Source organism: Proteiniclasticum ruminis DSM 24773 (assembly GCF_000701905.1).
GTDB classification, from domain to species: domain Bacteria; phylum Bacillota; class Clostridia; order Clostridiales; family Clostridiaceae; genus Proteiniclasticum; species Proteiniclasticum ruminis.
The window spans coordinates 1-57671 of the sequence record NZ_JNKC01000001.1 but is presented as its reverse complement, the minus strand read 5'-3'; the positions used below and the strand labels follow the sequence as shown (position 1 = coordinate 57671).

Below are 57671 nucleotides of genomic sequence, written 5' to 3'. Positions count from 1 at the left end.
CGATGAGAGAACAAAAACAAATTATGATCATCCTCACGCTTTTGATACGCCGCTTCTGATTGAGCATTTAGAAACCCTCCTGAGAGGGGAAGCCATTGAAATGCCAATCTATGACTTTACTGTGCATAACAGAAAAAAAGAGACAATCAAGGAAGAGCCCAAGGATATTATCATCGTGGAAGGAATTCTTATTCTGGAAGATGAAAAATTACGGGATTTGTTTGATATTAAGATCTACGTGGATACAGATGCGGATATCCGAATCTTAAGAAGACTTACAAGAGACATCAGGGATAGAGGTAGAACACTGGAATCTGTCATTGAGCAGTATCTCAGCGTTGTACGTCCGATGCACCTGCAGTTCATCGAACCAACCAAAAGATACGCAGATCTCATTGTGCCGGAAGGTGGTAAGAACAGAGTAGCTATTGATATTCTGGTGTCGACCATAAAGCAGCACCTGACCGAACTGCCTCAAGATGAATCCTCATTCAGCAATGTTCAGGAAATACTAAAATCTGATTCATAGAAAATTAACAAGGGAGCGCTGCTCCCTTTGTTTATTTTCAGCTATAGCCAATATAATAGAGTTAAGAACAAAAGAAAGGAGCATTTATTTGAGAAAAACAGGCTTACTTGGAAGAAGAATATCCTATTCGAAATCTCCTGAGATCCATACGAGGTTATTTGAAAAAAAGCGCCTGATGATTTCCTATGAACTTTTTGATCTTCCACGGGAAAACATTCAGAAGTTCATCGATAATCTGACCCAAAATGAGATCATCGGATTTAATGTAACAATCCCATACAAAGAGGAAATCATCGGGTATCTGCATGAGTTGGACAGCACAGCTCTAGAATGTGGGGCTGTGAATACTGTAGTCATTAAGAACGGTTGGAGAATTGGGTATAATACAGATGTGTTTGGATTCATGCAGTCACTTGAGGACAATAGAATCAGTGTAGAAGGCAAAGACGTGCTGATCCTCGGAAGTGGTGGAGCGGCGAAGGCTGTATATACGGCGTTGGTTAAAATGGATGCAAGGATCCATATGGCTTTCAGATCAGAGACCAGACGAAAGGAATTTCCCAAAGCATTGTCTATCAGGCCGCTGGATACCGTGACTGACATCAGACCATTCGCATTGGTCATCAATGCAACAAAGCTGGGGAACATCCAGCAGGATGAAATGCCCATAGAAATCAAGGAGTACAGTAAAGATAATATCCTGTACGATCTGAACTATGAGCCTTTACATTCCTCCTTTCTACGTTTTGGCAGCAGTGTTGGACTTCAGGTGGTGAATGGCGAGAGTATGCTATACAATCAGGCCAGAAAGAGTCAGGAATTATGGATCGATGCATTCAATATATTTTAAATGAGGCCAGAGGTCTTGGTGCTTCGGATATCGTTCTAAAAGAAGAACAGAGAGCGGTCTACCGTATCAAAGGAAAGCTTATGGAATCAGAAGTGAGTGTTACAAAAGCACAAATGTCAAAATTCTTCACACTGATGCAGCCAGCGGGGTATGTGCAGGAGTATATCGGTGGAGGAACTTCTGGCATGGATGTTGGCTTTGAAGAAAATGGAAGATATCGAGCGAATTTCTTCTCTTCCATGGGGAAAAAATGTGCTGTAATCAGAGTCATAAAAAATGAGATTCCTTCCCTCAAAGAACTTGGATTACCCGAGAAGCTCTCGGAAAGAGTGTTGAATAGAAAAGGGCTCTCATTAATTGTTGGAAAAACTGGATCTGGAAAATCTACTTCTCTAGCATCCATTGCGAAAGATATTCTCATGAAAGAAAAAGTTCATTTGATTACACTGGAAGATCCAGTGGAGTTTTCATATTATGGACTTAAAGGAGAATTGACTCAGCGGGAATTGGGTACAGATTTTGCTGGTTTCGAAAGAGGAATACATGATGCGCTAAGGCAAAGCCCGGACTTTCTTATGATTGGAGAGATTAGAACGCTGGGGGCATTGAAAGCGGCGATTTCAGCAGCGGAAGCTGGGCATGGCATCATAGGCAGTATCCATTCCATGGGGGCTGCAAGAACTTTAACAAGGATGCTGTCAATGTTTCAGGAACAGGAAAAAGAGTTTGTCCGATTTCAGTTATCTCAGAATTTGAACTTTATCTTGTCCCAGAAACTCATTTATTCAGATAGTCAGACCGAACTTGACTACGAGCTTTTCATCAACAGCACGTCTATGGAGAACACCATTCGTGAAGGACGGTTCCATCAGATTGATAATTTGCTTCTGCTTGGTGAGAAGCAGGGAATGAAACGATTTAAACATAAAAACAAGGATGAATCATAGCATTCATCCTTGTTTTTTAGCTTTATTTATTTAGAACGGAACTTGCAATTGCATCTGCAAGTACATCCAACTTCTGTTCTTCGCCATCCTTCAGTCTGGATTTGATATCCAGAGAATCTCCGATGATTTCCATGTTTTTCATGGAAGCGAAACGTTCGGTCATGATTTTCAGTGCGGCACTAGCCCAGCTGTGGTTTCCGATGAGAGCCACTTTTCTGTTTTTAACACCCAGTGCGGCCATTTCATGCAGAAGGTTATCCATGGGGTAATAAAGTCCCATATTATAGGTGGGCGCTGCAGCCACTAAATGACTGTATTTGAAAATATCACTGATGATATAGGATGGATGCGTTTTTGAAACATCATAAACACGAATATCGGTGACACCTCTTTGAGCCAGTTTATTCGCAAGTGCATCTGCGGTGTTTGCTGTATTTCCGTACATGGAACCGTAGAAAATGACAACACCATCTTTTTCGGCTTCATACTTCGACCACTTATCATAAAGGTCAAGAATCAGGCTGATATCCGTTCTGAAGATGGGACCATGGAGAGAACAGATCATATTGATCTCCTGTCCTGCGATCTTCTTGAATACAGACTGAACTTGTGCGCCAAACTTTCCTACAATATTAGCGTAGTATCTTCTGGCTTCATCAATGTAGAGATTCGCATAGTCGATCTCATCGTCGAAGAGATTACCGGCCAATGCACCAAAAGTACCGAATGCGTCAGCAGCAAACAAGATGCCTTTTGTGGTTTCCAAGTTCATCATGACCTCTGGCCAATGGACCATTGGTGCAAAAACAAATTTCAGGTTATGTGAGCCTAGGCTCAGTTCATCACCTTCTTTTACAATCATCTGATTAGCGGTGATATCCATATTGTAGAATTGATGGAATAGAGTAAAAGACTTAGTATTTCCAACAACTTTCACATTTGGGTACATTTTTACAATATTCTCGATATTACCACAGTGATCTGGTTCCATATGGTTGATGATCAGGTAATCCAGTTCGCGTCCATTCATTAAATGAGTGATGTTCTCCAAATACTGATCAGTTATTGCATCATCTACAGTGTCGATGAGTGCTGTCTTTTCATCCAGGATGAGATAAGAGTTATAAGATACACCGTTGGTTAAGGGAAATAGGTTTTCAAACTGCTCCAGTCTTCTGTCATTTCCACCAACCCAATAGATATTTGGGGAAATTTCTCTTACATTATACAAAATTCGTTCCTCCTATGGCCTTTTTCGTTTATCCTTGAATTACATGAAATAATCACAAAAATCTTCTTCCATAGAATATGATAACGCATTGTGAGAGATATCTCAATAGGTCTAAGAAAATAAATTGCATGCAATCGATGAAATGGTTTTACTAAATCATATCTCTAGGGGTATAGCTGGTGTGGAGAAGCTCATGTGCTTTTACACCATAGGGCTCACCGATGTATTCCCGGTACAGCTTCATGACCATCTCATTTTCATGGGACTTTCTTTTAGGTTTTCCAGCATCTTCTCTATAAATTGCCTGTTGTCTTTTTTCTATGACGTGAATATCTCCATGATGATAAGGCTGTCCGCCGCCACCAATGCAGCCCCCTGGGCATGCCATAATTTCTATGGCGTCGAAGTGAAGATCTCCTCTAGATATACCTTCCAGCATTTTTCTTGCATTTCCAAGTCCGTGAGCAATACCGATATGAAGTTCCTTATCCTTGATCATCACTGTTGCCTGGCGTATGCCATCCAGTCCTCTCAGCTGCTGAAAGTCAACATCTAAAAGTTCTTCGCCGGTGATCCATTCATAAGCAGTTCGAAGGGCGGCTTCGATTACCCCGCCAGTGGCGCCAAAAATAACAGAAGCTCCAGTGCTCTCTCCAAGAATCTGATCAAACTCCCCTTCAGGAAGAGTGGAAAAATCAATACCCGCTTCTTTCAGCATATATCCAAGCTCTCTGGTTGTGATGACCCAGTCAACATCCTTAAGCTCTCCAAGTCTCAGCTCCTCACGTTGAACCTCTGCTTTCTTTGCAATACAGGGCATAACACTGACCACGATAATATCATTTGGTGAAATACCCATTTTTTCTGCATAGTATGTTTTAATCATGGTGCCCATCATAATTTGAGGAGATTTGCAGGTGGAAGGAATATCAAGGAGCTCTGGGAACTGGTATTCAAAAAAGCGGACCCATGCAGGGCAGCAGCTGGTCAGTATGGGGAGCTTTCCGTCATGTTCCAGTCGGTGGAGAAGTTCTGAAGCTTCTTCTATGATAGTCAGATCTGCTGCCCAGTCTGTGTCAAAAACACCGTTAAAACCCATCCTGCGAAAAGCGGTTGCAAGCTGACCTGTGGTGATCACTCCTGGTTCCATTCCGAACATTTCACCTATGGCTACACGTACAGCGGGAGCTACCTGAACGACAACATGCTTATCTTTTTTAAGTAGAGCTGCCCAGACCTTGTGCATATTGTTTACCTCCGACAGGGCCCCTGTAGGGCACACGGCCACACACTGACCACAGAAGGTGCAGGAGGTGTCAATCATATCAAGATTGAATGCAGGGCCTACAAATGCGTCAAATCCACGCTTGTTCGCAGATAAGATTCCGCAGGTCTGCACTTCGTTGCACATGGTTTCACAGCGTCTGCACATGATGCATTTATCTGGATTCTTGACAAGGGCATAAGAGCTTTTGTCAATCGGGCGGTTCATTTTCTCACCAGTAAAAGGAATATCATAAATACCAAGTTTTTTTGCAAGTGCCTGGAGATCACATTGAAGGTTTTTTCTGCAGGTAAGACATTCCATGGGGTGATTGGACAGCAGAAGCTCCAGATTGATTCTTCGTGCTGATACCGCCTTCAAGGAATCGGTAATGACCTCCATTCCTTCAGTGACGGTTTCAGAACAGGAGGGTGCAAGAGCCTGGCGCCCCAGCACCTCTACCATACATACTCTACAGGAGGCTGTTTTATTGATCATGCCAAACCCTTCCAGATTCAGATGACAAAGGGTTGGAATATCTGCATTCACAAGTTTCGCAGCCTCATGAATCGTGGTTCCTTTGTCGACAACAACTTCAGTGCCATTAATTTTCAAATGGATTTTTTCAGTACTGTTGTTCATTGATATCATCACCTAAGTCCTTTTTATCGCATGGAATTTACAGGTGTCATAACAGGCTCCACAGGAGATACACAGATTCAAATCAATAAAATGCACTTTTTTAGGATGGCCAGTAATGCAGCCCACAGGACATACTCTTCGGCAGGCGGTACATCCAACACAAAGATCTGCAATAACACTGTATTTAAACAGCTCTTTACATACACCAGTGGGACACTTTTTGTCCTCTACATGGATTCGATATTCCTCTTCAAAATACCTCATGGTACTTAATACAGGGTTTGGTGCGCTCTGACCCAGTCCGCACAGCGCTGAATTTTTGATGTTTTGTCCTAGGAGCAGCAGCTGATCGAGTGTATGGGTGCTTCCTTTTCCCTTTGTGATGCTGTCGAGCATTTCGAAGAGACGCTTTGTGCCAATCCTGCAAGGTGTGCATTTACCACAGGATTCTTCCATGGTGAACTGAAGATAAAATTTTGCAATATCCACCATACAGTTGTCCTCGTCCATTACAATCATACCCCCGGATCCCATCATGGTTCCAAAAGAGCGCAGGCTTTCGTAGTCGATGGGCGTATCCAGATGTTCAACGGATAGAACTCCGCCAGAAGGGCCGCCGGTCTGGACGGCTTTAAATGTCTTTCCATCAGGGATCCCTCCACCGATGTCGTAGATAATCTCCCGAAGGGTTGTGCCCATGGGCACTTCTACTAAACCTACATGGCGAACTTTTCCTACTAAAGCAAAAACCTTGGTTCCTTTGCTCTGGCCAATACCAATTCTTGAAAACCAGGAGGATCCTTTTAGTATGATCTCAGGAACGTTGGCGAGAGTTTCAACATTATTTACTGTGGTAGGTTTTTTCAGATATCCTTCTTCTGAGGGGTAGGGTGGTTTTTTTGTGGGTTCTCCGCGTTTTCCTTCTACAGAATGAATGAGCGCGGTTTCTTCACCACAGACAAAAGCGCCTGCACCCAATCTGATTTCGATATCAAAATCAAAGCTGCTTCCAATAATGTGATGACCTAAAATTCCCCAGCTTCGTGCCTGGTTTATAGCGGTAGTAAGGCGCTCGATGGCCAGAGGATACTCCGCTCGAATATAGATGATGCCATGATTTGCACCTGTGGCATATCCTCCGATGATCAGGCCTTCCAGAACACTGTGGGGATCTCCTTCCAAAAGAGAGCGGTCCATGTAAGCACCTGGATCTCCTTCATCTGCGTTGCAGATCATATACTTCTCCGTGCTTTCAGCCAGAGCGGTAGCCTGCCACTTGAGGCCTGTAGGAAATCCGCCGCCGCCTCTGCCTCTTAAGCCGCTTTCTTTGAGGATGGTGATTACCTCCATGGGGCTGTATTCCTTCAATACTTTGGATAGAGCTTCATAACCGTCAAAAGCAATGTATTCTTCAATCTTCTCAGGATCCACAATTCCACAGTTTCTGAGGGCGATTCTCAGCTGTCTTCTTTTTGCGCCAAGGGGATCCGTTCGATTGAAGGTCATCGGGATGATGTGAGACTCTAGAGGTTTGCCATCTAGAAGATGTTCTTTTACAATCCTTGCGGCAACATCGGGATCCACATAACCATAATAGACGGGAGGGTGTCCAGGAATGTTTACCTGAACTGTAGGCTCACAGTAACAAGAACCGATACAGCCTACTTTTACCAGGTGAATATCTGTTAAAGATTGTTCTGAGATCTCTTTCTCCAGGGCTTTATATACTTCCAGACCGCCTGCTGCAATACCACAGGTAGCAAGACCTACGAGAAGCTCAACTCGTTCACCCCGGTGGCTGCCTGTTTCACGCAGCGACCTGATGGATGCGTAGGAGTCGCGGATTTTCTTGAGTTCATCTCGTGTATCAGTCATGTGAATCCTCCTTATAGAGCTGCAGGATGGTCTGAATATTGTCATGATTGATATGTCCATAGACCTTCTGATCCACCATCAGCGCTGGAGCGAGACCACAAGCACCTATACATCGGATTTCCTTTAAGGTGAATTGTCCATCTTTGGTAGTGCCATGTGCATCTGTTTGGAGCATGCTGCTCAATTCATCTCTCATCTGAGCGGATCCTTTCACAAAACAGGCAGTTCCCAGACAGACACTGATGGTGTGCTTGCCGCGTTTTTCTTGAGTGAAGTAGGAGTAGAAACTGACAACACCAAATACCTTTGAAGCGGGAATATTCAGAGTACGGGCGATGTACAGCTGCAGTTCAGGGGGAAGGTATCCAAAAATTTCCTGAGCTTTATGCAGAATATGAATGAGCAAATGTTCTCGGTCATCAATGCTGTCGATATACTCATGAAGCTGTCGTATTTTGTCCTCAGGAAAGTCGGGAGTATCTGTCAGGATCTGATGAGTATTCATATTTACACCTCCAAAAACAAGAGATACACTGTTAAGTTAGTTGTAGCAATTAACATAAAGATTGTCAATTAATTAACAGATAATTTACAGAATTTTATGTAATTTCATGAGGTATATTGCGCAATTCATACTGTCTCTACAGAAGCATTTCCTCTGAGAATCAATAATATTTTTATGATGTACCTGTCTTCTAAAGGGGATTCATGATATAATAATTATTTGTGTGAGTAATAATGACAATGGAGTGAGTAAAATTAATGTTGAATGTAAATAATGTAAGTCTACGTTTTGGTGGCAGAAAACTATTTGATGATGTGAATATAAAGTTCACATCTGGCAACTGTTATGGTGTAATTGGAGCGAATGGAGCAGGCAAGTCCACATTCTTGAGAATTCTTTCAGGAGACCTGGAACCTAACACAGGAGAAGTCTTTTTAGGTAAGGATATGAGAATGTCTGTCCTCAATCAGGATCATTTCAAGTTTGATGCAGAGAGAGTCATTGACACTGTCATCCGAGGAAATGAGCGCCTATATACCATCATGAAGGAAAAAGATGCGATATATATGAAAGAGGACTTCACAGATGAAGACGGCATGAGAGCGTCTATTCTGGAAGGAGAATTTGCAGAACTGAATGGATGGGAGGCGGAAGCAGAAGCCGCATCGTTGCTGCTGGGTCTTGGCATAGGAACAGAGAAGCACGAAAGCCTATTGAGTGAACTGGAATCTAAAGATAAGGTGAAAGTTCTTCTTGCGCAGGCACTGTTTGGAAAACCAGACGTACTGATTCTAGATGAGCCTACCAATGATCTGGATCTTCATTCCATCAACTGGCTGGAGAACTATCTGGCGGATTTTGAAGGAACAGTAATTGTTGTTTCCCATGACAGACATTTTCTTAATATGATATGTACGCATATCTGTGATGTGGATTATGGCAAGATCAGAATTTATATGGGGAATTACGATTTCTGGTATGAGTCCAGTCAGCTGATGTCACAGCTTATTAAAGATCAGAATAAAAAGAAGGAAGAGAAAATCAGAGATCTCCAGAACTTTATAAGCAGGTTCTCTGCCAATGCTTCTAAATCCAGACAGGCTACCTCCAGAAAAAAGCTTCTTGATAAGATTACGCTGGATGATATCGCTATTTCAAATAGAAGATATCCTTTTGTTGGATTTAAGCCAGAGCGCGAAGTTGGCAATGATATTCTAATCGTTGAGAATCTCAGTAAATCCATCGATGGTGTGAAAGTACTGGATAACGTGTCTTTTGTAGTAGGAAGAGAAGACAAAATCGCATTTACTGGGAATGATATTTCCGTAAGTACTCTATTCAAGATTCTTGCTGGTGAGCTTGAGCCTGATGAAGGCAGCTTCAAATACGGAGTAACCATCACAAAGGGATATTTCCCCCGTGACAATGGTCAGTACTTCAATGATGTTGAACTGAATCTTGTGGATTGGATGAGACAGTATTCCGAAGAGAAAAGTGAAAGCTATCTGAGAGGATTCTTAGGCCGTATGCTCTTCTCAGGAGAAGAAGCGCTAAAGGAAGCCAAAGTGCTTTCCGGTGGAGAAAGAGTAAGATGTATGCTTTCAAAGCTGATGCTTTCCACTGCCAATCTTCTGATTATTGACCAGCCGACAAACCATCTTGATCTGGAATCCATCACAGCAGTGAACAACGGTCTGATCGACTTCAAGGGCGTACTGCTTTTCTCAAGCCATGACCATCAGTTTAATCAAACTGTGGCTAACCGTGTCATTGAGGTAACTCCAGATAATTTCCTGGATAAAATGTGCACATTTGATGAGTATTTGGAAATGCGTGAAAACAGCACCCTGTAATCTTTAATAGTTCTAATTGAAAGGTATGAACCTCAAACTTGTTTTGAGTGTTCATGCCTTTTGTTTTGGTTTTTGCTGTTTGTTGTGAAAATAGGAAGAATCATGGAAATGTTTACAAAAAAGCGTTATATTAATAGAAGATGAACAAAATAGAATGATAGAGGTGTACCTTGAAAAATAAAAATATGAGCAGTATAAACAAACAACTGGTAAAGGATTATCTATTGATTTTTATTGGAATTATTTTAACAGCAGCATCCATGGTCTATATTTTCACACCGAACAGACTTGCGGCTGGGGGAGCCCAGGGAATTGCACTGGTTATCAATCATTTGACTGGTGTCAATACAGGACTGCTGATGCTTCTGATCAATGGGTCTTTGTTTGTTGCAGCATTTCTATTGTTAGGGACAAGTTTTGGGGCAAAAACACTGGTGTCCTCCTTTGGCCTTTCTTTTGTAGTGTATATTATGGAATTGTATTTTCCTTTTGGTCCACTCACAGAAGATTTAATGCTGGCTACAATATTTGGCAGTGCACTCATGGGCGTAGGTGTTGGATTTATCCTCAACAGAAATGCTTCCATCGGTGGAACAAGTCTCATTGGACGCATTGTATCCAAGTATACATTTTTGGATCAGGTGAACTGTATTGTGGGCACAGACATTCTTGTCACCATATTTTCCATGATCGTTTTTGGCGTTGAAATTGGTCTCTTTCAACTTCTCTCTGTCTATTTGACCGGTGAAATCATCAATAAAGTCATTGATGGAATTACCTATAGGAGAGAAGTGATGATCATTACTGAAAACAGGAACGCAGTGATGCATTATATCATCAATGATATGAAAAAAGGTGCAACTCTCCTCATGGGGAAGGGAGGTTTCACTGGAAAAGATACCGAAATTATACTTACCGTGCTAACCAGGAGAGACTTTATCAAACTAAAAATATTTATTCGAAAAGTAGATCCTAAAGCATTTATTTCAGTGAATATGGTGACTGAGGTATCCAGCTCCACATCGGACAGCAGTTTTGGCTAATAATTTCTTAAATTCTGTGAATTTGCATATAAATTTCAGATTTCGTTTCATTTCTGTCAAAATAGAATGTATAATAAAATCATATATTATTCGGGAGGTATGCATGCGTGCAAATGGATCATTTTGTTATAGGACTTGATATCGGATCTCATTATATTAAAGCATCGGCACTTTCCACAACGGATGAGGCATTTATGGTCAGTGCGCTGGTGGAATCCCAAGGAATGGATAAAAATGAAATAGTAGATGTAAAAGCATTGGGAAGTGCTGTTAAAAAAGTAATTCAGAAACTTGAAGTTAAAATCTCCAGAAATATTACTTCGGTATTTTTATGCATTCAGCCGGAACATCTCAGATTCTATGAGACATCAGGACATGCGGAGTTATTTGGAGATGCAGTGACCCAGAGGGAACTGGATATTGCCATGGATTCTGCACAGAAGGTTTCCGTTGAGGATGAAGATGAGATTGTCGATATGCTGATCTCAAAGTACTACGTGGATGAAACAATCTATGGAAATCCTATAGGTGTTCGAGGCAGTAATTTCGATTTTACCGGGCAGCTTGCCACTGCACCAAAATCATATGTTGAGAAGTTATATGATGCACTAGCTCTGGCAAAGGTAAAGGTTGCAGGCACTGGAGTGTCAACGGTGGGAGCAGGAAGCATTCTGCTGTCCAGAGGCGACTGGCAGAAGGGTGCAGTTATTGTGGATACGGGTGCTCATACAACTAGAGCTGTCTATGTCAGAAATCATCAAGTTGTTGATGTATCTTCAGTTCAATTAGGCGGAAAGAATATCACAAGAGATTTGGCCATTGTACTTAAAATATCTTTACTGGAAGCAGAAGAACTGAAGAAGTCTTATGCACGAGGAACTCTCACCAGAGAGGACAATGATTACCAGATGATTGAAGATATTATAAAAGCAAGAATTGAAGAAATCACAAGTTTTGCTGAAAAGTTTGTGATGAAACACCAAGAAGCTGGAGAAGTAAGAAAACTGGTCGTGTATGGAGGAGGATTGTGCGGTTTCAATGCAATCAATAAAATGTATAAATCTGCACTCAATCTGTCCACAAACTTCATTACTTCTGATATAATAAGGGATGACAGTGTTCTCACAATCCAATCAAGCGGTCTGGCTTATCATCTCCTTAGTGCAATTCATTGCAAAGGAGCCATCGATGAAATGATCCGTCAGGAAGAGCATCAGCTTGAGGAGGTGTCCACCTCTGCTTCAGATGAGGATTTTTTCAAGAAATACCAGATGAAGTTTGGTGAAGAGAATGTTGAAGTGAAAAGTATGAACTCAGACGATGAAGATGAGTATTTAGATGATTATGAGGACAGCAGTATTTTTCAACGGATACGGGACTGGTTCGTTAGCCTTAAAAATAAGATTATAAAGTAATGAGGGGGAAAAATCGTGTTAGATTTTGATTTTCAAATTCAAGGCCCAGCAGAGATTAAAGTAGTAGGATGTGGCGGCGGTGGCAACAACGCTGTAAATAGAATGATCAATGAAGGTTTGGGAGATGTGGATTTTATATCCATCAATACAGACAAGCAAGCTTTGATGCAATCCAATGCAACTCATAAAATCCAGATTGGTGAGAAGTTGACCAAGGGATTGGGTGCTGGAGCAAATCCGGAGATTGGTGAAAAAGCAGCAGAAGAGTCTAAAGAAGAGATCATGGCAGCACTGAAAGGTGCTGATATGGTATTTATAACTGCTGGTATGGGTGGTGGAACAGGTACGGGTGCAACACCTGTAGTTGCTGATATCGCTCGTTCCATGGGTATCCTCACCGTAGGTGTTGTAACAAAGCCTTTTAATTTTGAAGGCAAAACCCGAATGAAGAATGCTGAAATAGGTATTGAAAAGTTGAGAGAAAAGGTAGATTCATTGGTGACAATACCAAATGAAAGACTGCTGATGATTGTTGATAAAAGAACTACATTCAAGGAAGCTTTCAACAAAGCGGATGATGTTTTGAGACAAGGTGTTCAAGGTATCACAGATCTTATCACTGAAAATGGTCTGGTAAATCTTGATTTCAATGATGTGAGAACTATTATGCTGAATAAGGGTCTTGCTCATATGGGCGTTGGTTATGGCAAGGGTGAGAACAAAGCTGTTGAAGCAGTAAAACAGGCAATTTCATCACCACTGCTGGAAACAAAAATTGATGGTGCTACAGGTATTCTTCTTAATGTAACCGGAGGAGAGGATCTGTCTCTTGCTGAAATCAATGAAGCAGCTGAAATCGTCACAGAGGCTGCAGATCAGGAAGCGAATATCATCTTTGGTGCAGTTATCGATACAAAATTGAAAGATGAGATTAAGATTACAGTGATTGCAACAGGATTTGATGAAGTCAAAGTATACAATAAATCCGAGGAAAAAAGAACAGAACCAAAGGATGCGCCTAGAAAAGAGAAGGCTGAAGAGCCAAAACCGGTGGACGAGAATCAGGATGATCAACTGGAAATTCCTGCGTTCCTACGCAACAGATATAATAAGTAATGAGGTGTAGCTCATGAAATGTCCCTTTTGTGCTTTTTCAGAAAGTAAGGTAATTGATTCCCGTTCCATTGAGGATAACTCTGCGATTCGTAGAAGGCGGGAGTGTCTTTCTTGCGGAAAAAGATATACCACTTATGAAAAAGTGGAGGATATTCCAATACTGGTTGTGAAGCGGGACAACAGCAGGGAGAATTTTGATAAGAATAAAATTATTGTTGGGCTCATTCGAGCTTGTCAGAAACGTCCTGTATCCCGATTCCAGATTGAAGAGATTGCTGCAGATATTGAGAGAAACATCTCAAATAGTATGATTTCAGAAATTTCTTCCACGGAAATTGGAGAGATGGTTATGGACCGTCTTAAAGAAGTGGATGAAGTGGCATATGTCAGATTTGCCTCAGTATATCGGCAGTTTAAGGATATTAGTACCTTTCTTACTGAGATTAATAATCTTATGGGAAAAGATCAGAAGAGATGAAAATAAGTTCGTTAATGCTGTATGGAGAGTGATCCATACAGCATTTTTTCAATGGAATCTGGCGCAGGACCTGTCTAATCCTTCATAGGGATAAAAACGGATCGAGATTCATATTATGAATGGAAATAGATTCATTAGGATTTCACTTCAGAATGGTTAATTTCAGGTTAATTGATTGCGTTTCAATTGTTCTAAATGTTTCTTTATGGTTAAATAAGAGTAGATTAGTAGATTGTGAACAAACGAGAGGTGTAGGTAAAGTTATGATGAAAGAGAAGATTCTCATCATTGATGATGAAGAGCATATTGTGGAACTGATTCGGTATAATTTGGAGAATGCTGGTTATGAAACGGCAGAAGCATATAATGGTGTGGATGGATTATCGTTGGCAAAAACAGAAAAGCCAACACTCATCTTACTGGATGTCATGCTTCCTGTCATGGATGGACTTGAAGTATGTAAAAATTTAAGAAGTTCTGATCAGACCAAAGGCATTCCGATTATAATGCTTACCGCAAAATCTGAAGAGATTGATAAGATCTTAGGTTTAGAATTGGGGGCTGATGATTATATTACAAAACCTTTTTCGGTCAGGGAACTTATGGCAAGAATAAAAGCTGTTCTGAGAAGAAGCGCTTCAGAAGCAGAGGAATCTACGGTGTATTCTTTTTCAGATGTTGTGATTGATTATGATAAACATCAGGTGAAAAAGAATAATCAAAAAGTAGAGCTTACTTTGAAAGAGTATGAACTCCTGGATATCCTTGTGAAAAATCGCGGAAAAGTAATGAAACGTGATGTGTTGCTGGATAAAATATGGGGTTATGAGTATGTGGGAGAAACACGGACCGTCGATGTACATATCAGACATTTAAGACAGAAACTTGAAGATGACGATAAAAATCCTATTTATATTGAGACGGTGCGAGGCATCGGATATCGTTTCAATGATCTTGAGTCATGAGCAGAAGAATCATCGTTTCCTTCCTTGCGGGTATCATTGTCGCGATGTTTTTCTTGACGTCTTCCTTTCTGCTGATATCCAGTCTTGAGAAGATAAACCTAGTGAAAGAGAAGCTCAGAACCAATAATGAACTCCTAATCAATTACATGGAAGTGGATCGAATCAACAACACCTCACTACTTGTGAGTGTCATGGATTCCATCAGAGTAACCCTCATTGACAAGAATGGTGATGTTTTATTTGACTCTACCGGGAAAAGAGGGTTAGAGAACCATCTGGACAGATTGGAAGTAAAGGAAGCTATTGAGGTTGGAGAGGGGTCTGACATCAGAATTTCAGAGACCTTGAACACGCAGATGGTTTACTATGCAACGAGGCTTTCCGATGGGAAAATTCTACGAAGTTCTACACAAGCGGGTTCGTTGAATCTGGGCGGTGGATTTGTAAAATACATGCTAGGTACGTTCGCTTTTGTGATTCTGGTGGCGTATCTGATTTCGAGAAAAATTGCAGATTATTTGCTCGAGCCGATACAAGAGATGACCTTTGCTACGGATAGAATCGCCAATGGCGAGTATACAAGGAGAGTGCGGGTGAGAAGTGATGCTGAGCTAGGGAAGCTTGGTATGAATTTCAATAATATGGCGGAGCGGCTTGAAATAACATTTATCGAAAGTGAAGAGAAACAGAACCGGCTGGAAGCGATATTGAAAAGTATGAACTCGGGTGTGTTCGCCTATGACAATTCGGATAAAATTATCATGATCAATCCATTCTGCAAGCAACTTTTTGGCATATCCGACAATGTTATCGGGAAAAGTGTATATGAGATCAAAGAACTTCGAGAGCTGATTTTCATGCTGAATGATGAAGAGGACATTCTTGAAGTGCAGATTGAAGAGCCAATTAGAAAAGATATAAGAATTAAGTCGGCTGAGATTCTCGGGGAAAGAGGATCGCTGGTCGGCACAGTAGTTGTTCTTGAGGATATCACAGACTTGAAGAAACTGGAGAAAATGAGAAGTCAATTTGTAGCCAATGTGTCACATGAACTTAAAACGCCGCTAACGTCTATAAAGGGTTTTTCGGAGACATTGAAATTTGTCAAAGACGAGAACACGCGCAACAAGTTCTTAGATATCATAAATGATGAAAGTGAACGCCTGACGAGACTGATCAACGATATTCTGACGCTCTCAAGTATCGAACAAGTAAAGTCTGTGAAGAATGAAGAGATTGATATTTCTTATGAAAGTGAAAAGGTTTATCATCTTTTGAGTCCAAAAGCAGAGGTGAAGAATATAACGCTGTCACTGTATCAGAAAGAGCCTCTTTTTATGTTCGGTGATGTAGATCTATACAATCAGCTTCTCCTTAATTTGGTTGATAACGCGATTAAGTATACCAAAGAGCAGGGTGAGGTTCGAATCACCATAGAGAAAGAAGACACATTGATTAAAGTTACGGTATCTGATTCTGGTATCGGGATCCCTGAGAAGCACCTAAATCGAATATTTGAGCGGTTTTATAGAGTAGACAAAGCAAGAGACAGAGCTATGGGGGGAACTGGTTTAGGGCTTGCCATAGTCAAACACATTGTGCTCTCTATGGGAGGGACAATAGAAGTTTCTTCAGAGGTTGGAAAGGGAACTCAATTTGTAGTCTATCTTCCTATGGATAGAGAGAGCTATGATGAAGAATAATATTACGGAATGAGTCTATCATGAAGTATATGCAAAATATTAAAGACCAGATTCTGATTTTTAAATCAAAGAATCTGGTCTTTATAATCATATAATTATGACACCATTTGAAGTTCTAAATAGAACGAGCATTGAAGTTTCAAGAGGCTTGATGTACTTATCTGTTGAAGGGATTCGGACAATGAGATAATATTCAAAAAAACAGCGTATGTTGCCATACACTGTTTTTTTCTGAATTATATTGTGAAACTGAGTTTTACTCGTTATTATTCAGCGTCTTCTGCTTTGAATTCAATGAAATAGATGTCTTTTCTAGCAGTAAGCTTATCGGTGAGTACTTCGGCTTCGAATATTGCGCCACCGTTTGCTTCGATTTCGATGTCTGCTGGAACTGGAATTTCGATGACTTCATCTTCCTGTGTTGTAATTACAATCACAGTATCCTTTTCAACAACAGTTTTCTCTTTGAAATTGTTCTTCAGAACAAATTCAATGTTGAATCCACCATCTATCTCTGTCATGTTGAACACAGATACTTGAACAGTATCTTCAACAGTTCTCATCAGAGATACCACTTTTTCCAGAGAAGTCATTTCCTCAGCTGTAAGCTCTCTCTTTTCCAACATAGAGTTGATTGAGACCTTTTCTTCTGGGGTTTCAGCTGGAGTTTCAACAGGGGTTTCAGCTGGAGTTTCAGGAGTTTCTTTCTCAGCGGCACAACCAACTACGAATAGAACAGAAAGTGCTGCAGCGATTACGAGTGTTAGTGTTTTTTTCATAATGTAACTCTCCTTTGAGCTATAGAATTTCAGTGGTCCGAAAGGACACGACTGATAAATTGAGATAATTGGAAAACAACTTATGGAATCATTAAAAGATGCCACTAATCAGTTGGTTTTGGTTAATGGTATATTACTTATCCAATAAAATTATTATCGATATCTCAATACACATCATAGCACTTAGGTTGAATAAATCAAGTTCATTCTGGTGAAAACAGAACAGTTCTTCTATGTCTGTTACAGATACGAATATTTGTGCATCATAGAACTTACATCAGTTTTTCTTGTGAGCACAATGTTGCTTTTCGAATACCCAGGATCATCAGGAGTGTACCTATGATTGATACGATAAACCCTACTGCAAGCATAGTTCTGATGGTGGTGAAAGATAGGAGGTACCCACCGATGAGGCTGCCTAAGACCGCTCCGACAGTTGTGGCGGATGTTGTATATGCTTGTCCCTTCAACATATGGCTTTTATGAAGCGATGTAGTAACGTAGTAAATTGATCCTGGGATAAATAGCGCGTAAGAAAACATCTGAAATCCTTGTGCAATATAAATGACGAGCAATGATTCCGCGAAGAAAGTGAGCAGCACTTTAGCGGTGAAAGCCCAAGCGGATACGATGAGTAATGTCTCAATTTTGAATTTTCGCAGTAAACTGGAGAATGTAAGCATAAAGGGGAGTTCAACAATGGCAGCAATGGCGAAGGCAGTGCCCATGTTTTTCTCACTGCCTCCTACGGATTCAATGATACGGATCATGTAAATGTTGATGATATTAAAGCAGATGAAGATAAATATGACACCAACAAGATATAATGTGAAACCAGAGTACATTTTTGTAAACTCCAGGAGGGACAAGGACTGTTTCACACGCTGGTTTTTTGGCTCTTCAGCGGTTTCATCATTTGGATATGGAAAGCTGCGAAGAAATAGAACAGTTGCAGCGGTTGTTATGAAAAATAGAACAAAATAGTATAGAGGGAGCAGCTCGGGTCCGTTCTTGTCAACAAGGTTGCCGAGGACAACAGACATCACAGCGTAGGTAAGAGAACCCATGCTTCTTGAAAAACCGAAGTTTATGCCATATCCCTTTTCAATGTATTTCATTCCCAGACCGTTGAGAAGGGGATGGACTGTGAGCATAGAAAGAAGCAATAAAAAATATACAAATGCGTTGATGGAATTTGACGCCTTAGTAAAGTACAACAATATAGAAAATGAGGTCGATAAAGAGAGGAAAATCATCATGAGAGATTTCAAGGTGTATTTTTTTTCCTGATCTGCATAGGAGGCAACAACGGGCTGCAGTATTGCGGACAGAATATTTGTGATCGCCATAATGATTCCAATGGCAGAACTTGAGTAATTCTTTGCAAGAAGATAAACTGTCACAAAATTGTAGGTCGCCCCAAATGCCATCCAATAGCTTCCATGAATGAATGAGTACTTTGCAGTTATTCTAGAAGAGGGGTTTACTTTGCTGATATATTTCATATTCTAACTACCGCCTGTTGATTAATTTTTATGCTATAAAAGCGTTTGAACAGTACATCTATCTTACCAAATATCTCTACAAATAGGTAGACATAAGAGAATGCAGTAGTAGATCAATTCACTATAAATAAAAAACCGCTCCTGTAAAGAGCGGTTTAATTAGGGTTATCAATTTCAATTGCATGAACAAACAATCTTCCATCTTTTATTGCGTAGTTGCATGTGGAGAGGGTAAGAAGCTGTTTGGTAACATCGGGTTTTTCTAGTCCTTCAATAAGTGAAATGTCGCTTAAAGTACTCACAAAATCACTAAATGAAATTTTTTCGAAAGTTGTATCCAAATAGGAGTTTATTTTTGTAGAAATATGAATGGAAAATATTTTAAAGAACTTCACACCTTGTGGTGTTGAGAACTCAATAATCTGATTCTCAAGAAGATATTCTTTATCCAAATATTTATCCAAATCACCGAACATATAGCCTCGCTCTGTGTAATGTCCATAAATGATCGTGTGTTTATCAAGATGCATTCCAATGTTCCGATAATCCATGAAAATACTGCCAAGAGCATCTTTCTCCCGGAAAAAATTATGATCAAGGTAATACTCGTTGTCCTGTGCTCTCACCATGGGATAGTTGATTTTTGTTCCTGGTATGTATAGATGTCCTACATAATCAGAATTCTTTTGAAGAAACTCTGATGCGGGATTTGGGTTATAGGAAAATACATATTCAGGAGCAGAGGCATCTGGAGAAGAAGGAGAGGGAACTGGAAGTGCACTCATCGGGGGTGTGTCTTCCAATTGATGGAAATCTTGAGGATTTGTTTCCAGATCGCTATAGACTGCGTGTGCTTCATCCAGCTGTTGTGCCGTCTTCCACTGCTTAAATCCCAGGTATCCTTGCGTTAAAGCAAGTAAAATCAGTACTTGTGCAATATGTTTTCGTTTCGTGATAATCACCTCCAATTAAATAAATAAACACACATTGTGATTTCCCGAGGAAATCCCATTGGTTTTATGGACCGTGAATATTTGTAGTGTTATTATAACGGTACAAACAAATTAAATCAAATTAAATCAAACAAAATTAATCAGGAGGTCAAAAAAATGAAAAAAATGTTGAAAAAAGTCTCAATGCTTGTTGCAGTTATGATGATGGTATTTAGTATTCCTGTATTTGCTACAGCACCTACAGATGATATTGTAGACATTGCCGTTGGAAATCCTGACTTCAGTATACTGGTCGCTGCACTTCAGAAAGCTGAACTTGTTGAAACACTTCAAGGAGATGGACCTTTTACTGTATTTGCGCCGACCAACGCAGCCTTTGAAAAGCTTCTAGCAGCACTTAATATATCCGCAGAGGAACTGCTTGCTCAGCCAGACCTTGCAAAAGTGCTTACCTACCACGTTGTTTCTGGAAAAGTAATGTCTACTGATTTAACAGATGGCATGAAGGCAGCAACTGTGAACGGAGAGGAAATCACCGTTGACTTGAGTTCTGGAGTGAAAATCAATGAATCGGCAGTTACATCAGCTGATATTGAAGCTTCAAACGGAGTAATCCATGTCATTGACACAGTCCTTGTTCCTTCTAACTTTACTCTCCAGGAAGTAGATCTGGAAGAAAGTGAAGCACCACAAACAGGTCTTCCAGTTGCGATTCCATTCTTCTTCACAGCAGCGTTGACAGCTGGAGGAGCACTGGTGTTATTTAAGAAGAAAGAAGCATAATTTAAAGCAGCTCATTTGAAAAGAAGAGTCCTGATGAATATCAGGGCTCTTTTTGCTGTGCAGAAGTATTATCTTTACTGGGAGCACTGAGAATAGACGCCCGAATCACTACTTTCTCTCCGAACTTAGCACGGATGAGGTCTAGTGCATTTTGCAGGTTTTCATCACGCTGGATTTCTATTAGTCTAGTATTGTTTTCCGAGACGGTGTCAAATAGATTAAGCTGCTTCATGCTAGTTTCTTCATCGAAGTCCATCAGTGAAATACCGATGAGGCGTACTGGTTTTGAAGGATTCCATACTTGTCGAAGCAGATGCAGACCTGTTTCATAGATATATTTTGAAAGATTCGTAGACCGGATTTGCATTTGCCTTGTGATTGATTTGAAGTTTGGATATTTTAATACGATCTGGACGGTATGTCCTTTTTTATCTAGAGCCCGAGCGCGTGCTGAGACTTCATCCGAGAGCCTCATCAGTACTTTGGATGCTTCAGAAAACTCATGAAGGTTAGCAGGCAAAGTGATGGATTTCCCAATAGATTTAAGATCATCTCTAGTACGTACTTTTACAGGATCTTTATCGATTCCATTTGCATGCAGATGCATGATATATCCTGATTTACCGAATTTTTCAATCAGCTTTTCTTTCTCATATCGCGCAAGATCTCCAATGGTCCAGATTTGCTCATCGTGAAGGAGCTCAGCAGTTTTATCTCCTATGCCATACATAGATTTAACGGGCAGCGGCCATAAAAATGTTCTGATTTCATGAGGGAACAGTTCCGTGATACCCAAAGGTTTCTTCATTTCTGAGGCCATTTTGGAAAGAAATTTATTGCTGGAAATTCCAATGGAGCACCAAAGGTTCAGTTCTTTACGGATTTGATTCATAATTTGAGCTGCTGCTTCCCTTGGAGAACCGAAATGATGAAGTGAACCAGTCATATCAAGCCAAGCCTCATCGATACTGTTTTGCTCTACAAGTGGCGTATATCTTTGTAGAAGTTCCATTACTTTACTAGACATTTCCTCGTAATAAGAGTGATCGGGAGGGACTGTCTGTAGAGCGGGGCAGATTTTCAGCGCTTCATGAAGAGACATGGCTGTCTTAATTCCCAGAGCTCTTGCTTCATAATTTGCAGCAAGAATGATCCCGGTCCTTTTTTTGGGATCGCCAGCCACGGCACTTGGTTTCCCTTTCAGATGATCATGTCTTACCATTTCGCAGCTGATGAAAAAGGCATTCATGTCCACTAGAAAAATAATGTTTTTCATGTAACTCACCTCAATAGACTTAGTATACCATGAGTGGAACCTGTTTTACCTACCAATGATTTCTGTTAAGCTCATGAACGAAGCATTGGATAATACTTCTCGTAGGATGCTAAAGGGCAAAAGCAGTATGATTCAATCATCAAAGAGTAAAAAGTCACGTAGAAAAAGAGGAAGTCATTTTCAGACTTCCTCTTTAAGGCTTTATTCTTGTTATGCAGAAACTTCTTCAGAATCTGAAAAGTCTTTATTGTATGTCTCCATATCCAGCTCATGGAGTCTCTTTGCAGTAACCAGGCCTGCAACCATAGAACCAGATACATTCAGTGCAGTTCTTGCCATATCAATAAGTGGCTCAATGGCAATGAGTAGTCCTACAAGACCCACGGGAAGACCCATGGAGGAGAGAACTGTAAGAGCTGCGAAGGTTGCACCTCCACCAACACCTGCAATTCCAAAAGAACTGATTGCTGTAATGAGAATCAGTCTTACAAAAAAGCTGACATCCATTGGTACACCAGTTCCGACAGCTATCATCACAGCAAGCATTGCTGGATAAATTCCGGCACATCCGTTTTGACCGATGCTGGTTCCAAGTGATGCGGAGAGATTGGCAATTCCTGTTGATACACCGAATTTCTCCACCTGAGTCTCAACATTTAGAGGAAGAGTGCCTGCACTTGATCTGGAAGAGAAAGCGAAAGACAGCGGAACACTGGCTTTTTTCAGGTACTTCGTAGGGCTGAGTTTAAACAGCATGAGAATCAGTAAATGAACAACAAACATTAAGATGATTGCAATATAGGAAGCAAGAACAAATTCAAATAGTCTTGATATTTCAGTATAGTTTGAAGTAGAAACAAATCTGCTGAGCAGTGCGAACACACCAAATGGAGTGAGGCGCAGTACCATAGTAACCATTCGCATTACAATGTCGTGAAGCATGTTGAGGAAGTTCTTAAATGCCTCAGCGCTTTCCGGCTTCTTTTTGCGGATGCCTATGGTGGCGATTCCAAGGAAAGCAGCGAAGAACACTACAGAAAGAGTAGCTGAAGATCCTTGTCCAGTCATTGCGTAGAATACATTTCTAGGGATAATCTCTGTGATCTGCTCTGGGATAGTCTTTGACTGGAATTCTGTGAGAGTAGTCTCGAGAGCTTCTCCTCTTGCTGTTTCTGCTTGTCCAGCTATAAGTTCACTAGAATCAAGTCCGAAAATCCCAGCAATTCCAGCACCTAAACCAGCTGAAATAGCTGTGGTAAGGATGAGGATGAGGATGATGCTTGATGCGCTCTTTTTTAGGGCGGAAGCATCCTGATTTACAATGGATGTGGTGATTGCAACAAACACCAGAGGGATGACGATCATATTGAGAAGTCTGACGTAACCTGAGCCGATGATGTTGATCCATGTGTTTGAAGTGGTAATAACTTCTGAACCAGTACCAAATATCAGTTGAAGAGCTCCTCCAAAAATAATTCCTACTACAAGAGCGGTAAGGACTCTTTTGGTAAAGGACATGTGTTTTTTCTGCATGTAGGAGAGCCCATATAGAATAAGTGCTGCTACTGCAAGAACCAGTACAGTGTAGATTGTGTTCATAATATTCCTCCTTAATTTTCGTGAATGTAAGCTCAAAATCGATCACATATGGAGAAAAGCAGAATTTTTAGTATAAAAAAACTCCCGCCCCTACTTACAGAGGCGAAAGTATACTTCCGCGGTTCCACTCTGTTAACCCCCAAAAGGAGATAACTCATTGTCTTTGGGTACAAACATACCCTAATGCTATAACGGGCATTCCCGCTGAAGTCTACTATTACTTCGATTCAGTACTCAGAGATGCACTTCGGTTCCAGTTCCACTAAAAATCCTCACAGCCAAGGGATTTTCTCTCTGAAAGTTTCCTTCAGAACGTACTCTTCTCATCATTGTATTCCGACTATTTTGCTCTACATTCAATACATAAACATCATAATGTAAGTGGCGTTTTTTGTCAATGCTTTTCTAAATAAATTTTACAAAGTTAAATTTTGAGAAATCTATTCTGGGGATTGTAATTCTCTGATACGGTAGGATTGTTCTAGGAAAACTGGTAAGATAAATTTGATGAGGAGGGGTGTTATGTGATTTTTTATTTTAGTGGAACTGGTAATTCCAGATATGCGGCAGAGAGAATTGGGTCAATGATGGATGAGAAGGTGATTGATATGGCTAAGAGCCATAAAGATGAACGGTTCACCTTTGAAGTGAAAGACCAAGAGAAGATTGGTTTTGTTTTTCCTGTATATTATTATGGTCCACCTGTAATCGTTAAGGAGTTTATGACAAAGCTGAAAATCTCTGGAAATGAAGATTCTTATGTATTTATGGTTATGACCTGTGGCAGTAGCAGCGGCGGAGCGGATCGGTATGTAAGTAAGATTTTAGCGGAACACGGTTTGGAGATAAAAGCTTTTTTTTCAGTTCTGATGGTGGATAATTTTATCATGGGTTATGATTTATCTGATGAAGAAGACAGAGAAAACATCAATAAAAAGGCAGAAGAACGTTTGGATAAAATTGCCAAATCTATTTTAGTTAAAGGAGTTTCAGATCGGAAATCATCCCAGTTTGATCAGCTGCTCACCAGCACTGTATATCCTTTCTATGTTCGGGGAAGAAACACTAAAAAATTCTTTGCGGATGAACGGTGTATTTCCTGCTATCTCTGTGAGGAAATATGTCCTGTACAGGCTATTAAAATGGTCGATGGAAGACCGGTTTGGGTTCTGAATCAATGTGTTCATTGTGTTGCATGTATTAATAGGTGTCCAGTAGAAGCGATACAATATGGTGATGCTACAAAGAAAAGAAGAAGATATGTTCACCCAAGTGTTGGGATATAAAATAAAAGAAAAATAGACTGCATCTGCAGTCTATTTTTATGGACTTCATTAAATTCTTCTTGCACCTTGGATTCGATAATTGTTCACATGCCAGGAGATACTTACAATCTCCACAGATTTGCCAGGTCTTGGGGAATGGATCATTTTTCCGTTTCCGATATAGATACCTACATGAGTCACAGAGGACTGGCCGAAATAAAGAATGTCTCCAGGTTGTGCATTTGCAATGCTGACATACTTGCCTGATGCAGCCTGTGCTCTTGAGGCTCTAGGAAGATTTATGCCTTGTGAACGGTAAACATACTGGATAAAACCAGAACAGTCAAAACCACTTGGACTGGTTCCGCCCCAGACATATTTAACGCCAAGATACTGGTAAGCTTTGTTGACAATTGCACTGGAGGAAACAGAAGCAGATCCTGTATATCCAGCATTGGAAGAAGCTTGCGCTCTTTCTCTCTCAAGCTTTCTCTCTTTTAGTATCGCCTTGGCTTTTTCGATATAACGGACAACTTCCTCGTCCGCTTTGTCTGTGATAATTCTAGAACGGGTGTTACGAAGTTCAGTGATTGCCGCATTCAGCTGGTCATCACTGCTTGAGGAATCATCGATGATGGACTTGCTTGTGGAGCTCAGCATGTTTTCAAGATTACTGAGGTCCCCGGCAATTTTACGTTCCTCTTCTTCAAGCTGGGCGAGTTTATCATCGGCTTCACTTTTCTTTAACTCAGCTTCAGCCATATCTTTTTCATTTGCAGCCTTTAATATTTGAAGAGCATCTATATTCTGCTGAAGTGCGGCTTTCTCATTGTCTAGCGCAGCTTTCATCGCTTCAATTTCATCCAGAAGCTGTCGGTCAATCTTGGCAAACTGAATGATTGCTTCAGCTCGGGCGATGAAGTCACCAAGGCTGTCTGCACCGAGAATTGCACTAATCATACCAGCATTACCCTGCTTATACATTGCCCTGAGTCTTTCGCCATACTCTTCAATCTTAATGTGAAGATTTGCTTCAGTTTCACGGATTTGCTCTTCTGTTTCCGCTTTTTTCGCTTCAACTTCGCTGATTTTCGCGTCGTTATCTTCTATTTTTACCATGATGTCAGTAATCTCATCCAGAATGACTGATATCTCCATATGCAAAGTATTGATTTTGTTTTCAATCTCTTTGTACTCTTCTTGTTGTACCTGCACATTCTGTTCCAGATCACCGGATACGGGAGTAGCATTTACAGGAATGGTAACTCCGAAAATTGTGGAGCTAGCGATAACTGCCGCAATGACTTTCAATTTAATATTCTTCATTGTGTTCTCCTAACATTCATACATTACAAATTAATTACAGAGCCTATTATAGGTCTAACTTGTAAGGAAGTTATGAAGAATTGTAAATTTTTCTCAGATATCTGTTAATAGTGTTGATTAGGTGTTAATTTAACAATTATTGAGTTGATTATCGGGATGAAGATATCAAATTATTATCAAAACTCGGATTAGGCTTTGGATTGTTTAACATTAGAAGGAGTTTTTTATTGTCGGCAAAGTTCTGATATGAATTTTAAGTTTACAACTTCACACGCTAGTCATGTATATGGAGCCTGACATCTTCCTTTTAGTGAAATTACTGTCCGAAGAAATGAATAATTTTGTCCTTTATGAATACATTTGATACCGTTGACGAATAATAGTATCAATAAAGGAGGTGAGAGAATGGATGAACTGAGGTATGAAATCATCAGAAAAATTGGTGAGCTATCTGTTTCCAGCAAAGGCTGGACAAAAGAAGTAAATTTGGTGAGCTGGAATGATAGACCAGCGAAAGTTGATATCAGAGAATGGGATCCTAGCCATGAAAAAATGAAGAAGGGAATCACGTTAACGAAGGATGAGGTGCTGAAGCTGAAAGAGTCTTTGAATAATTATGATCTGACATAAAGTCGAATGGGTTTTACTTTTCAATGATGCCTCATTGAAGTACTATTAGTATAGTACTCAGTTTTGTGAATAGGAGGATACTATGAGAGGTAAATTCAGCCCGTATTTTTTTGTGGGAATCATTATTTTAGTGGGGTATCTGCTGGTCGAAAATCTGATTGTGACGATCCCTGGCATTGTTGCAGTTCCAATACTTCTTTTTGCACTGACGCTTATTATCATTGATGGAATCAAACGCAGAGCGCATAAGGAGAAGTGAGATGATACTGAAGTATACTGTAAATGCATTTTCGAAGATTCCAGGTGGAGGGAATCCAGCGGGCGTTGTATTCTATGCAGACTTTTTGAAGGATTCTGAGATGCAGCAAATGGCCGAAGAACTGAACTTTTCAGAGACTGCGTTTATCATGACCTCTGAAGATGCTTTGTGTAAAATCAGATACTTCACACCAGTGGAAGAAGTAAGGCTTTGTGGTCATGCTACCATTGCGTCGATTGGTTTAATGAAACACCTGAAGATGGTTTCAGATGGGGTGCATCAAATTGAAACTGCAGCGGGGCTCCTTACGGTCATGGTCTATCCTGATAAAATCATGCTGGAAATGGATGAACCAAATTTTTTCGAGACCATGGACAGACATCTGATATCAGATTCTTTGGGTATTGAGACGGACAGCCTTTTAGAACTGCCTTCTCCTCAAATTGTATCAACAGGACTGAAAGATCTCATCGTGGGCGTGAAGAGTCTTGAAATTCTTCGCACGTTACGACCTGATTTCAATAAAATTGCTGATATTTCTTCTAAAGCAGATATGGCAGGATACCATGTGTATTCTTATGGACCAGACGGTTCCGTGCACATGAGGAACTTTGCGCCATTACTTGGTATTCAGGAGGAATCTGCCACAGGAACTGCCAGTGGTGCTCTTGCTGTGTACTTATACAAGTATGGCATACTCCCCAAAGCTTCAGAGACTACGAGAACCTTCTTTCAAGGCATGTTTATGGCAAGACCATCAGAAATTGACATACTTTTGAGAGATGATGGAGAAAATACTAAAGTCTTTGTTGGCGGAGGGGTCTCCGATATCATTCCACTGGGCTAAAAAAGAGCCGGGATCAAGGATCCCGGCTTTTCTGCAGGCTAAATGTGCATTCGTTTTTGGAATTCCAGTTTAATGCTGTCCCATTGCAGGATAAATATGGCTGACAGGATGGTGCTGCTGAAGGCGATGCTTAAAATGGAAGGGTATTTCATTGTAACCCAGTCCAGCATGATAAATAGGACAGGCAGTATACCGAATAAAGCCGACATAAAGGCGTAGGTTATATAATCCCGGCTGTTCAGCTTCATGATCACCGCAATGGCGTACATGAGAAGCAAAGCAGTAATATAAAGAAATGGGATGAAATAAGTAATAGACCAGCCACGCCATCCGGTATTCCAATCCCAAAATAAAGAAAGCGCTGCCAGAATGAATACTTGCCAGACTATTTTTTTGGGAATGTGAAATCTTCTTTTCACCAAAAAAATCATATCAAGCCACAAGCTGCCCATGCCTAAAGTGATGAGGAGCGGATAATTCAACTCCGTGGGGAAGAATGCGTAAACCGTGAAACTCAGTATAATAATCACTACTGATAGGAAAAGAAGAAGTTTCAGTTTGCCTGTCCCTTTGATATAAGAATCAATCTTCGGGAAGGACTCACTTATGTCCTGATCCGTTTCTATTTTCAAGCTATTGCCACATAGAGGACAGTGTTTTCTGGTTTCAAGCAATTGAACTTTACAATGTGTGCAGTACTGCATTACAATATCCTCCTATAAATTTCCGGATATGATAACATCGATACCCTTGTCGGTAAGAAATGAAAAGAAAAGCCGTTGAAGCTCAGTATCATGGAATGGAGATGTGAAGCTGATGACCAGTTGATCTTCATAGGAACACAGCACTATCTGGGGTCTCCTGGCACTGACGTAGACACTGAATTTTTCGATGAATGGTCGGAACTCCTTATGCATTGAAATGCGTCCAACATTCGATATGGATGAGGTAATGGCTCTATCTTTTATTGCATTGGCAATTTTCAGGGTCAGATCTTTCAATGGGAGCGGGATCAGTCTTGCCAATGGATTTTTTTCCAATGCCATCAGGTGATCCACATGCTCTTTTATATGAGGAAGACTCATTTCCCGTTGGAATTGCAGTTCAACTGTTTTTATAATGTCTTCCAAAGTCCACTCCGTCTCTTTTGGTTCAAGCACGATATTCATTGCTGCAAAGAAATTGCGTGCTGTGCTCGATGCAAAAAATGGCCGCAGGTTAACGGGAACCTGAAGTACAATTTCATGGTGACTCATTTTTTGGGGCCTCTCCTGTAAAATCACATAGAAGTAGAGAGACGTAAGGAATATGGTCATGGTGGTGTTGTATTCGTGGGCAAGTGCGAGGATTCTTTTTGTGGACATCGTGCCTTCAATGAGTTTTGTTCTGTTTTCTTCTACTTTGGTTCCTTTAAAACGGTAAACTTTTCTTCTTTTCTTTGGACTTGGTTTTTCTCCTTTTACAGCGGAGGTTTTATCGTAGGTTTTTTCAAAGCTGTCATCCATCTTTTGACTGATGGCTGCCTTGGGAAGGAGTGTGAGAAAGTCTTCTGTGAAGAAATCAGCATATCTTTTTGTAAGATAATGGAACAGCAGAGTTTCAAAGAACCATATGGCTCCAGCTCCGTCACTGAGTGCATGAAATATTTCCACACTGATTCTATTTTTATAGTAGAGGACTCTAAACAGAAGATCTCTTGATTCTTTCAGATAGAGAGGGGCACAAAGAGACAGATGCTCTTCCTCCACCATAGGCATCAGATCACTTTCCTCAAGGTAATACCAGAATACACCGCGTCTTAAAACAGACCGGTAGATGGGAAAACTCTGCAGTGTTGGCTCAATGGCTTCCTCCAGAATCCTTTTATCCACCTCATCTTTTAAAAAGCAGCTAAGTCTGAATACCTTTGTATCCCGTGCATTCATGGTGGAAGGGAATATTTTGGAGGCATTATCCAGTTTACTCCATTTGTATTTCTTCTGTTCTTTCATCTTTAACACGACCTTCCTGAACCGGTTCATTCAAAAATATTTTAATGAGCTCATGTGTTTTCCTGATTTCATCTATCGCCAGCGGGTTTCCAAGAAAACCATGGATGGCGCCCTTAATACAGAAAGTTCTAACGGCGTTGCCAAATTCTCTCAGCTTCATTCCATAGGCATCCCCCTCATCCCGAAGAGGATCAAACTCTGCGGTAATGAGAAGGGTATTTGGCTGATCATTGAGGTTTTCTGAAAGCAGTGGGGCCACAAATGGATTGAGCCGCTCTTTCTTCACGGGTACATATAAATCCATATAGTCCTCAATTCTACGCGCCGTAAGAATATAATCCTCCCCGTTTTCTGTTACGGAAGCAAAAGGAGAAGCTGGTGAATGGTCATAGTAGGTGGAGGGATAGATGAGTATTTGTCTCTTTGGAGAGAATTCCTTCTTTTTTGCCGCTAAAATGGATACAGCTGCTGCCAGATTCCCTCCTGCACTGTCACCAACCAAAGTTATGTCATCAGGGTGGATGCCCAGTTTGTCGGCTTCCAGAAAGATTGCTTTTGTTGCGATGTAGCAGTCGATGAGGCCTTTGGGAAAAGGGTATTCAGGCGCTAGTCTGTAATCTACAGAGATAACGGTCTGTCTGCACGAATCAGCTAAAGAACTGCATATGGGTGTATACGTATCAATATCCCCAGTGACCCAACCTCCGCCGTGAAAGAAAATCATGACCTTGTTCATCTCGATGCCTGGAGGACTGAAGACTCGTACAGGGATTTCTCGCTCTCCCACCATGATTTTCTCGTCCAGGGTTTCGTAATCTGGTTTAAGTGGAGTGGTGATGATCCGCTGAACTTTTCTATAGAGCCGATAATTCTTTTTGATGTTCAGATTTATGCTTGAGAGTGCTTTTAATGTGATTTTTTTTAGAGGTTTCATGTGTTTTCCCCCTCGTTATTTGATTTACTACAAGTATACATGAGAGCGACCTGATTACGAAAGAATTTCTTAAAATACAAATGAATACCTTTTTGTAAGGCGAACAGAAATTGGAAGTTGATATATGTCGTTCGAGAAAGGTATAATAGATTGTAAAGCAATTGAAAGTATGAGAACAAACGGAGGAAATATTATGGAAAGACTCATTGGAACTACTTCACGTGGTATTAGAGCGCCTATTATCAAAAAAGGGGATGATATCACAGAAATTGTTGTGGATTCTGTTTTGAAAGCGGTGAACAGCTCAGGAATCCAGTTGGAGAATCAGGATATAGTTTCTGTAACGGAAGCAGTAGTTGCAAGGGCGCAGGGGAATTATGCCTCAGTGGATGACATTGCAGAAGATGTAAAAGAGAAGTTTAAAGACGCGGACGCCATCGGGGTGATTTTCCCCATACTAAGCAGAAACCGCTTCTCATTGTGTTTAAAAGGAATTGCCAGAGGTGCGAAGAAAATTGTCCTAATGCTCAGCTATCCTTCTGATGAAGTGGGAAATGGTCTCGTTACATTTGATCAGCTGGATGACAAAAATATTGATCCTTATGAGGATGTTCTGACTGAAGCGAAATTCAGAGAGCTGTTTGGCTATGAAAAGCATCCTTTTACTGGTATCGACTATATTGATTTCTACAAAAATGTCATTTTGAGTGAAGGATGCGAGGTAGAAGTTTTACTGGCTAATCATCCTAAAGCAGTGCTGACATACACACCGCATGTGCTTCATTGTGATATACATACAAGAAAGAGAACCCGTCGTCTGTTGGAAAAAGCAGGAGCCAAGACCATATACAGTCTTGCGGAAATTTTGAATGCATCAAGGAATGGCAGCGGATACAATGAGGATTATGGACTCCTTGGAAGCAATAAGGCAACAGATGAAACATTGAAGCTTTTCCCAAGAGATTGTCAGAATGTGGTGGATCAGATTCATGATAAATTCCTGGAGAAAACAGGGAAGAATATTGAAGTGATGGTTTATGGAGATGGTGCGTTCAAAGATCCGGTTGGCGGTATTTGGGAGCTGGCAGATCCGGTGGTTTCACCAGCTTATACCTCAGGACTTGTAGGCCAGCCCAATGAAATCAAACTGAAATATATTGCAGACAATGAGTTTTCACACTTGAAAGGCCGTGAGCTGGAAGATGCCATAAGAGCTTATATCGAGAAAAAAGGGGAAGATCTTACCGGAGATATGACCGCTGAAGGAACAACGCCAAGAAGACTCACAGATCTTTTGGGCTCTTTGAGTGATCTGACTTCAGGAAGTGGAGATAAAGGCACTCCGATCATTCTTATCCAAGGGTATTTTGACAGCTATGCCAAATAGCATGAATAAGATGGAGCGTGATGTTTCTTCAGATTTTCTCTTGAGGCTTCCGATTTTCCAAGGAATGCCAAGAAATGAAGTGATCCGCTTTATCTCATCTGTTCACGGTAATTATGCTTCTTTTGATAAGGGAGAGTTCATCGGAATGGAAGGGGAGATGATATCGGGCATAGGGGTTCTGCTCACAGGAATGGCATCGGTCTTTAAAGAAAATGCTGCGGGAGAAAGACATAGGATGGCGACATTAAAACCTGGAGATATATTTGGAGAAGTTGCGGTATACACAGGAGAGCATTGGACGGCAAGCGTAATGGCAGAAGAACCTTCAGCGGTACTGATCCTTCCCAGGCAGCAGCTTTTACATCTGAACGAAACAGCAGGAGCAGCAGTTTTTCAGATGAATATGCTGAAGCTTGTATCGAAAAAGGCGCTGAAGCTGAACCAGAAACTTGAGATTTTATCCATGCGTTCTCTGCGTCGAAAGCTGATTCGGCTGTTTCAGATTGAATGGAAATCCCAAAAGCAGAATCCCCTGATTCTACCAATGAACCGGGAAGAACTTGCCGAGTACCTTCAGGTGTCAAGACCGGCGCTCTCCAGAGAGCTGATGAATATGAAGCGTGACAATCTGATTGACTTTTCTAGAAATAAATTCTATGTGAGCGATCAGCTTGCTGAACTGGAATAGTATATAGTGAAGAACCTTGATTATTTCAGGGTTCTTTCTTTTGTCTTGGAACGATGTACAAGAAAGTATTTCCGTAACATATGGTACGGAGTTCGGAAGGAACTCCATGGTACAATTGCTCTTGTGTATGAAGAAAGTATAGGAGAATGTGAAGATGAAGAAAAAATATATTGATCATCGTATGAGTCTGTATTCTGTAACAGAAGAAATAGAAGGAGCGCTTGCGTTGCTTGTTTCTTTGGGGTTCAGCAATCTGAGAGATGAGAAGCAACGAGAGCTGTTTGGAAAGGTGATTACAATCTCTGATGCATTAAAGACCAAAGGGATCTCACTGGATGCATTTACAGAAATGCTGGGTGAGCACGGGATAGAAGAAGAACAGAATCATAGCATGAAGGTAAAAATGGCTGGCGTATTGCCATGTCCAGTACGAGTTCCATTATTGGAGAGTTTTGAGGAGTGGCTGAGTGAAAGAGAGTTTCCATTCCACCTGGAATATGATCTGAAAGCTGCTTCCATGGGAATCGGTTGGCTTTCAGAAAGTCTTGAGAACAAGTCTGGCGAGGATCTTCCTGATCTGTTCATTTCGGCTGGATTTGATATGTTTTTTGATAAAAGCAGGTTTGGCAGATTCAGAGAAGAGAATTTCTTTGAAGATCTTACATCATTCAGCCATCTTCATAGAGATTTTGATCAGGAAGACATCAGGCTGAAAGACCCCCGCAAGCAGTATTCGATGATTGGCGTTGTGCCAGCAGTTTTTCTGGTGAATACAAAAGAGCTGGGGAACAGAAAAGTGCCGAGAAGCTGGGATGATATCTTATCAGACGAATTTAAAAACAGTATCAGTCTTCCGGTGAGCGATTTTGATCTTTTTAATGCAATTCTTCTGAACATCTATAAAAGTCATGGCGAAGCGGGTATCGCTCAATTGGGGAGAAATATGCAAAAGAGCATGCACCCGGCTGAAATGGTTAAATCCCACATGAAGCTTATGGAAAGACCCTCTGTGACCATAATGCCGTATTTTTTTACCAAAATGGTAAAAGATGGAGGACCTATGGTGGCGGTTTGGCCAGAGGATGGAGCCATCATCAGTCCCATTTTTCTGCTCACCAAAAAAGAGAGAAAAAAGGAACTTCAGCCCATTGTGGATTACCTTCTTTCGAAAGAAGTGGGAGAACTGCTTTCCCATAATGGACGGTTTCCAAGTGTGAATCCAGAAGTGGATAATCGGATTTCTGAAGAGAACAGATATCAATGGATCGGATGGGAGTTCATTGAAAAATATGATCTGACACTTCTTATAAGAAGATGTGAAGAAATCTTTCATAGAGCAATGAGAGGTGAAGTAGAATGAATCTGATAACTTTTTCAGGACCACCCTCTTCAGGGAAAACATCTGTGATCATCAAAACGCTGGAAGCGATGAAAAGAAGAGAGCTTCCGGTGGGGGTAGTAAAATTCGACTGCCTGTATACGGATGACGATGCTTTATATGAAAAGGCTAAAATCCCGGTGATGAAAGGTTTGTCCGGATCCTTATGTCCTGATCATTATTTTGTAAGCAACATAGAAGAAGCAGTGAAATGGGGCGTTGAAAAGAACTTATCTGTTCTCGTGACAGAAAGTGCTGGACTTTGCAACCGCTGCTCCCCCTATATCAAGGATGTGCTTTCTATCTGTGTCATTGACAACCTTTCTGGAATCAATACACCGAAAAAAATCGGACCTATGCTGAAGCTTGCTGATATTATTGTCATCACAAAAGGAGATATCGTTTCTCAAGCAGAACGTGAAGTTTTTGCCTCCAGAGTCCATTCAGTCAATCCTCAGGCAGTGACTATGTTTGTGAACGGTCTTACAGGGCAGGGAGCTTTCGAACTCAGCACACTGCTTTATGAAGAAAACAGAAGCATTTCCAGTGTCAAAGGAATGAATCTGAGGTATCCGATGCCTTCGGCACTTTGTTCTTATTGTCTTGGAGAGACTAGAATTGGAGAGGCATTTCAGCTGGGCAATGTGCGGAAAATGAAATTTGGTGATAAAAATGAGGGATAAAATGAGATATGAAGAAATGCGCATATCGGATCTCTTGGAAAAGTATCCGTTTGCATCCAGCTATTTTGAGGTGAATAAGCTCTCGGTGAGAGGGTTTGAAGACAGTTCATTTTCGGAATTCTTAGAGAGAATCCCTGAAGCTGAGCTGGAAGAATGGGCTATGAGCCCAGAGAAGTTAATAGAAGACCTTACTCAATATATTGATCAGATGAGTGTTTTTTTAGGTTTGAATGAAAACGAAGTAAACAGCATCACCATTCTGCCTGGATTCAATAAGCTTGGAGAAAAAGAGAACTTCGAAAGGTTAACAATAGAAAAAAGTGAGATTGTTTCTATTGTTGGACCCACGGGCTCAGGGAAAAGCAGACTGCTGGCAGATATAGAGTGGGCAGCGAACAAAGATACGCCCACAGGACGCAGTGTGCAGATCAACGGGGAACTTCTTGATCCATCTAAGCGGTTCAGCACCAGCAACAAGAGAGTGGCTCAGCTGTCGCAGAATATGAATTTTGTCATGGACCTTACGGTGGAGGAATTTCTGACCCTTCATGCTGAAAGCAGGATGGTAGAGAATGTGGAAGAGATGATTTTAAAAATACTGAATGCCGCCAATGAACTGGCAGGAGAGAAATTTCAGCTCAGCACTCCTGTTACGGGCTTAAGCGGAGGACAGTCCAGAGCACTGATGATAGCGGATACAGCGATATTAAGCAAATCACCAATTGTTCTCATTGATGAGATAGAAAATGCTGGGATTGACAGAAAAAAAGCGCTGAAGCTTCTGGTCAGTGAAGAGAAGATTGTTCTCATGGCAACCCATGATCCCAGTCTTGCGCTGATGGCAGATAAAAGGGTCGTCATAAAGAATGGAGGAATCCATCAGATTATTGAGACAAATAACGAAGAAAAGAGTTTGTTGGTAGAACTGGATCAAATGGATCGGGTGATACAGGAGATGCGGAACCGACTGAGAAATGGCGAAACACTAACAAAAATATATAAAGAAGGAGAGATATAGAAATGATGCATGATGGATGTAATGGCTCATTTGCAAATGGAGCAGAGGTTGTAGCAAAAGTGAGGTTCATGGGATTTGCTGAGCAGATGATTCCGATGGCGCTTCAGATTTCATGTGTGGAGTGCGGTAAGGAATTTGAGATGGAAACTTTTGAGGATCAATGTCCACATTGCGGCATGGTATATGGTGTAACACCATGTCATGCTTTTGATGCTGCAAACGTAATGCCTGCAGGGATTGGTTATTAAAAGAAGTTCAAAAATGCTTTTCCAGCATTGTCTGGGAAAGCATTTTTTATTTTCTGTTGAACTCATTTTCAGGAATCCAATAGAACCAATGAGAAACAGGAGAAATAGTGGTAGAATATAAGAAGATACGGATATTATTTTGAATGGGGGAACAAAATGAGCCAGGGAAGTCAGAAACTTAAAATACTGTATTTGATGAAAATCCTGCTGGAGGAAACAGATGAAAATCCTGCTGGAGGAAACAGATGAAAAGCACTGTCTTGGTGTTCAGGAGCTGATCACTGAGCTGGAGCGGTATGGCATAACCTCTGAGAGAAAATCCATATATTCAGATTTGGAAACACTAAGCAGTTATGGTCTCGATATTCAGAAGGTGAAAGACAAACATACGAAGTATTACGTGGGTACAAGAGACTTTGAACTTGCAGAACTCAAGCTTCTGGTGGATGCCATACAAAGTGCTAGATTTCTAACAACAAAAAAGAGCAATGAACTCATTGAAAAACTGAAAAAGCTGGCAAGCAAACATGAAGGATTGTCTCTACAGAGACAGGTTTTTGTTGCAAACAGACCTAAATCCATTAATGAGCAAATTTATTATAGTGTGGATACACTTCATGAAGCCATCGCTCAGAAGAAAAAGGTTCGTTTTCAATATTTTGACTATACCGTGGAGAAAGAGAAGTCTTTCCGAAAAGAGGGTAATTTTTATTATATCAGTCCATACTCCCTGCTTTGGGATGATGAGAACTATTATCTCATTGCTTATTATGAGAAGTACAATAATTTTGTGCACTATCGTGTGGACAGGATGAATCAGGTGGAAATTGTTGACGAGCCACGAGAGGCTCTTTGTGAAGGTCAGAGTTTTGATGTGGCGGAGTATGCTAAAAAAACCTTCAGTATGTTCGGTGGAGAGGATGAAAGGGTAGAACTCACTTTCCACAAAGAACTTGTCAATCAGGTACTGGACAGATTTGGTGCCGGTATTTCACTCAGGGCACTTGATTCCGATCATTTTGCTGTGTCCTGTCAGGTGAAAATCAGCAGCACATTTTTTTCTTGGATTGCTCAGTATGGGGAAAAGGTAAAGATCCAATCTCCCCAAGAGGTAAAGGAACAGTTCATAGGTTTTCTGGAAAATATTTTGAAGCAGTATTAAAGAACCAAATAAAGAAGCAAGCATATCAATATAATATGCTTGCTTCTTTTAATGGGACTCTTTTGAATAGACCACTGTGCCATCCACCATGGTTATGAAAACTCGTACATCCTTTATTTTTTCATCAGGTACATCGAAATATGGATCTTCAAGTACCACAAGATCTGCCACATAGCCTTCCTTCAGTCTTCCTTTTTTTGCTTCTTCAGAACTCATAAAGGCACTTGAGACTGTAATGTTGTCTAAAGCTTGACAGCGGTCAACAGCTTCGCTCTTGTTGAATCCTTCCGGAGGATTGCCATACAGATCTTTCCGTGTGACTGCACAGTATAGATTTTCCATCACATGGAACCTTTCAATGGGCGCATCTGAACTGTAAGCGACTTTGATGTTCAGTTTTTCCATGGTGCCAAAGGCATAGGAAGTATCTGCAAGATTCTTTCCTACGCGAAGCGCCACTGTCCTATGATCACTATGGAGGAATATGGGCTGTGCATATACACAGAGTTGGAGGGATTGAATCTTCTTTAGAAGAGCCTCGTCCGTTATTTGCACATGGATCAGTCCGTGTCTCAGCGGATTCCCCGGAGCTGCAGTTTTTTCGAAACAGCTGAGCACCATCTCAAGTGCACCATCACCTATGACGTGGATCACCGCCTGGATCTTATTCTTCTCGCATAACTGAAGAAACTCAAGCAGAATATCCTTTGGTAAGGTCATCATACCTTGGGTCGAAGGGTCATCTACATAGGGCTCACGAAGAAATGCGGTTCGTGCGCCAAGAGAACCATCTGCAAAAAGTTTAAGGGCTCCATAGCGGTTGTAAGGAGAATCTGTTTTTTTGAATCCATCATGGATTCGTCTCATGAAATCCTCAGGACTTTTTATGTAAATCTGATGATAAATCCGCAAAGCTCTTTCTTTGGAAAATTCCATATACGCTTTTTCAATGATTTCAGATTCTTTGCTGTCACCCCAGATATCATTGACCTGCAATGAAGTCAGGCCATAACTGTGGGCAATGTGGGCTGCGTTTTTCAAAGTGCGCAGTACCGTCTCCACGGTAGGTTCCTCATAGAGATGATCCAATAGAGAAATGGCGTTTTCTTGAAATATTCCGTTAGGCTGTCCGTCTGTACCAAGCATAATGGACCCACCCTCTACTGGATGCAGGAGATTGTTTTCTTCAAGAAACGAGAGGGCCCTGCTGTTCACTACTGCTAAATGGGAGCAGGTTCTGGTAAATACAATGGGAAACTCAGTGCTGATCCGGTCCAGATCTTTTTTCGTCGGAAGTCTTTTTTCCTTGAACAGGTCCTGATGAAACCCGCGGCCTCTTAAAGTGCCTTGAAAATCAGGTCTGTCAAGAAGATATGCTCTCCCTCTTGAAATCAGTTCCTCAATGGAGGACACGCCGTGGAGCTGAACAGTCTCCAGTGCTAGGCCTGCTTGATAGAAGTGCATGTGAGCATCGTTGAAGCCTGGGACGACGGTTTTATCCTGAACGTCCAGGATTTCTTCACGTCTAAGAGCATGCTCATGGACTAAGGCTTCTCTTCCAGTTGCAGTAATCAATCCATTTTCGATGAAGAGGGCGTTTGTAAAGGTATCTCGCTCCTGATATATTTTACCGTTCTTAATGAGCAGTTTCATTCTGTATTCTCCTTTTATGGTTTTAAGGGTTATGATTGCTAAATAATTTCAGAATGGCAAACTTCTTTGGGTGAATTTGATGAAATCTGTATTCATTCAGCTCAATTTGTGCTTTTTCCCCTTATATAGATGTGTAGCCTATGGTATACTGATTCTAAAATTATAAGTAGCTATAAAAACATATACTTTTGTATACCGGAGGCATAAATGAAAAGAGTCAATTTTCCTCTTCTAATTGGAAGCGTAATTCTCATGGTCTTGCTTGCATTGTCTTATTTTCCGGAATTTTTCACGGATCGCGATCCGATTCATGAAGAACCGCCGAGATATATTGAATATGAAAAAGATGGAGAGATTGTGGAGGAGCTGTCTGTCAATCCTATGAGGCCCAATACGATCAACCTCATGGGGACAGATGATGCTGGCCGGGATATTTTTGCTAGACTTGTGTATGGCACGAGAAATACCATGCAGCTGGGATTTTTCATCGCTCTTTTCCGTATGATCATTGCATTGCCCATTGGTATATTTGCGGGGATGGGCAGGAAAACTCTATCCCGGATCATAGGATTTTTCAATACCTTTTTCAGTGCTGTGCCTATGCTTATTTTCAGCTATATTGTGCTGAATTTCAACTATTTCTATAGAATGCAGATGGAAAAGTCCATTGTAGCCTTTGCCATTGTTCTCGCTCTGGTGGGATGGTCTAAACTAGCAGGTATTATTGAAGACGTGACCAAACGAATTATGGCTGAAGATTTTATTGAAGGCGAGCTGGCAATTGGAAAAACGAAAACACAGATTATCTTTCAGAATGTGCTGCCTCATCTGATTCCTCATGGTGTCAGTCAGTTTTTCAAGGAAATGGCCATGGGGTTATTTCTTGTGGCGCAGCTGGCTGTTCTGTATGTGTTTGTAGGTACGACCCGAGAAGTTGGGGCCATGGCTTTTCGGGCAAACTACCGCATGGGTCTTGAACCGGAATGGGGCGGAATGCTATCCAGGATCACCAATGATGTGATGCGCTTTGAGGAAGTATGGTGGGTCTCTCTCTTTCCGGTGCTGTTTTTTGCTGTGGCCATCATGGGCATCAATCTCCTGGGAGAAGGCCTTCGGCTCGAATTTCAGAAGAGAACATCTAGGGTGATCAGTACAATCCGGAAAGGAATCTCTTCTTTGTCTCCTAAGCTTTTATATTTGCAGATCAGAGACATCCGAAAATACTACAAACCTGTTCTACTTAAAGCTGGTGTCTTTGCGTTTATCCTCCTTTACCTCTTTATGCCCAGATATCAAAGTATCGTTGATTATGACATCGATGGAGCATTGAATCATCTGGATGCTCTTTCGGATGTGAAATATAAGGGAAGAGCCAGTGGAACGGAAGGGGGATACCAGGCGGGTGAGTATATTCTATCTGAACTGAACAGTCTCGGTTATCAAACAGAAGTGACTGAAATCCCTTTTTATGATGGGGAACCTTCGCCTGAATCATTGAAGGTGATGGCTCCAATGACTGTGCAGCAGGGAACCATCACATTGTCTTTTGAGAATGGGACGCGTAAAACTTACAGACTCCATGAGGATTTCACCCTATTTACCATAGCGAGAGAGGAGCTTTTAGGAGCAGCAGAAGGGGAGTTTTATTATGCAGGCACTGCTACGACTGAAGAGAATCTAGGGAAGGTATCCTCTGAGAAGAGTGTTTTTCCCATCACAGAGCACTATATAAGAGAGCTGCTCTCCTCTACAGGGTCTCCTTTCAGCGTGGAAAAAATGAGGGGTAAAAATACCTTTGGAGAAGCAGAAAAGAGAGAGTTTATGGTGCAGTTTATGCTCTTAGATGAGTACAGTTCAGTTTCGAATGCTTATCTTCATAAAACTACAACCATTATCCCTTTTGATGAAATGAGAGAAGATCTTTATGAAGGGATTGCGGAGGCTGAAATCACATTTTCCTATCCCGAACTTCCTAGACATAATGGCAGAATCATTCAAGGGTTTTTGCCGGGATCAGGATTTTCGAAGGAGAAGCCAGGAGAGACCATCGTCATTGGAGGATCCTATGATGGTGTTTATGAAACTGGGGATATTTCGCCCCAAAGCGCAGCTCCAGCATCTGCTCTGCTGACACTGGCAAAGCAGACGGCAGAACTGGAAAATCCTCTCTCCAAGTCAGTTTCTTTTGTTTTCTGGGACAACCAGTATGAGATCAAAAAAAACACCAATGAAGAAGGATCGGAGTATTTTCATCGGGAACTGCTGAAGACAATCGATCTTGTTGTCTCCGGCGGCTACTATTACTATGAGTTGAACTACCCTGGCATGGAAGATACAGACACCCTGAATATTGTGTCCTTTCCTGCCCAAGGCGGAAGAAAACCTTCCTATAAGATTGGCAGGAGAATGGAAGATCTTATGACAGATATGAAGATTCCGTACAGACGTTTCCAGAGCATCTTTTATGATACCAGCACCAGTTCCAGTCTCGGGGTGTATGATATGGTGACCCGGTCTGTTCTGGACATGAGGCTAAACGGATTCTTCTCTGTGGGGATAGGATTATCCCAACCTAAAGGGATGGGGACTGTAATGGATCAGAGAGAAAAACTGAACGTGTTATTACTGAACAGAATTGGTCAGGTCATGCTGGATAATCTGACCATGAATGAAGAGCTCATGGAAAATGGAGAGTCCTCAGAACTGAAGTTGGAGGTGGCAAAATGATTGAAGTGAAAAATCTGAGCAAGCAGTTTGTTGTGAAAAGTGGTCTGCTGGGTCAGGAAGAATATGTTCATGCTGTGAATGGTGTCAGTTTCTCCATTGGAGATCAGGAGACCCTTGGACTTGTGGGGGAATCCGGCAGCGGGAAATCTACGACTGGAAGGCTCATTCTGAGGCTTTTAGAGCCCACTTCCGGGAAGATCCTTCTGGAAGGTAAAGACATCAGTACCATATCAGACAGAGACTTTAGAAAGCTTCGAAAAGAACTCCAGATTGTTTTTCAAAATCCTTATTCAGCTTTGGATTACAAAATGACAGTGGAGGATATTCTGATGCAGCCACTGCAAATCCACAAGATTGTGCCACCTCTGGAGTATAAGAAAGAAGTTCACAGGCTGCTCCACATGGTTGGTCTGGACCATGCATCTGCAAGAAAATTTCCTCATGAGTTCAGTGGTGGCCAAAGACAAAGAATCGGAATCGCTAGAGCTTTGGCGACAAAACCACGATTCATCGTTTGCGATGAACCTGTTTCAGCACTGGATGTTTCCGTTCAGTCTCAAATACTCAACCTTACCATGGATCTTCAGAAGGAGCTTGGTATTTCCTATTTATTCATAGCACACGATCTCCACGTGATCAAACATGTCAGTGACCGCGTCGCTGTGATGTATCTGGGTAAAATCGTGGAAATGGGAGAGGCAGAGGGAGTTTTTGAAAATCCTATGCACCCTTATACCAAAGCTCTTTTAGCAGCAGTTCCGGGGCAGGGAGAAGAGGCTCAAATTGAGCGGAGAAGACTGAAAGGAGAGATCCCAAGTGCGATCCGGATGCCATCTGGATGCTCTTTCCATACCAGATGCCCCTTCGCCATGGAGATCTGCAGAAATGAAATCCCCATCCTGAAAGAATATAAAAACAGAATGGTTTCTTGCCATCTTCTGGATAAGGAGGGAGACTGATGAATCTAGCACAGAAGAAATTGATTAAGACGATACTGGGAAATGTTCTTCTTCTATTCTTTATTATTGTCAGCATTGTCATTCTTACAGGAATACCCATGAACTTCGACATATTCTATGAGAAAGGAAGTTATCGCCCCAATATGCCATGGAGCCAGATCTATGAGTCCATCACCAATAATTTCAGAATGGTGTTCACAGGGGAAATCAGAGATGTGGATATTCTGGGGGAAACGGTAGCAGAAATCTTTCAACGCTCTGCCAGGAAAAGCGGCATTGTGCTGTTTTTTGGAATTATTCTTTCGGTGGTAATCGGTGTACCAAAAGGGATTCTGGACAGCAGAAAGAATGACCAGACCGGGACTTTTAAAATGCTCCAATCACTGATACCGCTTTCGATTCCTGATATTCTATCCATTGGTCTTGTTCAGGTGCTGGCTCTATACCTGTTCAAGAATGGGATCACTTTTCTTGGCATTGGCCCCATCGAGTTCAAAGGAGATCAGTACTGGTATAATGCTATTTATCCGATCCTGGCCATTTCAATTTTACCCACGGCTTACATTGCCAGAACGACTGCGACAGCAATTGAGGAAGGGTTTTCAAAGCCCTATGTCCTTGCGGCCAGAGGAAAAGGCTGCTCGCGGATGAGAATCATCAAAAACCATCTGCTGAAGAGCATATTCTATGAGATACTCTCGGTATTTCCAACAATTCTTGCTCTCTTTTTCTCCAGTCTTATCATTGTAGAAAGACTGTTCTATTATCGTGGGATAGGCTATGAAATGATAAATTTCTACACTTCCCAGAGAATAGACCCCGTCATGGGGGGGATTGCGTTCAGCTATTTCATGACGGTCATGGCTGTCCTCTATTTTGCAATCCTATTTATGTTCAATCTTTTGAAAGAATTGCTGATTAAAAGTAAAGAGTCCTAAAAAGAGAGGAGAGAAGAAGATGGCATTATTGACAGTGAACAATATTAAGACCTATTTTTATCTTGATGGTGAGGAGCTCCCTGCAGTAGATGATGTAAGTTTTACCCTAGAAGAGAACAAAACCCTGGCGATAATCGGAGAATCAGGAAGTGGTAAGAGCGTCTTAGTACTCAGCATCATGGGATTGGTGGATAAACCGGGGAAAGTGCTTCAAGGGGAAGCTCTTTATGGAAATGCTTCTTCACGGGATTTATTGAAGATGAAAGAAAGAGATATGCAAAAAATCAGAGGAAATGAGATTGCGATGATTTATCAGGATCCCATGTCCACGCTAAATCCTCTTATCCCCGTGGGGAAACAGATCGAGGAAGCTTTGCTGATCCATAAGAAGGGGAGCAAGAAGGAGAACCGAAAAAAGACGCTGCAGCTCATGGAGGATGTTGGAATTTCTGATGCGCAAGAAAGATTCATGGATCTTCCAAGCAAGTTCAGTGGCGGTATGAGACAACGTATTATGATTGCCATGGCCATTGCGTGCAATCCAAAGATTCTGATCGCAGATGAACCAACCACGGCACTAGATGTGACGATTCAGGCTGAAATTCTGGATCTTCTTAAGAAACTCCAGAAAGAGCAGAAAATGGCTATGATCTTAAACACACATGATCTTGGAGTGGTGAAGGATATGGCTCATGATGTTTGCGTTATGTACTGCGGTAAAGTCATGGAGAAAGCTTCATCCAACGAAATTTTCATGAATCCTTTGAATCCATACACCATCGGGCTCATGGAGTGTATGCCGGGACAAGGGAATCCAAAAGAGAAACTGCAGGCCATTGAGGGATATGTTCCGCATCCTTCTGATTTTCCAAAAGGCTGCAGATTTTCCACCAGGTGTCCTTATGCAATAGACAAATGCCATAGTCAACTGCCTGAATTATCGGAGGTGTCACCGAATCATTTTGTCCGATGTTTCCTTGTCCAAGAAGGGATTCCGTTGATCAAAAAGGCTTAAATCAAGGGTTTGAGGGACGGTGTAAAATATTGATCCCTTTAAAAGTTGACAGACCAATGGTTCCGGGGTATAATGAACATGTTCTTAAGGAAAAGACATTTCTAAGAACCCTATCGCGGGGTGGAGCAGTTGGCAGCTCGTCGGGCTCATAACCCGAAGGTCGCAGGTTCAAGTCCTGCCCCCGCTACCATTTAAAAAACTGTAAGATTATCAGAAGATGATCTTGCAGTTTTTTTTGTCCTTTTAAATAGGTATGTATGGATAGAGGATGCACAAAACGGCCGAAACCATACGTCTGAAGCTTGGGAAAACTCCACTGAGCTTTTAACAAGAGCATAACATGGATACAAACAATCCAAAACAATCATCTCCTATAATTGAAAATGTGAGGTATGAAGTAGATGCCTGATAAAAAGTAAGATATTACTTAGGAGGAAGAAAATGAACAAGAAATTAATGGGAATTATTACATCCTTGACTGTGGTAGCCATGTTTGCTGCTTGCGGTGCGAAAGAGGAGACACCAGAAACCCCTGGAACAGAAACCCCTGGAACAGAAACCCCTGGAACAGAAGCACCAGCAGGTGAAGAGCTGGAAGGCTCCGTCATCGTAGATGGATCCGGAACCGTTTATCCATTGATGGCAAATATCGCAGAGAATTACATGGTTAATGAACAGCCTGGTGTAAGTGTTCAGGTTGGAAGAGCAGGATCCAGCGCTGGACTGAAGAAATTCATTGCTGGAGAACTTGATTTTGCAGATGCATCCAGAAAAATTAAGGATGCTGAAGTTCAAGAGCTTGAAGCAGCTGGTAAGAAAATGGGAGAGAATGTTCTTGAGATTGAGCTTGCATATGATGGACTGACCATGGTCATCAACAAGGAAAATACCTGGGCTACAGAGATGACACAAGAAGAAATTATCAATATGTACATTTCAGGAAAGTACAAATCTGATGACAAAGTGCTGTGGTCTGATATCAGAGCTGAATGGCCTAAAGAAGAGATCAAATTCTTTGGTCCCAATGAGAATCACGGAACATACGAATTTTTCTACGAAGTGATTTTAGATGAGCAGGATATGGTATCCAATGTGAATCTGCAACAAGAATACTCTACCCTGGTGGATCTTGTGTCAAAAAATAAGAACGCCATAGCGTTCTTTGGATATGGATACTACGCTTCAAATACAGATAAACTGACTGCGGTAAAGGTGGACTTTGGAAATGGGGCTGTGGCACCATCTCTCGACACCATCGGTTCAGACCTCGAATATGCTGGTTTCACAAGGCTTGTCTACACCTATCTTGATCTGGACAAAGCGAAAGAAAATCCAGCGATTCTTGATTATGCACTGTATGTCATTTCAGAAGAAGGAGCTTCAAAGCTTTCAGGAGACAATGGTTTCGCACCAATTCCAGCTGAAAAGCATGCAGAATACAAAACCATTCTTGAAGGTCTGAAATAAAGAAAACAAGCAAATGTCAAGTATTCAGATGAGAGCATGCCTCTCATCTTATACTTGCGTTCAAAAAGTTTGCAATGAGGAGATAACATCCTATGGAAAAAGAAACTAAAGTACGGGAACTCATTCAGAAGAAAATCAAAGAGAAGAATTATGTCATGGATAAAATTGTTCCAGCTTTTCTCCTGACCATGGCACTTATTTCTGTGTTCACGACCTTCGGTATTGTGATCACTCTAATCACGGATGCATTCCGATTTTTCAGTGCAGTCCCCATTGGTGAGGTTTTCAGTACGGACCTTGCACCACTCAATAAAAATCCGAGGTTTGGGTTTATTCCACTCTTTGTTGGAACCATCACCACATCCTTGATTGCGATGATGGTAGCGGTACCAGTAGGCCTTGCAGCTGCAATTTATCTGAGTCAGTTTGCTTCTCAAAGGGTAAGAAAAGTGGTGAAACCAATGCTGGAAGTTCTGGCAGGTATTCCGACCATCGTATACGGGTTTTTTGCATACTCTTTTGTTACGCCTCTTCTTATGAATCTCATTCCTTCACTGGAAGCAAAGAATGCGCTGAGTCCTGGTATTGTCATGGGGATCATGATTATTCCCATGGTCGCTTCACTTTCTGAAGATGCTATGAATGCTGTTCCTGAAATCATGAAAGAAGGAGCCTTGGGATTGGGTTCCACAAAGCTGGAAGTAGCTTTTAAAGTGGTGATTCCAGCTGCAATTTCAGGGATTTTGTCTTCCATTGTTTTGGGAATTTCCCGTGCCATCGGTGAAACAATGATTGTGACCATAGCCAGTGGAAGTTCTAAAGCATTTACACTCGACATCACAAGATCCATGCAGACCATGACAAGCTATATCGTGGAATTTACCAGCGGAGATGCAGCCAGCGGGACCACGGGGTATTACAGTTTATATGCTGTTGGACTTCTCCTTTTTGTATTTACCATGGGGATGAACCAGCTGGCACATTACATCTCAAAGAAATACAGGGAGGCATATTAGCATGGAAATGAATAAAACAGCAAAACTGGATGCTCAAAAAAATGCATCACCTGTAAAAAAAGTGTTTAAAGCCAATCCGGCTCAGATCAAAAGGCGTGTACGGCTCAGCGAAACCCTGAAGAGGATCTTCGGTTTGCTCGTGGTATCCGCTCTACTGGTTTTGGTGTTTCTTCTACTAGATATTTTCAGAGATGCAAGAGGATGGCTTGACTGGGATTTTGTTACTGGAAATCTCTCAATCTTCCCTGAAAAAGCAGGAATTTATGGCGCTATTATCGGGACAGTCTATATGATGATGATTGTTGTTCCTGTGACATTTGTGCTTGGGGTTTCTACGGCTATTTATTTGGAAGAATATGCCAAGCCAGGAAAGTTCAAACATTTTATCAATATCAATCTCAGCAACCTGGCAAGTGTTCCCTCTGTCATATTCGGGCTTCTAGGGCTTGCTGTTTTTTCCAGGCTGCTGGGATTGGGTGGCAGTATTCTGGCAGGAGGACTTACAATGTCACTGCTGGTACTTCCTATTGTGGTGGTTTCAGCCCAGGAATCCTTGAAAGCTGTGCCAGGATATTTGCGGGAAGCCTCCTATGCACTGGGAGCAGACAAGTGGACAACTGTAAGTAAAGTTGTCATTCCCGTTGCCCTTCCGGGGATGCTCACGGGCTTTATCCTTGGCATCTCCAGAGCCATTGGAGAAACGGCTCCGCTGGTGGTCTTGGGGATTCCCACTCTGATCATGAAAGTTCCGGGAAGCGTCATGGATGATTTCACTACGCTGCCCATACAGATTTATTATTGGACATTGGATACCGTTCTTACACCAGAATATGCGAATCTGGCAGCTGCAACAATAGTGGTTCTTCTGCTGGTCCTGTTCTTTATGAACTCCATTGCCATCTACATCAGAAATCGCTTTGAAAAGAAATTTTAACAGGAGGCATACGAAACATGGAAAACAAAGATACTGTCTTTGAGGTGAAGAATCTTGACCTGTGGTATGGCAAGGACCAGGCGCTGAAGAAGATTAATCTCGATATATACAAGAATGAAGTTACAGCCATCATCGGACCGTCTGGATGCGGAAAATCTACTTTTATCAAGACACTGAACAGAATGGTGGAAAACATTCCGATTGTTAGAACTGAAGGTCAGATACTATACCACGGGAAAGATATTTTCGATAAGGAAATCCGGGTTGAAGAGCTGAGAACTCAAGTAGGCATGGTGTTTCAAAAACCTAATCCTTTTCCGAAGTCGATTCTTGAAAATGTGCTTTATGCGCCTAAGATTCATGGCCTGAAAGATAAGAATCTGCTCATGGAGATTGCGGAAAAGAGTCTGAAAGGCGCAGCACTGTGGAATGAAGTGAAAGACAGACTCCATGACAATGCCTACGGACTATCCGGAGGCCAGCAGCAGAGGCTATGTATTGCAAGAGCATTGGCTGTGCAGCCGGATGTGATTCTCATGGATGAGCCGACATCGGCGTTGGATCCGATTGCAACTGCAAAGATTGAAGAACTTATGGAAGATTTGAAAAATGATTACACCATCGTCATCGTGACACATTCTATGCAGCAAGCGGCAAGAATATCAGACCGTACCGCTTTTTTCCTGATGGGAGAGATGATTGAGTATGGGGATACGAAGAATCTGTTCACGAACCCCCGTGACAAGCGTACAGATGATTATATCACCGGAAGATTTGGTTAAAGGAGAAAATGAAATGACATTAAGCAATATTGAACTTACCATAAGCCATATGAACAACAATCTCCTTCGGATGGGTTTCTTAGTGGAAACACAGATCAAAAGAGCGATCAGAGCATTAACCGAAAAAGATATGAAGCTCGCAGAACTCCTGATCAGAGAAGATGTGCAGATCAATGACCTTATGAGATCCATTGAGGATGAGGCCATCCGTCTTATCGCAACCCAAGGACCAGTGGCTTCAGACCTACGTAATATTTTCACTGTCATCAAGATTGTCACAGACCTGGAACGTATGGGGGATCATGCGAAGGACATTGCAGAGATTACCCTGAAGAACAAAGATATCCTGACGGATGTGATTAACGAGGACCTCATCGAAATCTCAAGACTTGTCATGAAGTTCATCTCTGAGTCGTTGGATTCATTTGTGGCCAAAGACCATGAAAAGGCACAGGAACTGACGAAGATGGATGATGAGATTGACCGTTTGACAACGGAGTCCATTGGGAAACTCTATGATAAAGCCCAAAATGACCCAACTCTTCTTCGCTTAGCCGGAGAGCTTCAGTTTGTGCTGAAATACCTTGAGAGAAATGGGGATCATGCAACGAATATCTGTGAATGGACCGTATATATTGTCACAGGACAGTTCAGAGAACTGAATTAGAGTAGAAACTGAAAAATTGGCAGCCTGTGCGCTGCCAATTTTTAGTTTTATTCAGATAAAAGAAGAGCTGATTTGTGTGGAAGGTTTCATGAATGCTCCGGTACCTCTTTCTGATGGTGGTGAGGGGCGCATAATACTTTTCTGCTGTTTCTTCTGGACTCGCAAGCAAGGGAAGGATCTCATAGGTATAGATCTTTTGGTCTGGAGAAACATCTTTTCTATAAACCCAGGTAGGCAAAATTGTGCCTTCCTTTATTTTCACCAGGCCCTCTGTATTTTTTTCAAGAAGAATCCTTGCGATAGCACCATCTTCTGTTCCAGGGATACCCAAAATCTCCTCTCTCTGATTGGAAAGGAAGTTGCCTAGGGAGTAGAGGACGAGACCTTCGTGATGACCGTCAGAAGATAGTAATACTTCCATTTTCTGAAGAAGATGCGGATGAGAACCGATGATAAGATGAACACCTTCATCGATTAAGAGTCTGGCCAGTGTTTTTTGAAAGCTGCTGGGGTAAGAGGTATATTCTGTTCCCCAGTGAAGCAGAAGAATGATGGCTTCCACGGAGGCTTCCTTCATCATAAGGAGATCCTCTTTGATTCTCAGAAAAGCCTCATAAGGATCCGTCATATGAATGAAGTTGATGTTCCTTTCCAGTCCATTGGATTGAATGCTGTTGACTGTTACCGTATTTCCTGAAAAATAACCGGTGGCATAAGACGCGATGCCAAGTTTGATTCCTTGAATGGTCTCGATATGAAAACTTTTTTTCTTTCCTGTTTCATAAGTGCCCAGGGGAATGAGACCCTCTTCATGCATAGCGCTCAGTGTACCCTGGATTCCTTTGTAGCCAGTATCCATAGAATGGTTGTTTGCAGTACTGATATGAGTGAAGCCTGCTTCTTTCATGGCGGTTAGAATCTCTGGAGGAGAGTTGAAAACTGGATAGGAGCTGAAGGGGGTTCTCTGAAGGATGGTGCTCTCAAAATTAGCAAATGCCAAGTCAGATGCTTTAATAAATGGAGAGATGTGTTTGAAGTTATTGGTGAAGTCATAGGAGTTCTCTGATGTTTTTTGAGAACGCCATTGACTTTCATGAACCATAATATCACCTACTGCTGTAATAAGAAGCGTCTGTGATCCCATAGGGTCATTTTCTGGAGAAGAGGTTTCTTTTTTTTACTTCGGATGAAGGGGGAGAAGCAGCAGGGGTCTCTTTCAAAGCAATCTTACCAAACGAGTGAGAAGCCAAGAGCATCAGGGAGATGAGAATGGATGTTGAGAGTAAGTACGTTTTATATTTTTGCATTCTGTGCATCCTTTATAATTAACAGTGTGTCCTATCAATTATACAGGAGAAAATACTCTTGTGAAAAGCTGAAAAGCCTTCAAATCCATAATTTTATCAACTTTACTGCATTGTGATAGCCTTTGTCATAAGATATAATAAAAGGAGTGCTTTTTGCAATATAGGACTTATGGCTGCATATTTTTATGGATCGAGGAGAAATGATATGGGAGTGCTGGAGTCTATCGGGAATCAGTTTTGTTTGGATATGTTGGAACTTTCATCTGATCGGATTTGTATTTTGGATTGTGAAGGAAGAGTGCATTTTGCAAACAAAGCATTCAGAGATAAATTTGTTTTTGAAGAAGATCAAGACGCTCACTTCCCCCTGAATGGTGTTTTTCGGGTGGAAGATTTTTCGCGTTTCACCCAAATGCTTTTGAAGGCAAAGAAAAGCGAGGGTTCACTTCAGTTCATAGGGATTGGAAAAGAGGAAGCTCCCGTCATTGTCACTGTGAAGAGAGTACCATCCTCAGACCTGAAGGAAGACTTGTTATATTGTCTTTTTCGCCCAGAGGAACGGTATCAGGCTCCAATGGCAAAAATAAATCAGCTGCTTTCTCTGTATGACTTTCAAGAAGATACCACTATGACCATTTCGACAGAACATAAAGCCATTTCTGTGATTGGGGAAATGGCTGGAGCCAATGCTGTATACTGGTGCCCCTATGACAAGAAGAAAGAGAAGTTCGGATTCATGCCATGGAGGGGGGATATCCCTTTTGGGAAAGAAGAGGAAATTTTCTGGTTTACGATGCCATTAAGGGGAGAAAAGGGTCAGGAAGAATCTATGAATCACTATGACCATTTCCCCCACATCAGCGAGGACTTTCTGCTTGAACTGATTCCGATGGAGATACGAAAAGAACTTACAGATGGCGTAGAACTACAATGTATGATAGTGGGAGAAGGAGAAGAACCATTTGGCGCTGTTCTGATCTCACAAAAAGAGTTTCAGACACAGGAGCAGATTCTCTGGAATCTATTCCTTTCTCAGCTGAAGTCCTATGTCAAGACAAAACGGGAGTATTATTTTTTCAGGGAACAGTTTTATAAATATAAATTCGGTATCAATGCGATAGGGGTTGCTACTTGGGAATGGGACATCAGAAGTAATACCATCATCTTCTCCCGTAAATGGGCAGAAATCATGGGATTTGAATATGAAGAGCTCAGTGAGCGGTTAGAAGACTGGAAGGACCGCTGGCATCCGGAGGAGCGGCAGGAGAATGAGAGACTGCTTGAAGCGTTTCTGTCTGGTGAAATCCAAAGCTATAGTCCGATCCATCGCATGCAACATCGAGAGGGACATTGGAAATGGTTTATGACAAGAGGACATTTGGTTCGGGACCGTCTTGGAAACCCAATCACCATTTCTGGATTTCATGTGGATATTACAGAGTCTGAAACGATGCGTGCTCATTATCTGCAAGAAAGAGAAAAATATCTGGATATCATTGAAGCGACCAGAGCAGGAACCTGGGAATGGAACATTCAGACGGGTAAAAACATCTATAATGAAAGATGGGCTGAGATTGTCGGATATACACTGGAAGAACTTGAGCCCATTACAGATGACACTTGGGCAAACCTTGTACATCCGGATGATCTTGTACGGTCTGATGAAATTGTTCAATCACTTTTTTACCGTGAAAAAGAGTATTATTCCATGGAATGCAGAATGAGACATAAGGACGGGCATTGGGTGTGGGTTCTGGATAAAGGAAAAGTTGTCCGATGGACAGAGGATGGGAAACCGCTTCAGATGTTTGGCACACATATTGATATAACGGAAGCAAAACTTCTGGAAATGGAAGTGAAGAACCGAGAAGATAACTACAGGCTCCTTGTGGAAAGCAGCTACGATATTGTATATAGACTGGATAAGAATGGTATATTTGAGTTCATATCGGCTGCCTGGGAGAAGGTGCTTGGACATTCCATTAAAGAATCCATCGGACAGTCCTTTGAACCTTATGTGCACAAGGACGATCTTCCTAGGATACAGGAGTTTTTCTGGCACATCGAACATACTGGTCAGCGGATGGAGACTGCGGATTACAGGCTTCTTCACAAGGATGGCTCCTATCACTGGTTTACCACCAATGCAGTACCAATTCTGGATGAAGCCGGTCTTGTCATAGGATTTACTGGAATCGCCCGTGATACAACGGAAGTGAAAGAAGCAAACCTGAAAATACTGGAGCAGAAGGATGAGCTGGAGAGGTTTTTTAAAGTGAATCTGGATTTCTTCTGTATTACAGATTCAAGAGGTGTATTCCTCAAGGTGAATGATGCATGGGAAAAGTTCCTCGGGTTGAAAGTGAAGAATCTTCTTGGTCAGAATGCTTTGCAGTTTGTTCATCCTCATGATCTGGAGCTTCTAAAAGATGCCATCAGCCAGATGATTGAGGACAAGAAAGATGGAAGCTTCACTTTGCGCTTTCGCCGAGCAGACGAGAGTTATGTGATGCTGGAGTGGAAAGCGCAATATACAGACAATCTCATCTATGCCGCAGCCAGAGATGTGACAGAGAAGAAAAAGCTTCAGGAGAACCTGTTTATTGAGAAAGAGCTTTTCCGGACTACGCTATTATCTGTTGGGGATGGTGTAATTGCCACAGATGAGACCAATAGAGTGCTTCTGATGAACACAGCAGCTCAGGAAATGACTGGTTGGACACTGGAAGAAGCGGCAGGAAGACCCATTGATGAAATCTATAAAGTCATTTATGAAGAGTACGATTTAGCGCACGACAGTTTTTCAGAAAGCAGAGCCTACTATCGCAGGGGAGAATCCAATGATCGGATTCTCTTGGCAAAAGATGGAAGAAAACTGCCCATTGAAGAGAGTATTTCTCCAATCAAAGGCAGTGATCAGGGGATTACTGGAATTGTGACGGTATTTCGGGACATTACCCCTAAAATCGAAAAACAGAAGCAGACAGAATATCTAAGTTATCATGATGTGCTTACCGGTTTATACAACAGGCGATTTGCAGAGGATATGCTGAAAAGAATTGACTTGAACAGGAACCTTCCATTATCTGTTATGATGATGGACCTGAACGGGCTGAAGCTCACTAATGATGCCTTTGGGCATGACTTGGGAGACCTGCTTCTGATACACTCAGCAAGAATCATGAGAACGCATCTGAGAGAAGGGGATATCCTTTCCAGGATGGGTGGAGATGAGTTTATGGTGCTGATGCCTAAGACTTCCATGAAGGAAGCCGAAGAGGTGAAATCCAAGATTCTGAAAGAAGCAGATGCTTGTGAAGTGGATTCAGTTCAGATTTCCATAGCCGTAGGCATCGCAACCAAAACATTAAAGCATCAAAATATACAGGAAGTTGTAAAGGTATCAGATAATAATATGTATCGTGATAAATTGAAATACGGGAAAATCATGAAACATAAAATGATTGATACCATACTTGATAGGTTAAGAGAACAATATCCTAAAGAGAATGAGCATCTTCATCATGTGGCAATGATTGCCAGAAGCATCGGTGAAGCGATGGGAATGAGTAATGAAGCACAAGATAGACTGTTTACCGCAGGAAAACTTCATGATATCGGGAAAATCAAGGTCCCAAGAGAGATCCTTCTAAAGGCAGGACCTTTAACCTATGAGGAGTATGAAGTGGTCAAAAAACATGCAGAAACCAGCTATCAGATTATCAAATCCTTAGAAGAATACGGGTATCTGGCTGAAGATGTTTTATATCATCATGAACGTTTTGACGGAAAGGGGTATCCTGAAGGCTTGAAGGGGGATGAAATTCCTCTGCATTCAAGAATTCTGAACATTGCAGATGCATATGAGGCTATGACACATGAAAGGACATACAGCAGGAAGAAAAGCCTGGAAGAAGCTGCGGAAGAACTGAGAGCCCATAGTGGAACGCAGTTTGATCCTCAAATCGTTGATATCTTTATCAGACAGGTGCTGAAAATAGAAAAGAACTGACAGGCAACAAGAGCATTTTCTCAACAAAGACCATGAAGGCAGAAGCAGTGAATCCCAGCTTTTGTTTGACACGGCAAAATACTTAGGGTAATATGATTAGATGTACAGAAATGCAAAGTTAGAAAAAAGAGGTGAAGTAAATGGCAAAACCCATCGTAGCCATCGTCGGGAGACCGAATGTTGGTAAATCGACCTTATTCAATAAATTGGCAGGTCATAGAATTGCCATCGTAGACGACACACCTGGAGTAACAAGAGATCGGATTTATGCAGATGCAGACTGGCTGCATCATGAATTTAAATTAATTGATACAGGTGGAATTGAGCCAAAGAGTGATGATATCATTCTGGCTCAGATGAAAAGACAGGCACAAATCGCCATTGATACTGCAGATGTGATTATTTTTGTGGTAGATGGAAAACAAGGACTTACGGATTCAGACAATGAAGTAGCTACAATGCTCAGAATCAGCCAGAAGCCCATTGTTCTTGCAGTGAACAAAGTGGATAATCTGAAAGATGAAGCCAATGCGTATGAGTTCTACAATCTTGGTATTGGAAATCCCTTTGCCATCTCTGCAGGACAAGGCCTTGGTTTAGGGGATCTATTGGATGAAGTGGTCAGTCACTTTAAAGATTATGAAAAAGAAGAGGACGACGAGTTCATACGGGTTGCATTTGTAGGAAGACCGAATGTTGGCAAATCCTCTCTCATCAACAAACTTCTTGGAGAAGAGAGATCCATAGTCACAGACATTGCGGGCACAACCAGAGATGCGGTGGACAGTTATCTGGAGACCAAGGAAGGAAAGTTTGTCCTGGTGGATACGGCTGGACTTCGCAGAAAGTCTAAGGTTAAAGAAGAGATTGAAAGATATTCTGTAGTCAGAACCCTTACAGCCATTGAAAGGGCTGATGTGGTTGTACTGATGATTGATGCTGAGGAAGGCATTGCCGATCAGGATGAAAAAATCATCGGATATGCCCATGACATGAAAAAAGCCATCATGGTCATTGTCAATAAATGGGATCTCATCGAAAAAGATGACAAAACCATGGATAAGTATATGAATGATTACAAGATGAGCTTAAAGTTCATGCAGTATGCGCCATTCCTGTTTATTTCTGCGCTGACAGGGCAAAGAACCCATAAGGTGCTTCAGATGATCAGGATGTGCTATGACAACTATAATAAAAAAATAGCGACTGGAGTTCTTAATGATGTGATTGGCAAGGCACTTCTTCAGAAAGAGCCGCCTATGATAGGAACCAAGAGACTGAAAGTGTTTTACGGAACACAGACAGGTGTAAAACCGCCTACATTTGTGTTCTTCATCAATGATGAATCAGCACTTCATTTCTCCTATTCCCGATATATCGAGAACCAGCTGAGAGATGCCTTTGATTTCACAGGTACCGGATTAAAAATCGAATACAGGGAAAAGAAAAAAGATTCATAGTCAATAAAGCGCCAAGTCCTGTTGTGGACTTGGCGCTTTATTTATTGTGTTTTGCAGCTGTTTTGTATGGCATGCTGAAAAGCATACTTGTCCCGAAGAAGGGAAAGAAGGTTTTCCAGTGGCCTGTAGAGGAAAATTCCAAGAATGAAATTTGACGCTCCGTGGACCACATCAAATGGAATACCTCTCAGCCAATAGACGACTCCATAAGAGACTCCATAAAAAACGGATTCAATTAGGGCGAAGAAAAGGCCGAAACAAAGTCCAAAAGTCAGAGCCAGAAAAGCAAATGGCCACTCAGACTGTGTTTTCTTGTACAACATTGAACTGAGAAAGATCAGCAGCGGCCATAGGAGATAGTATCCAATGAGCCATGTCTGGAGACCATATAAGAAGATCTCGATGGTTGAAAATATTATGGAAACCAGAAATGTCTTTTTAAAGCCGAAAACTGAAGCATATACCATAAACAGCAACGTTACGATCTCAACATTGGGGATAAAGGAAAGAGCCATCTTTCCTGCTGTAAGCGAAGCGCTGAGCAGGGGGATGAGAACAATGTCATGGACACTGAGATTAGAAACCTTGAACTTCAAAGGTGTATTCATCTCCATCATTTACTGGTATTTCCTTAATGCCGACCATGGCATCTTCCCCATTGATTTTAATACTGTAAAACTCTTTCGTAGCATCCGCTTTGTAATCAAGAAGACCTACGAGCATTGGCCCATATTGCGTATCTTCTGTTACGACTTTCAGTTCCTCTGTATTTTCATTGAGAAGTTCTTCCACATAAAGAGCGTCTGTTTTGAAAGATTTTGTGTAGTCAATATTCTCATTGGCAACAATAATGTTTACGGTGACTTCTTTTGTGCCTTCTTCTCCTTTAGGAAAGAGCAGCTTTGAAAGACCAAAACCACCTAATGCTAGAAGTATGATAACGAGAACGGCAACGAGTTTTTTGTTCATGTTTTCCTCCTTGTGTACGAAACCGTACAATATTATGTAAGAATCACTTTAAGAAAAACCTTGAAAGGTGTACAAGGGGAAAATAAAAAGCACCCTTGAAGGTGCGTGAAAGCATCTGCTGGAGATCAGCCAGCAAAGCAAAGTGACACCTCATGACCCGTGAGGGGAGTCTAAAATAATACAGGCAGGTCTTCCGGCTTGACTATGTAAAAGAATTCACCTTCCCAGATCATATCCAGTGGCGTAGGAATTCTTAAGAGTCTTACGGCGGCGGGACCGCACAGGCTTTTCCTGTTTCCCTCTTCGTGCAAAGCGCATACTTTGCAACCTATATCATTAAAATATTAAATTTTCTTAAAATGTATTCTTATAAGCCCATTATATCACATAACGTGAAAAGTTCTAGATGAAGGTAAGATTTCTTTTTCTGAGATAAACCCAATGAATACCAACCAGAAGGAAATAACTGACTTTGACACTCCCACAGCTAAAGCAATGGGATTCTTGGGTGATTAAACGCCAGTCTGTTTCCAGTAGGCGAGTATGACCCCAAGCTGAGGGCATGCCATTGCCCCTCCTAAGACAGTACATTTAGTATCTTAGGCTGATAGACTTTTACCATCTATCACAGGTGCTTT

50 protein-coding genes, 1 tRNA gene, 1 riboswitch and 1 other annotated feature (1 of these 53 running past the window's edge) are annotated in these 57671 nt (G+C 41.5%); of the genes, 34 read left to right on the top strand and 17 right to left on the bottom strand.

Annotated elements, in window-relative coordinates; translation table 11 throughout:
* The 3 genes from udk to T487_RS0100265 all read left to right on the top strand — a co-directional run.
* Positions 1-529, top strand: the 3' portion of a protein-coding gene (gene udk / locus T487_RS0100275; protein ID WP_051651401.1) for a uridine kinase. 149 nt of this gene lie to the left of the window's left edge; only the last 529 of its 678 coding nucleotides appear in the window; its start codon lies off the left edge, out of view; the stop codon is at positions 527-529.
* A gap of 88 nt (positions 530-617) precedes the next feature.
* On the top strand, positions 618-1379 hold the full coding sequence (locus tag T487_RS0100270) for a shikimate dehydrogenase family protein (protein WP_031572578.1): 762 nt from the start codon (positions 618-620) through the stop codon (positions 1377-1379).
* The gene (locus T487_RS0100265; RefSeq protein WP_051651400.1) at positions 1352-2326 is read left to right on the top strand and encodes a type IV pilus twitching motility protein PilT; all 975 of its coding nucleotides are present in this window, start codon (positions 1352-1354) and stop codon (positions 2324-2326) included. The genes T487_RS0100270 and T487_RS0100265 overlap by 28 nt, the downstream gene beginning before the upstream one ends.
* Positions 2327-2348: 22 nt before the next feature.
* Here the strand turns inward: T487_RS0100265 and T487_RS0100260 are convergent, their stop codons facing one another.
* The 4 genes from T487_RS0100260 to T487_RS0100245 all read right to left on the bottom strand — a co-directional run bounded on the left by T487_RS0100260 (position 2349) and on the right by T487_RS0100245 (position 7843).
* Positions 2349-3557 (bottom strand): FprA family A-type flavoprotein, encoded by a 1209-nt coding sequence (locus T487_RS0100260; protein ID WP_031572572.1) that lies wholly within the window; start codon positions 3555-3557, stop codon positions 2349-2351.
* Positions 3558-3708: 151 nt separating this feature from the next.
* Positions 3709-5463 carry an NADH-dependent [FeFe] hydrogenase, group A6 gene (locus T487_RS0100255; RefSeq protein WP_031572571.1) on the bottom strand — a complete coding sequence of 585 codons (1755 nt, stop codon included), beginning with the start codon at positions 5461-5463 and terminating at the stop codon, positions 3709-3711.
* Between the two features lie 12 nt (positions 5464-5475).
* A complete protein-coding gene (locus T487_RS0100250; RefSeq protein WP_031572568.1) occupies positions 5476-7338 on the bottom strand; it encodes an NADH-quinone oxidoreductase subunit NuoF in 1863 nt (620 codons plus the stop codon).
* On the bottom strand, positions 7331-7843 hold the full coding sequence (locus T487_RS0100245; protein WP_051651399.1) for an NADH-quinone oxidoreductase subunit NuoE family protein: 513 nt from the start codon (positions 7841-7843) through the stop codon (positions 7331-7333). The genes T487_RS0100250 and T487_RS0100245 overlap by 8 nt, the downstream gene beginning before the upstream one ends.
* Before the next feature lie 257 nt (positions 7844-8100).
* Between T487_RS0100245 and T487_RS0100240 the strand changes: the two genes are divergently transcribed.
* From T487_RS0100240 to pnpS, 7 genes are all read left to right on the top strand, one after another.
* Positions 8101-9696, top strand: coding sequence for an ABC-F family ATP-binding cassette domain-containing protein (locus tag T487_RS0100240; protein ID WP_031572561.1), 1596 nt, complete (start codon positions 8101-8103; stop codon positions 9694-9696).
* A gap of 170 nt (positions 9697-9866) precedes the next feature.
* Complete coding sequence (locus tag T487_RS0100235; RefSeq protein WP_051651398.1) at positions 9867-10739, top strand: YitT family protein; 873 nt, start codon at positions 9867-9869, stop codon at positions 10737-10739.
* A gap of 113 nt (positions 10740-10852) precedes the next feature.
* Positions 10853-12154, top strand: coding sequence for a cell division FtsA domain-containing protein (locus tag T487_RS0100230; RefSeq protein WP_031572556.1), 1302 nt, complete (start codon positions 10853-10855; stop codon positions 12152-12154).
* Between the two features lie 15 nt (positions 12155-12169).
* Positions 12170-13270, top strand: coding sequence for a cell division protein FtsZ (gene ftsZ / locus T487_RS0100225; protein ID WP_031572554.1), 1101 nt, complete (start codon positions 12170-12172; stop codon positions 13268-13270).
* Between the two features lie 13 nt (positions 13271-13283).
* Positions 13284-13748, top strand: a complete 465-nt coding sequence (gene nrdR / locus T487_RS0100220) for a transcriptional regulator NrdR (RefSeq protein WP_031572553.1) — start codon at positions 13284-13286, stop codon at positions 13746-13748.
* Between the two features lie 263 nt (positions 13749-14011).
* The gene (locus tag T487_RS0100215) at positions 14012-14713 is read left to right on the top strand and encodes a response regulator transcription factor (protein ID WP_031572552.1); all 702 of its coding nucleotides are present in this window, start codon (positions 14012-14014) and stop codon (positions 14711-14713) included.
* Positions 14710-16416, top strand: a complete 1707-nt coding sequence (gene pnpS, locus T487_RS0100210; RefSeq protein WP_031572550.1) for a two-component system histidine kinase PnpS — start codon at positions 14710-14712, stop codon at positions 16414-16416. The genes T487_RS0100215 and pnpS overlap by 4 nt, the downstream gene beginning before the upstream one ends.
* A 266-nt stretch (positions 16417-16682) precedes the next feature.
* On the opposite strand, the gene T487_RS15245 is transcribed toward pnpS, so the two are convergent.
* From T487_RS15245 to T487_RS0100195, 3 genes are all read right to left on the bottom strand, one after another.
* The gene (locus tag T487_RS15245) at positions 16683-17195 is read right to left on the bottom strand and encodes a hypothetical protein (protein ID WP_036909018.1); all 513 of its coding nucleotides are present in this window, start codon (positions 17193-17195) and stop codon (positions 16683-16685) included.
* 272 nt (positions 17196-17467) lie between these two features.
* Positions 17468-18625 carry an MFS transporter gene (locus T487_RS0100200; RefSeq protein WP_031572548.1) on the bottom strand — a complete coding sequence of 386 codons (1158 nt, stop codon included), beginning with the start codon at positions 18623-18625 and terminating at the stop codon, positions 17468-17470.
* Between the two features lie 230 nt (positions 18626-18855).
* Positions 18856-19662 carry a class B sortase gene (locus T487_RS0100195; protein ID WP_162178199.1) on the bottom strand — a complete coding sequence of 269 codons (807 nt, stop codon included), beginning with the start codon at positions 19660-19662 and terminating at the stop codon, positions 18856-18858.
* A 147-nt stretch (positions 19663-19809) separates the two neighbouring features.
* On the opposite strand from T487_RS0100195, the gene T487_RS0100190 reads away from it, so the two are divergent.
* Complete coding sequence (locus tag T487_RS0100190) at positions 19810-20436, top strand: fasciclin domain-containing protein (protein WP_074542571.1); 627 nt, start codon at positions 19810-19812, stop codon at positions 20434-20436.
* A gap of 40 nt (positions 20437-20476) precedes the next feature.
* On the opposite strand, the gene dinB is transcribed toward T487_RS0100190, so the two are convergent.
* Complete coding sequence (gene dinB, locus T487_RS0100185) at positions 20477-21712, bottom strand: DNA polymerase IV (protein WP_031572542.1); 1236 nt, start codon at positions 21710-21712, stop codon at positions 20477-20479.
* A gap of 210 nt (positions 21713-21922) precedes the next feature.
* The gene (locus T487_RS0100180) at positions 21923-23311 is read right to left on the bottom strand and encodes an L-cystine transporter (protein WP_031572540.1); all 1389 of its coding nucleotides are present in this window, start codon (positions 23309-23311) and stop codon (positions 21923-21925) included.
* 95 nt (positions 23312-23406) lie between these two features.
* Positions 23407-23650: a binding site (T-box leader), on the bottom strand.
* A 185-nt stretch (positions 23651-23835) separates the two neighbouring features.
* Here T487_RS0100180 and T487_RS0100175 point away from each other — a divergent pair.
* A complete protein-coding gene (locus T487_RS0100175) occupies positions 23836-24597 on the top strand; it encodes an EFR1 family ferrodoxin (RefSeq protein ID WP_031572537.1) in 762 nt (253 codons plus the stop codon).
* A gap of 48 nt (positions 24598-24645) precedes the next feature.
* Here the strand turns inward: T487_RS0100175 and T487_RS15670 are convergent, their stop codons facing one another.
* A complete protein-coding gene (locus T487_RS15670; RefSeq protein ID WP_031572535.1) occupies positions 24646-25902 on the bottom strand; it encodes a C40 family peptidase in 1257 nt (418 codons plus the stop codon).
* A 405-nt stretch (positions 25903-26307) separates the two neighbouring features.
* Here T487_RS15670 and T487_RS0100165 point away from each other — a divergent pair, with 405 nt between their 5' ends.
* From T487_RS0100165 to T487_RS0100155, 3 genes are all read left to right on the top strand, one after another.
* Positions 26308-26532, top strand: coding sequence for a YdbC family protein (locus T487_RS0100165; protein ID WP_031572533.1), 225 nt, complete (start codon positions 26308-26310; stop codon positions 26530-26532).
* Between the two features lie 82 nt (positions 26533-26614).
* The gene (locus T487_RS16350; protein ID WP_155953229.1) at positions 26615-26791 is read left to right on the top strand and encodes a hypothetical protein; all 177 of its coding nucleotides are present in this window, start codon (positions 26615-26617) and stop codon (positions 26789-26791) included.
* Position 26792: 1 nt separating this feature from the next.
* A complete protein-coding gene (locus T487_RS0100155; RefSeq protein ID WP_031572531.1) occupies positions 26793-27638 on the top strand; it encodes a PhzF family phenazine biosynthesis protein in 846 nt (281 codons plus the stop codon).
* A gap of 38 nt (positions 27639-27676) precedes the next feature.
* Here T487_RS0100155 and T487_RS0100150 read toward each other — a convergent pair whose 3' ends face one another.
* The 3 genes from T487_RS0100150 to T487_RS0100140 all read right to left on the bottom strand — a co-directional run bounded on the left by T487_RS0100150 (position 27677) and on the right by T487_RS0100140 (position 30563).
* Complete coding sequence (locus T487_RS0100150; protein WP_051651397.1) at positions 27677-28270, bottom strand: DUF6320 domain-containing protein; 594 nt, start codon at positions 28268-28270, stop codon at positions 27677-27679.
* 84 nt (positions 28271-28354) lie between these two features.
* Positions 28355-29629, bottom strand: a complete 1275-nt coding sequence (locus T487_RS0100145; protein ID WP_031572526.1) for a hypothetical protein — start codon at positions 29627-29629, stop codon at positions 28355-28357.
* On the bottom strand, positions 29598-30563 hold the full coding sequence (locus tag T487_RS0100140) for an alpha/beta hydrolase (RefSeq protein WP_036909016.1): 966 nt from the start codon (positions 30561-30563) through the stop codon (positions 29598-29600). Before T487_RS0100140 ends, T487_RS0100145 begins: the two co-directional genes overlap by 32 nt.
* A 193-nt stretch (positions 30564-30756) precedes the next feature.
* Here T487_RS0100140 and T487_RS0100135 point away from each other — a divergent pair, with 193 nt between their 5' ends.
* From T487_RS0100135 to T487_RS0100095, 7 genes are all read left to right on the top strand, one after another.
* The gene (locus tag T487_RS0100135) at positions 30757-31950 is read left to right on the top strand and encodes a coenzyme F420-0:L-glutamate ligase (protein ID WP_031572522.1); all 1194 of its coding nucleotides are present in this window, start codon (positions 30757-30759) and stop codon (positions 31948-31950) included.
* A complete protein-coding gene (locus T487_RS0100130; protein ID WP_051651396.1) occupies positions 31940-32638 on the top strand; it encodes a Crp/Fnr family transcriptional regulator in 699 nt (232 codons plus the stop codon). Before T487_RS0100135 ends, T487_RS0100130 begins: the two co-directional genes overlap by 11 nt.
* A 154-nt stretch (positions 32639-32792) precedes the next feature.
* A complete protein-coding gene (locus tag T487_RS0100120; RefSeq protein WP_031572518.1) occupies positions 32793-33998 on the top strand; it encodes an ABC transporter substrate-binding protein in 1206 nt (401 codons plus the stop codon).
* Positions 33995-34699, top strand: coding sequence for a GTP-binding protein (locus T487_RS0100115; RefSeq protein WP_031572516.1), 705 nt, complete (start codon positions 33995-33997; stop codon positions 34697-34699). Before T487_RS0100120 ends, T487_RS0100115 begins: the two co-directional genes overlap by 4 nt.
* A 1-nt stretch (position 34700) precedes the next feature.
* Positions 34701-35717: an ATP-binding cassette domain-containing protein gene (locus tag T487_RS0100110; protein WP_242847994.1), complete on the top strand. Its 1017-nt coding sequence runs from the start codon at positions 34701-34703 to the stop codon at positions 35715-35717.
* Positions 35718-35719: 2 nt separating this feature from the next.
* On the top strand, positions 35720-35965 hold the full coding sequence (locus T487_RS0100105; protein WP_207638279.1) for a hypothetical protein: 246 nt from the start codon (positions 35720-35722) through the stop codon (positions 35963-35965).
* 220 nt (positions 35966-36185) lie between these two features.
* A complete protein-coding gene (locus T487_RS0100095) occupies positions 36186-37127 on the top strand; it encodes a helix-turn-helix transcriptional regulator (protein WP_031572511.1) in 942 nt (313 codons plus the stop codon).
* A 48-nt stretch (positions 37128-37175) separates the two neighbouring features.
* Here T487_RS0100095 and T487_RS0100090 read toward each other — a convergent pair whose 3' ends face one another.
* Positions 37176-38780, bottom strand: coding sequence for an amidohydrolase (locus T487_RS0100090; protein WP_031572509.1), 1605 nt, complete (start codon positions 38778-38780; stop codon positions 37176-37178).
* A 207-nt stretch (positions 38781-38987) separates the two neighbouring features.
* Here T487_RS0100090 and T487_RS0100085 point away from each other — a divergent pair, with 207 nt between their 5' ends.
* The 10 genes from T487_RS0100085 (at position 38988) to phoU (ending at position 49285) form a co-directional block, all read left to right on the top strand.
* A complete protein-coding gene (locus tag T487_RS0100085; protein ID WP_031572507.1) occupies positions 38988-41507 on the top strand; it encodes an ABC transporter permease subunit in 2520 nt (839 codons plus the stop codon).
* Complete coding sequence (locus T487_RS0100080) at positions 41504-42466, top strand: ABC transporter ATP-binding protein (RefSeq protein WP_031572505.1); 963 nt, start codon at positions 41504-41506, stop codon at positions 42464-42466. Before T487_RS0100085 ends, T487_RS0100080 begins: the two co-directional genes overlap by 4 nt.
* A complete protein-coding gene (locus T487_RS0100075; protein ID WP_031572503.1) occupies positions 42466-43404 on the top strand; it encodes an ABC transporter permease subunit in 939 nt (312 codons plus the stop codon). Before T487_RS0100080 ends, T487_RS0100075 begins: the two co-directional genes overlap by 1 nt.
* Positions 43405-43423: 19 nt before the next feature.
* Positions 43424-44419: an ABC transporter ATP-binding protein gene (locus tag T487_RS0100070; protein WP_031572501.1), complete on the top strand. Its 996-nt coding sequence runs from the start codon at positions 43424-43426 to the stop codon at positions 44417-44419.
* 114 nt (positions 44420-44533) lie between these two features.
* Positions 44534-44609 (top strand) — tRNA-Met (locus T487_RS0100065).
* A 251-nt stretch (positions 44610-44860) separates the two neighbouring features.
* A complete protein-coding gene (locus T487_RS0100055; RefSeq protein ID WP_031572499.1) occupies positions 44861-45886 on the top strand; it encodes a PstS family phosphate ABC transporter substrate-binding protein in 1026 nt (341 codons plus the stop codon).
* A 92-nt stretch (positions 45887-45978) separates the two neighbouring features.
* Positions 45979-46902: a phosphate ABC transporter permease subunit PstC gene (gene pstC / locus T487_RS0100050; protein WP_031572496.1), complete on the top strand. Its 924-nt coding sequence runs from the start codon at positions 45979-45981 to the stop codon at positions 46900-46902.
* 7 nt (positions 46903-46909) lie between these two features.
* Positions 46910-47836: a phosphate ABC transporter permease PstA gene (pstA, locus tag T487_RS0100045; protein ID WP_376751667.1), complete on the top strand. Its 927-nt coding sequence runs from the start codon at positions 46910-46912 to the stop codon at positions 47834-47836.
* 17 nt (positions 47837-47853) lie between these two features.
* Positions 47854-48618 (top strand): phosphate ABC transporter ATP-binding protein PstB, encoded by a 765-nt coding sequence (pstB, locus tag T487_RS0100040; RefSeq protein WP_031572492.1) that lies wholly within the window; start codon positions 47854-47856, stop codon positions 48616-48618.
* A 13-nt stretch (positions 48619-48631) separates the two neighbouring features.
* Positions 48632-49285 (top strand): phosphate signaling complex protein PhoU, encoded by a 654-nt coding sequence (gene phoU / locus T487_RS0100035; RefSeq protein ID WP_031572490.1) that lies wholly within the window; start codon positions 48632-48634, stop codon positions 49283-49285.
* On the opposite strand, the gene T487_RS0100030 is transcribed toward phoU, so the two are convergent.
* On the bottom strand, positions 49269-50429 hold the full coding sequence (locus T487_RS0100030) for a CapA family protein (protein WP_081827486.1): 1161 nt from the start codon (positions 50427-50429) through the stop codon (positions 49269-49271). The two genes, phoU and T487_RS0100030, sit on opposite strands and share 17 nt — an antisense overlap.
* A 368-nt stretch (positions 50430-50797) precedes the next feature.
* Here T487_RS0100030 and T487_RS15235 point away from each other — a divergent pair, with 368 nt between their 5' ends.
* Both T487_RS15235 and der read left to right on the top strand, forming a co-directional pair.
* Positions 50798-54604: a PAS domain S-box protein gene (locus tag T487_RS15235; RefSeq protein ID WP_036909015.1), complete on the top strand. Its 3807-nt coding sequence runs from the start codon at positions 50798-50800 to the stop codon at positions 54602-54604.
* Positions 54605-54744: 140 nt separating this feature from the next.
* On the top strand, positions 54745-56064 hold the full coding sequence (gene der / locus T487_RS0100015) for a ribosome biogenesis GTPase Der (RefSeq protein ID WP_031572484.1): 1320 nt from the start codon (positions 54745-54747) through the stop codon (positions 56062-56064).
* Positions 56065-56105: 41 nt separating this feature from the next.
* On the opposite strand, the gene T487_RS0100010 is transcribed toward der, so the two are convergent.
* Positions 56106-56681, bottom strand: coding sequence for a hypothetical protein (locus T487_RS0100010; RefSeq protein WP_051651395.1), 576 nt, complete (start codon positions 56679-56681; stop codon positions 56106-56108).
* On the bottom strand, positions 56641-57033 hold the full coding sequence (locus T487_RS0100005) for a DUF4430 domain-containing protein (protein ID WP_031572481.1): 393 nt from the start codon (positions 57031-57033) through the stop codon (positions 56641-56643). Before T487_RS0100005 ends, T487_RS0100010 begins: the two co-directional genes overlap by 41 nt.
* Positions 57034-57199: 166 nt before the next feature.
* Positions 57200-57380: riboswitch (cobalamin riboswitch) on the bottom strand.
* Between the last annotated feature and the right edge of the window lie 291 nt (positions 57381-57671).

Bases quoted from the DNA above. Each gene is read 5' to 3' on its own strand.
- T487_RS0100265 (WP_051651400.1), top strand. From the start codon at position 1,352: ATGGATCGATGCATTCAATATATTTTAAATGAGGCCAGAGGTCTTGGT.
- T487_RS0100255 (WP_031572571.1), bottom strand. From the start codon at position 5,463: ATGAACAACAGTACTGAAAAAATCCATTTGAAAATTAATGGCACTGAA.
- T487_RS0100250 (WP_031572568.1), bottom strand. From the start codon at position 7,338: ATGACTGATACACGAGATGAACTCAAGAAAATCCGCGACTCCTACGCA.
- T487_RS0100245 (WP_051651399.1), bottom strand. From the start codon at position 7,843: ATGAATACTCATCAGATCCTGACAGATACTCCCGACTTTCCTGAGGAC.
- T487_RS0100240 (WP_031572561.1), top strand. From the start codon at position 8,101: ATGTTGAATGTAAATAATGTAAGTCTACGTTTTGGTGGCAGAAAACTA.
- T487_RS0100230 (WP_031572556.1), top strand. From the start codon at position 10,853: ATGGATCATTTTGTTATAGGACTTGATATCGGATCTCATTATATTAAA.
- nrdR (WP_031572553.1), top strand. From the start codon at position 13,284: ATGAAATGTCCCTTTTGTGCTTTTTCAGAAAGTAAGGTAATTGATTCC.
- T487_RS0100215 (WP_031572552.1), top strand. From the start codon at position 14,012: ATGATGAAAGAGAAGATTCTCATCATTGATGATGAAGAGCATATTGTG.
- pnpS (WP_031572550.1), top strand. From the start codon at position 14,710: ATGAGCAGAAGAATCATCGTTTCCTTCCTTGCGGGTATCATTGTCGCG.
- T487_RS15245 (WP_036909018.1), bottom strand. From the start codon at position 17,195: ATGAAAAAAACACTAACACTCGTAATCGCTGCAGCACTTTCTGTTCTA.
- T487_RS0100200 (WP_031572548.1), bottom strand. From the start codon at position 18,625: ATGGCATTTGGGGCGACCTACAATTTTGTGACAGTTTATCTTCTTGCA.
- T487_RS0100190 (WP_074542571.1), top strand. From the start codon at position 19,810: ATGAAAAAAATGTTGAAAAAAGTCTCAATGCTTGTTGCAGTTATGATG.
- dinB (WP_031572542.1), bottom strand. From the start codon at position 21,712: ATGAAAAACATTATTTTTCTAGTGGACATGAATGCCTTTTTCATCAGC.
- T487_RS0100180 (WP_031572540.1), bottom strand. From the start codon at position 23,311: ATGAACACAATCTACACTGTACTGGTTCTTGCAGTAGCAGCACTTATT.
- T487_RS15670 (WP_031572535.1), bottom strand. From the start codon at position 25,902: ATGAAGAATATTAAATTGAAAGTCATTGCGGCAGTTATCGCTAGCTCC.
- T487_RS0100165 (WP_031572533.1), top strand. From the start codon at position 26,308: ATGGATGAACTGAGGTATGAAATCATCAGAAAAATTGGTGAGCTATCT.
- T487_RS16350 (WP_155953229.1), top strand. From the start codon at position 26,615: ATGAGAGGTAAATTCAGCCCGTATTTTTTTGTGGGAATCATTATTTTA.
- T487_RS0100155 (WP_031572531.1), top strand. From the start codon at position 26,793: ATGATACTGAAGTATACTGTAAATGCATTTTCGAAGATTCCAGGTGGA.
- T487_RS0100145 (WP_031572526.1), bottom strand. From the start codon at position 29,629: ATGAAAGAACAGAAGAAATACAAATGGAGTAAACTGGATAATGCCTCC.
- T487_RS0100140 (WP_036909016.1), bottom strand. From the start codon at position 30,563: ATGAAACCTCTAAAAAAAATCACATTAAAAGCACTCTCAAGCATAAAT.
- T487_RS0100135 (WP_031572522.1), top strand. From the start codon at position 30,757: ATGGAAAGACTCATTGGAACTACTTCACGTGGTATTAGAGCGCCTATT.
- T487_RS0100130 (WP_051651396.1), top strand. From the start codon at position 31,940: ATGCCAAATAGCATGAATAAGATGGAGCGTGATGTTTCTTCAGATTTT.
- T487_RS0100120 (WP_031572518.1), top strand. From the start codon at position 32,793: ATGAAGAAAAAATATATTGATCATCGTATGAGTCTGTATTCTGTAACA.
- T487_RS0100115 (WP_031572516.1), top strand. From the start codon at position 33,995: ATGAATCTGATAACTTTTTCAGGACCACCCTCTTCAGGGAAAACATCT.
- T487_RS0100110 (WP_242847994.1), top strand. From the start codon at position 34,701: ATGAGATATGAAGAAATGCGCATATCGGATCTCTTGGAAAAGTATCCG.
- T487_RS0100105 (WP_207638279.1), top strand. From the start codon at position 35,720: ATGATGCATGATGGATGTAATGGCTCATTTGCAAATGGAGCAGAGGTT.
- T487_RS0100095 (WP_031572511.1), top strand. From the start codon at position 36,186: ATGAAAATCCTGCTGGAGGAAACAGATGAAAAGCACTGTCTTGGTGTT.
- T487_RS0100090 (WP_031572509.1), bottom strand. From the start codon at position 38,780: ATGAAACTGCTCATTAAGAACGGTAAAATATATCAGGAGCGAGATACC.
- T487_RS0100085 (WP_031572507.1), top strand. From the start codon at position 38,988: ATGAAAAGAGTCAATTTTCCTCTTCTAATTGGAAGCGTAATTCTCATG.
- T487_RS0100080 (WP_031572505.1), top strand. From the start codon at position 41,504: ATGATTGAAGTGAAAAATCTGAGCAAGCAGTTTGTTGTGAAAAGTGGT.
- T487_RS0100075 (WP_031572503.1), top strand. From the start codon at position 42,466: ATGAATCTAGCACAGAAGAAATTGATTAAGACGATACTGGGAAATGTT.
- T487_RS0100070 (WP_031572501.1), top strand. From the start codon at position 43,424: ATGGCATTATTGACAGTGAACAATATTAAGACCTATTTTTATCTTGAT.
- T487_RS0100055 (WP_031572499.1), top strand. From the start codon at position 44,861: ATGAACAAGAAATTAATGGGAATTATTACATCCTTGACTGTGGTAGCC.
- pstC (WP_031572496.1), top strand. From the start codon at position 45,979: ATGGAAAAAGAAACTAAAGTACGGGAACTCATTCAGAAGAAAATCAAA.
- pstA (WP_376751667.1), top strand. From the start codon at position 46,910: ATGAATAAAACAGCAAAACTGGATGCTCAAAAAAATGCATCACCTGTA.
- pstB (WP_031572492.1), top strand. From the start codon at position 47,854: ATGGAAAACAAAGATACTGTCTTTGAGGTGAAGAATCTTGACCTGTGG.
- phoU (WP_031572490.1), top strand. From the start codon at position 48,632: ATGACATTAAGCAATATTGAACTTACCATAAGCCATATGAACAACAAT.
- T487_RS0100030 (WP_081827486.1), bottom strand. From the start codon at position 50,429: ATGGGATCACAGACGCTTCTTATTACAGCAGTAGGTGATATTATGGTT.
- T487_RS15235 (WP_036909015.1), top strand. From the start codon at position 50,798: ATGGGAGTGCTGGAGTCTATCGGGAATCAGTTTTGTTTGGATATGTTG.
- der (WP_031572484.1), top strand. From the start codon at position 54,745: ATGGCAAAACCCATCGTAGCCATCGTCGGGAGACCGAATGTTGGTAAA.
- T487_RS0100010 (WP_051651395.1), bottom strand. From the start codon at position 56,681: ATGATGGAGATGAATACACCTTTGAAGTTCAAGGTTTCTAATCTCAGT.
- T487_RS0100005 (WP_031572481.1), bottom strand. From the start codon at position 57,033: ATGAACAAAAAACTCGTTGCCGTTCTCGTTATCATACTTCTAGCATTA.